Here is a 46503-nt window from a genome sequence, read left to right as displayed (position 1 = left end):
TCTGCCACTCACACCGTGACTTCTGCACGTCCGGTCTTTCTTGCTCGCTGGCGTGCAGGGTTTTTTTTAAGACTGAGATCCCATTTGTTCATCTGGTGCCACAACGCAGGAACCTTGATCACAATGCCGTGCTGTTCGAGCCGCTCGCAGAGTTGGGCGAGTGTCAGTCCAGGCTCTGTCTTGAGCCATTCCCGCACCGTGGATTCCATGTCGGCGACGCGTGACTTCCGATAGCCCCCTCGCTGAAGACCGCTACGAGCGCCGTCAGATTGGAGTCGGTTGTTGACCTGGTAAACCCACTGTCGGCTGACCTCGAACCGCCTCGCGATCTCGGTCGGCCCATCCCCTCGTTCCAGCGCCCTGAGCACACGATCCCGCAAATCCTGCGAATACGTCTGCATGGCTCCTCCTGACTCCTAAGAGTACAGGAGAGAGTTTAATACATTGTCAATAATTAAATCAAAAATACTCTAACCCTCTCCCCACGTTCGTGGGGAGAGGGGACTAAAGGCAGGGACCCCATCAATCACCGACAAGTGATCGATGGGCGCAGGCTCCGGGGCGGCGCTTCTTTGGTTCTTGTCGCTGGAGACAGGAAAGTGACCCACCTTCAAGGCGGAACCGGGCTCTCAACAAGCGCGTGCGCGGAGGTTTCAGCGTCCAAGGCGAGTTCATCCAGCACCCAAGTTCACCGAAGCCTGGATTCCGGCTTTCGCCGGAATGACGATGGGGGATGGGGCCGCGCGTAACTCTCACCGACTTTACCCAGGGACGCCTTGAAAAGCCTGGCGATGGTGCCAATGGGTCTGGTTGGCCGTGCGAAGCGGCGCCGGCCAGTCGCAAAAAATTCCGAAATACGTGTCGATTTCGGATAGGCTCGTCCGCCGTGAAAAGTGGGCGAGGCAATCGTCCCCTTGACCGCCTGTTCAACCCCGGAGTGAATCTTGACGACCGCCGTCGCCCAGCCAACCGCGCATTTCCTGCGCAACGCCCTGGTTCTGGGGCTGCTGACGGCGCTGGGGCCGTTCGCGATCGACATGTACCTGCCCTCGCTGCCGGTGATCGGTGCCAGCCTGGGCGTGGATGCGGACATGGCGCTGCGCAGCCTGACGGCCTATTTCCTCACCTTTGCCCTGGGGCAGATGGTATTCGGGCCGCTGTCGGACCTGATGGGGCGCAAGCCGCCGCTGTACGCGGGCATCGCGCTGTTCCTGGTGGCGAGCATCGGCTGCGCGCTGGCGCGGGACATCCACACGCTGATCATCCTGCGCGCCATCGAGGGCGTGGGCGGGGCGACGGGCATGGTGATCGCGCGGGCCATCGTGCGTGATCTGCATAGCGGAAATGAAGAGGTGCGGCTGCTATCGTTGCTGATGCTGGTGTTCAGCGTGTCGCCGGTGCTGGCGCCGCTGGCGGGCAGCCTGATCATCGAGTTCAGTTCCTGGCGCGGCGTGTTCTGGCTGATCACGCTGCTGGCGGCGATGGGGCTGCTGCTCACCTTCTTCCTGGTGCCGGAAACGCGGCCGCGGGCGGCGCGCGCCGGCAGCTCGCACTGGTCGGTGCTGATGGCGTGCAAGCGGCTGGTGAGCGACGGCAGCTTCATGAGCCTGAGTTTCATCGGCGCGCTGGCGGTGTCCGGCTTCTTCGTCTTCCTGGCCAATTCCTCCTTCGTCTTCACCGGGCATTACGGGCTGACGCCGCGGCTGTACAGCCTGGTGTTCGGCGTCAATGCCGCGGCCTTTTTCGCCGGGATGCAGCTAAGCGGGCGGCTGGCGCAGCGTTACGGGCTGCGCCGGGTGGTGCGCCTCGCCCTCGCCGCCTATGCGGCGGTGCTGGTGCTGCTGACCGGGCTGGTCGCCGCGGGCATCGACCAGCTGGCGCTGGTGGTGGGGCTGCTGTTCCTGGCCTACAGCTTCATCGGGTTGATGCTGCCCGGGGCCTCGGTGCTGGCGATGGCGGAGCACGGCGACATCGCCGGCACGGCCTCTTCGCTGATGAATACCCTGCAACTGGTGACGGGCACGCTGATCATGGGCATCAGCGGGCATTTCGCCACGGGTGCGCCATTGCCGATGGTGGCGGGCATCGCGGCTTGCGCGGTGCTGGCGATGTTGCTGGCGCAAGTGACGCTGCGGGGAAACGCCGGGCATGAGCCCGAGGTCCCGGGCGGCGCCCCGCACGGTCTGTAGCTTCCGGCCCCGGGGCCGGAAACGGCGCCCATGGCCGCTCCGGCGGTCACTGATCGCGCGGACAATTTGCTCCGGCAGCGCAGCCATTGCCGCAACTTCCGCGCATAATGTTACATTATCCAATGTCACATTAAGCAGAGCGGGGCGCGAGCAAGGCATGAACGAGGCCAGCAGCAAGATCGCAGGCAAAGCAGCACACAAGGCCGACAGCAATGGATGGGATCCGGCGATTGCCGACCTGGACGGGTTCCGCCAGGCGCAGCAGCTGGCCTACCGCTGCGCGGAGGCCATCGCGGACGAGCTGATCCCGGGAATGACCGAGCGCGAGGCGGCGGCGCTGATGCAGCGCTGGCTGGCGGCCAATGGCGCCAACGACTGTTTCCACCGGCCGTTCGCCTGGTTCGGCGACCGCACGGCGTTCCGCGGCTTCATCGGTTTCCGCCATTTCGGCGGCTTCAACCCGGCGTTCTACCCAGGCAACCGCAAGCTGGAGGAGAACATGCCGTACATCCTCGACTGCGCGCCGACGCTGAACGGCTATACAGCGGACATCGGCTACAGCGGCTGCATCGGCGAGAACCGCATGCTCGACAAGCTGATGGACGACCTGCTCGAGTACCGCGTGCTGATTCTCGAGCTGGTGCGGCAGCGCAAGCAGCTCTCCGAAATCAGCCAGGCGGTGGACCGGCTCTGCGCCCGGCACGGCTATGAGCCGCGCCACAAGGCCTATCCCTTCCAGGTGCTGGCGCATCGCGTAGAGAAGCTCGACGCCGACGAGAAGAAGCACCGCAGCGTGCTGAACTTCGGCGTGCGCAATATCGCCAGGCTGGTCGGCGATGTGGCCAAGGGCCGGCGCGAGGGCTGGTCGCCGCTGTGGAGCAGCGGCCATGCGTCCGACCATGCGCCGACACCGGGCCTGTGGGCGGTGGAACCGCACCTGGGTTTCCGCGGCGTGGGCGCCAAGTGGGAAGAGCTGCTGGTGGTGACCGAGGAAGACGCCTTCTGGCTCGACGACGATGTACCGCAGGTGCGCCGCTGGCTCAGCCGCGGCCTGGAACCCCTGGCCAAGGCCGCCTGACGGCAAGCGGAGAAAATCATGAGTACACAGATCAGGGCCCAGGCCGAGGCGCAGGCGCTGCGCGTGCGCTCGGGCGACGTGGAGCTGGCGGTGAAGGTCTACGGCGATGTGAAGCGCCCCGTAGTCGTCCTGGTGCACGGCTACCCGGACAGCAGCCATGTCTGGAACAAGGTGGTGGGGCCGCTCAGCGCGCGCTACCGCGTGGCGGCCTACGACGTGCGCGGCGCCGGCGAATCGACCGTGCCCACACACACCGCCGCCTATGAGCTGGAACACCTGGTGGCCGACCTAGCCGCGGTAGTGGACACGGTCAGCCCGGAGCAGCCGATCCACCTGGTGGCGCACGACTGGGGCTCGATCCAGAGCTGGGAGGCGGTCAGCACCGAGCGGCTCAAGGGCCGCATCGCTTCCTACACCTCGATCTCCGGGCCTTCGCTCGATCATGCCGGCTACTGGGTGATGCAGCGCCTGCGCAGCGCGGCGCCGGGCGAGATCGCCAAGGTGGCGACCCAGTTGATGCATTCCTGGTACATCGGCGCTTTCCACCTGCCGCTGGCGGCGCCGCTGGCGTGGAAGCTGGGACTGGATCAATTGTGGCCGAAGCTGCTGGAGCGCTTCGAGGGCATCCGCGGGGAATCCGCGCCGACCCAGTCCAGCGACGGACAGCACGGCGTGAACCTGTACCGCGCCAACGTGGCCAAGCGCCTGCTGGCGCCGCGCGAACGGCGCACCAGCGTGCCGGTGCAGCTGGTGGTGCCGACACGCGACCGCTTCGTCAGCCTGGAGTTGCTGGACGGCATCGGCCAGTGGGTGGACCAGCTGTGGCGGCGCGACGTCAGCGCCGGACACTGGCTGCAGCTGAGCCATCCGGAACTGGTGGTGCGTTACGTGTCCGAATTCGTCGGCTTCATCGAGGGCGCGGAGGAATCCGCCGGCCTGCATCGCGCCCGCGTGCGCGAGGGGGTGAAGCCTGGAAAGAACAACAAGTACGCCGGCAAGCTGGCCATCGTCACCGGCGGTGGTTCGGGCATCGGCCGCGAGACCCTGCTGTCTTTGGCGGAACAGGGCGCGGAGGTGGTGGCGGCGGACATCGACCTGGCGGCGGCGCAGCGCAGCGCCGAACTGGCCGAGCTGCTCGGCGCCACGGCGCATGCGCGCAAGGTGGACGTGGGCGATGCCAAGGCCATGGAAGCCCTCGCCGCCTGGGTCGGCAACGAGCTGGGCGCGCCGGACATCGTGATCAACAACGCCGGCATCGGCATGGCCGGCAACTTCCTCGACACCAGCACCGCCGACTGGGAGAAGATCCTGCACGTCAACCTGTGGGGGGTGATCCACGGCTCGCGGCTGTTCGGCAAGCAGATGGTGGCGGCGGGCAAGAGCGGGCACATCGTCAACGTGGCCTCGGCGCTGGCCTTCGCACCCTCTCGCATGATGTCCGCCTACGCCACCAGCAAGGCGGCGGTGGCGATGCTCAACGACTGCCTGCGCGCCGAGCTGGCCGACCAGGGCATTCAGGTCATCAGCGTCTGCCCCGGGGTGATCGATACGCCGATCACCGGCAGCACGCGCTTCGTCGGCGTCAGCGAGGAAGAGCAAGGACGCCGCCGCGAGGGCGCGAAGAAGCTGTACCAGCGCCGCAACCTCAAGCCGCAGGCGGTGTCGGCGGCGATCCTCAAGGCCATCGACAACAACCGGCAGGAAGTGCTGGTGGGCAGCGAGGCCCACGGCGCGCGCCTGCTGTCGCGGCTGTCGCCGGCCTTGTCGCGGCGGCTGGCGCGGATGGAATTGTCGCTTTGATCTTCGCTGCCCCATCCATCGGCGTCATGCCGGCGAAAGCCGGCATGACGACTTAAACGTATTCATACTTTCGAGAGGACATGACCATGCTGCCGATTCGACGCGACCTCAAATTCAAATTGCCCGCGGACAAGATGCGCTGCTGGAATCCGCGCGGCGTGCATGTCTCGCATTTCTTCAACACGCTGTCGATCTTCTTTCCCTCGGGCGAGCGCTTCTTCATCGACAGCGTGCGCAACTACCGCGAGCGCATCACCGATCCGGAGTTGCAGAAAGCCGTCACCGCCTTCATCGGCCAGGAAGCGATGCACGGCCGCGAACACATCGAGTACAACAATGCGCTGGTGGCTTCCGGCATGCCGGCGGACGCGATGGAGCGGCTGGTGATCCGGCTGCTCAACACGGCCAAGAAAATCCTGCCGAAGGCGGATCAACTGGCCGTGACCATCGCGCTGGAGCACTTCACCGCGATCCTGGCCGATATCCTGCTGCGCGAGCCGAAACTCCTGGAGGGCTCCGAGCCGCGCTTCGCCGCGCTGTGGCGCTGGCATGCGCTGGAGGAAACCGAGCACAAGGCAGTGGCTTACGACGTCTACCAAGCGGTGATCGGCAAGGGCGCCGTGGCCTACGTGCGCCGCTGCGTGGCGCTGGCGGCGCTGACGGTGATCTTCTGGGGATTGGTGATTCCCTTCCACCTGGAGATCATGCGGCGCGAGGGCGGGCTGTTCGACTTCAGGGGCTGGTGGCAGCTGATCAAGTTCCAGTGGATCAGCCCGGGCGGCCTGCGCCGCATCATTCCGGCCTACTTCGATTACTACCGCCCGGGCTTCCATCCCTGGCAGCACGACAATCGCCGCTTCCTGGTCGAGCTGGATGCCTTGGCCCAGACCTATCGCGCCGCCGCCTGAACCCAGCCACCACCATCGCCATGAGCCTCTCCGGAAAATCGCGCAGGCGCGCCTCGCATACCGCCGGCCAACTGCAACAGCGCCGTGTGCAGTTCGACTGGTCGCAGACGCCGCTGCACTGGCTGCCGCAGCAGCCGTTCACCAGCCACTTCATCAACGAGATCAACCTGCTGCTGCCGGCGGGCGAGTTCTGGTTCTGCAAGCTGTACAACCAGGCGCTGCCGCTGGTGCAGGACGCCAAGCTGCGCGAGGACGTACAGGGTTTCATCCGGCAGGAGGCGATGCACGCGCGCGCGCACGACGGCGCCATCGCCGAATACCTGGGCGCCCACGGCGTCGAGACCGAGAGCTACATACGGCGCGTGAGCTGGCTGTTCGAGGTGGCGCTGGCGGATGCGCCGTTCGGGCGCAAGGTACCGCGCATCGCGCAGCGGCAGTGGCTGGTGTTCCGGCTTGGCCTGATCGCAGCCATCGAGCACATGACCTGCGTGCTGGGCAAGTATGCGCTGGACAACAAACGCTGGGACGAGCTCGGCGCCGACCCGGTGCTGCTGGACCTGATCCGCTGGCATGGCGCGGAGGAAGTCGAGCATCGCAGCGTGGCGTTCGACCTGTACAGGCACCTGGGCGGCAGTTACCCGACCCGCTACTACCTGATGACCATCACCTTTCCGGTGGTGTTCGGCCTGTGGGTGGCTGGCGCGGCGCACCTGATGCGGCAGGACCCGCTGCTGGCCGGCAAGCGGCCCAGCGCGCTGCGCCCCTGGATCTGGCTGGAGTGGCAACGCCAATCGAAAACCGGTCTGCTGCCTTCCCTGCCCTGGCTGTTCAAGGAAGAACTGCGCTACCTCAATCCCTGGTATCACCCGGAGAACGAGGCTTCGACCGAACAGGCCCTGGCTTACCTCGACAATTCCCCGGCGGCGCGGAAGATGGCGGCCTGATCGCCCCGGGCCGCCTTACGGTTCGCCAACGAGGATGATTGGCCGCGCCGCCAAGGCCGATAGCCGCCCCAAGCCTTGTTACGGCAACACCTGCTGCCTACAGTGGGCCGGGTAGTCATGCAGCTTCAGGAGTTGGCGTGAGCGAGAAGGACAGCGGCCAGAACAGTGGATTCTCTGCCGGGGCACTGGCCAACCGGGTGCTGAAGCGGCTGCCCGGCGGCAGCTTCGCGCAGGAGCAGCTGGAAAAGATCGAGCGGCGCGTGCTCGGCGAGCTGAAGCAGCGGCTGGACAAGGTGGAGCGCAGCGCGACGGTCTCGGTACTGGCCTTCTCGGTGACCGAGGACCCATTGCAGTCGCGCAAGCGCGGGCCCTACGCGCCGGGCGAACTGCTGCGCGAGCTGCTGGAAATCTCCGGCGAGCAGACCCGCGAGCAGGCGCGGCAGGCCTATTACGTGGCGGCGCTGAAGAGCCTGGTGCCGGACGAAGCGCGCATCCTCTCGGCGCTGTCCGATTCGACCGGCTTCCCCCTGCTGCACGTGATGGCCGGCTCGCGCCTGGGCGGCGCCACCCACCCGGTGCTGCAGAACGTGTCCAACGTGGGCAAGATCGCCGGTGCGCAGCTGCTGGACCTGGTGCCGAACTACATCCGCCGCCTGCGCGACTGGGAACTGGTGGAAACCGCACCGGAGACGCCGGACCTCAAGACCAGCTACGAGATCCTCGAAACCGACGACGCGGTGCGGCGGACGGTGGAGCGGGTCAAGAAGAACGGCCAGCGCGACGTCATCCAGCGGCGCACGCTGCGGATGTCCGAGCTGGGCCGCGCCTTGTGGGAAGCCTGCCGGATCAGCGAGGATTAGCCACAGCACATAACTATTAGCGGCTCGGGGGAGATTTATGCAGGGCTGGCACGACATCGTCGCCGATGTGCAGCACAACTGGTACATCTACCTCTCGATGCCGTTCGTGGCGGCGATCATCGGCTTCGTCACCAAGATCGTTGCCATCCGCATGATGTTCCAGCCGATCGAGTTCATCGGCATCAAGCCCCCCTATCTGGGCTGGCAGGGCATCGTGCCGCGCAAGGCGGCGATCATGGCCGCCATTTCCTGCGATCTGCTGACCACCCGCCTGGTGCGGCCGGAGGATGTGTTCGGCCGGCTCGACCCCGATCGCGTGGCGCAGGAGATCGAGAAGCCGCTGCTGACCGCAGTGGACGACATCACCCGGGCGGTGGCGGCGCAGTATTCGCCAGGGCTGTGGGAAGCCGCGCCGGAGGCGGTGAAACGGCTGATCGTGCAGCGGGTGCAGACCGAGTCGCCGGCGATGGTGCGGCAGATCATGGTGGACATCAAAGCGGACATCAACGCGGTGTTCGACCTCAAGGAAATGGTCATCACGGCGCTGCTGCGCGACAAGCGCCTGCTCAACCGCATCTTCCAGGAAGCCGGCAGCGAGGAGTTCAAGTTCATCCGCAACTCCGGCCTGTATTTCGGCTTCGCCATCGGCTGCATCCAGGCGATGACCTGGGCGCTGACCCATTCGGCGCTGGTGATGCCGCTGTTCGGCGGCTTCACCGGCTGGTTCACCGACTGGCTGGCGCTGAAGATGATCTTCAACCCGAAACAGCCGAAGCGCTATCTCGGGCTGTTCCAGTGGCAGGGGCTGTTCCTGAAGCGGCGCAAGGAGGTTTCGGCCGAGTACGGCCGGCTCATCGCGCGCGAGGTGGTGACGCCGCGCAACATCATCGAAGCGGTGCTGCGTGGACCGCTGTCCGACCGACTCTTCACCATGGTGCAGAAGCAGGTGCAGCGCATGGTCGACGAGCAGGCCGGGGTGGCGCGGCCCTTCGTGGTGTTCGCGGTAGGAAGCAGCAAGTACCAGTCGATGAAAAAGACGGTGGCCGAGGAGCTGATGAAGCGGCTGCCGGACACGATGCGCTCGATGGAAGCCTACGCCGGCAAGGCGATGGACATCGAGAACACGATGGTGACCAAGATGCAGGAGCTGTCGCCGGAGGAATTCGAGGGTCTGCTGCGGCCGGCGTTCCAGCAGGACGAGTGGATCCTGATCGCGGTCGGCGCGGTGCTCGGTTTCCTGGTGGGCGAGTTTCAGGTGTTCATCATGCTGCATCACTGATGCAGGGTCCGGGGGTGGCGCAAGCCCGCACGCCTGCGCCACCCTCGCAACCTTGCAGCAGGAACTCCATATCAGGGCATGGCGTAGACGGCGTAGCTCGGCCCGGTGCGTTGCAGGGTGAAATGCCGGTCCGTCACCAGACGCCGCAGTTGGCCGAGTTCATAGCGCAGATCGTCCGCCACCGGCAGCATCTTGTCCTCGAACAGGCTGACCATGTCGGAGAAATGGCGCAGTTGCTCTTCCGGGCCGGCCTGGAGCCGCCGGAACGGCGCATCGCCGTGGCGCAGTTCGGAGGTGAGGCAGCGCAGGTTGTGCAGCTTGTCGCAGGCGGGCACCAGGCAATCGTAGGCCGTGGCCTGTTCCAGGCGGGCAAGATGCCGTTGCTTGCGCCAGACCCAGGCGGGCTTGGGCTTGCCCTCGCAGTCCGAGCAGAGCTGGACCAGGCGCAGCACGGTGGGGCCGAACTTGTTGCCGATGATGTCGCCGAGGAGGACGGCACCGCCGAAAGCCTCGGCCTGGTCCTCGATGGCGTCGTGCAACAAGGCGGCGATGGCCTGTTGCTCGTCGCCGCCGTATTCCAGCACCAGGCCGGACACTTCGAGCAGGTGCGAGAGGTAGGGGGCGCCGTTGCTCTTGCGCCGCTGCTGCGCGTGCAGCACGCGGGCGAAATTCAGGGCCTGGTCGTAGACCGGCGACAGCGCCACGGCCGGACCGGCCCACCCCTGGCTGTGCTCCGGCATTCCTTGATCCGCCATGATGCTTTCTCCTCCAACTTGAACTGAAATCAGTGTAGGAAGGAGCCGCATGTCCCACGGCCGTGGCGGCCGAAGTGCACACGCTGGCGGACAAGCGGAGGAGGCCCGTCGCGGACGGTAGCGTGGAGGGGGATCGACGGAGGAGGAGCGGGCCGGCCGGGGTGCCGCTTGCGCAAATCGGGGGTCGGTTTACTTTACATCCCGGTGCTGCGGCAGGTGGTCCAGCACCTGGGCCAGGCGGTCGCCGAGGAAGCGGCTCAACGCCCGCTCCATGGCGCGGGACACCTCCGATTCGATGGCCTTGTCGGCCAGGGGACGCAGGCGGCCGATCATGCCGGCCAGGCGCGGCACGTCCTCGGCGGGAGGCAGGCCGTCGCCGTAGCGGTCGATGGACTGCACGGCGACCTGGATCAGTTCATCGGCGACGCGTTCGACGTTCTTGCGCAGGCCGCCGACGATGTTGAGCAGCTCGCGCAGGGGGATGCCCATCCTGACGATTTCCGAACCCACCGCGAGCATTTTCGGGCTGGGTACGCGGAAACGCATGCCGTCGCGCTCGACGATGCCCAGCTCCAGGGCGCGGGCCAGGTCGCTGGGTCGGTAGTTGCTGCCGAAGGCCTTGCCCAGCTCGATCAGGGAGATGGTCACCGACGTCTCGTCGGACCAGGGCCGGGTGAGCTGCGACTCCAGGCCCATCAGCTGGTACAGGTCACGGCCCTGCTCCCAGGCGGCGATCAGTTCGGCGATGTTGGCGAGGGTGTAGCCGCGCTCCAGCAGCCGCCCGATCAGGCGCAGGCGCGCCAGGTGGTCCTGGGTATAGATGCCGTTGCGGCCGCGCCGCTGCGGCGGCGGCAGCAGGCCGCGGTCCTGGTAGGCGCGCACATTGCGCACGGTGGAGTTGCCGGCGCGGGCCAGCTCGTCGATGGAAAACTCCGACTGCGGCGTGCCCCGGCTCGCCGCACGCGGTGCGGCGCGCTTGGCGGTCGCGGTGCCCTTGGCGGTCTTGGCGGGAGTCTTTTTCATCCGGGTCGGGTCGGGGGCGTGTCTCAGGTCCTGCCGCCGCGCGGCCCGAACAGGAACCACAGCACCAGGCCCAGGACCGGCAGGCAGACGATGATGACGATCCAGATGGCCTTTTTCAGGTTTTCAGCGCCGCTCTGCGCGATGTTCAGGATCGCCCAGATATCGGCGACGAAGATCAGCAGGCCGAGCAGGCCGAAGCCGCCATTGCCAAGATTCATCATGTGAGCAGCCCCAGTTCCGTATGCGACGAGTTCATGCGGGGATTTTGTGGCATGGCGACGGCTGCGGCAATGCCGCCACCCGCCGGAGCGCGCCGCGCCGCCCGGGAACGGCGGCGGCCCGTCAAGCCTACATCGGCGCACCCATCAGGCGGCCGATCTCCCAGATGTCCTTTTCCGCGTCCTCGGCGATCATCAGTACCACGGCCTGATCGGGCTTCATGGCCGCGGCAGCCTGGCAGGTCCAGCCGAGGGCGTGAGCGGTTTCGATGGCGGGGGTGATGCCTTCGAAATAGTTGAGGTCGCGGATCGCCTTCTTGGCGGATTCCAGGGTGGCCTTGACGTACTCGACCCGGCCGGTTGCGCGCAGCCAGCGGTGTTCGCGCACCACGCTGGGGTATTCCATGCCTTCGAGGATCGACTGCGCCATCCTGTGCTTGTCCGGCGGGAGTTGCTGCCGGGCGGGATCGAGCGGAGCGGAGGCATCACCCTGCCCGGCCTCGCGCAGCGGCTCGACGCAGACCAGGCGGATCGCCTGCTCGGCCACCATGGGCGGGAACAGGCCCAGCGCATCGGCATTGTCGCCGCCGCGGGCCACCACCAGGTCCGGCGGCCGCCGCGCGGCAAGACGCACCTGGCGCAGGCATTCGCGGCCGATGGTGGAAGCGAACTCGCGGGCCATCGAGGGATAAGGTTCCGGCGCCGCATCGAGGCCGAAGATCATCATGGAATCCGCGGGATTGCGAGCCCAGTACTTGAGGGCGGCTTCACGCGCATCCTGCACTTCGCCGCTGCGCTCGTCCTGGGTCGGCAGGACTTCGGCGCCGCGCAGCCACATGCGGAACACGTTGGCGGCATGGCGGGCGCTCTTGTCGTCGTCCATGAACACCACCGCCTGCATGCCCAGCCGTGCGGCGATGGACGCGGTGACCGCGCCGCGCCGGCCGTCGACGGTGGAGGTGACCAGGGTCTTGCGGCCCAGCTTCTGCGCCAGCAGGGCCTGGCCGACGACGCTGATGATCAGCTGCGTGTCGCGCGGCGAGACGTCCTCGCGCTTGAGGTAGATCTGTGCGCCGCCCAGGCTGGCGGAGAGCCGGCGCGCATGCAGCAGGGAGGACGGACGCCGCGCCAGGTAGGTCAGCTCCATGTCGAGCATGGCCTGGAATTGCGTGTTGGCGCGCACCGATTCGAAGCCTTTGGCCAGCTCTTCGAAATGCCGGGTGAAGCGCACGTCATCGCCGAGGCGGCGCACCGGCGCCATGTTTTGCGCGGGAGCCGGCGCGAAGCCGGCGCCGACGAATTCGATACGGTCGCTGCCCTGGGTGGTGAACAGGGACTCTTCCGGCAGCAGCATGCGCCCCATGCTGGCGCACTTCTGCCACTCCGGGGAAGCGGCCTTGTTGGGGACCAGAGCGGCCAGTGCCTGAGCGGCCTGCAGGAAGAGCGCGGCGCGCTGGGTCTCGTAATAGAGCTCCAGCAGCTTGAGCCGCACCGCCAGGTTGTACGGCTGGGTCTTGAGCTGTTCGGTCAAGAGGCCTTCGAGCTGATCGTGAAACGAAAGCGGTTCTTTTCCAAAGATCGGCATTGCGGCTGGTCCTCACGGTTCGTGGAGACAACTATACCCCGGCGGGGCGGGCGCGCCATGGCACCCGCCGCCGCCGGGGCAGCCGCCCGTCCGACGCTCAACGCCGGGCGGACTTCGTTGCCGTGGTCTTGCGGGGAGCCTTCCGCTTCGGCGGCGCTTTCTTCGCGACCGCTTTCTTCACCCCCGTTTTCTTCGCTGCCGGCTTTTTTGCCGCCGGCTTCTTCGAGGCGGGTTTCGGCCTCGCGGTCGGCTTCTCCGACGCTTTCTTTACAGCCGCTTTGGTTGCTGCTTTTTTGGCCGGCGCCTTGCTGGTCGCAGCCTTCGGCACCGGGGGCGGCGCAGGCTTGACCACGGCCGGCGGCACGCCGCCGGCAAACAGGATGCGTTCCTGGTACTTGTTGGAGCCGGGCTGGTAGTAGGCCTCCCACCAGCGCGGAGCCGTCGCCGCCTGCCCTTGCAGGGTCACCGGGGCGGTGCTGGGGTGCTGCTTCTGCAGCATGCGGAAGTGGTAGTGGTCGACCAGGCGCACCGCTTCCACGGCATAGGCGGTGGCGATGCGGCGGTCATAGATGGCCAGCAGGTTGTCGCCGTTCTGCGACTCGCCGCCGGCGGCGAGGTTGGAGGAGCCGGTGAACACCACCGGGTTGTCGCCGTCGAAATCCACCACCACGAACTTGTTGTGGATGACCTGGCCCGCGCCGCCCGAGGATTCGGCCCGGAACGGTGCCGGCACCTGCCTGGACAGGTAGGCGAAGGTGGCAAACTCGCCGTGCTGAGCCGAGCCGGGCTTGAACAGGCTGATGCCGCTGTCGCTCTGGGTGATGCCGTAGCCGAAGACGTCGCCGCGGGTATTGAGGGTGGACAGGGCCTTGAGCACGTCGCCGCCGCCGTCCAGTTCCATCACGGCGAACATGACCGAGCGTTTGGCATTGGCGATGGCATTGCCGACCTCGGCCAGCGACACGGCGGAGTCGGCATGCGGGGCGAAGCTGACGTGGAATTTGGGCACGGCGGTGCTGGCCTGCACGCTGCCCTCGTACCAGCCCTTGGAAAGCTCGCTGGCCTTGAACGCCGTGGCGGCATTCTTGCCGGCCTTGGCGGCGTTGAACACGGTATCGAATACCTGCCCGTAGACGGCGGCGGTGACGGCGTCCTCGATCACCAGCACGTTGTTGGCCTGGACGTAGAGGCCGCGCACGGAGAAATTGGCCGAGCCGGTGAAGACCTTGAGCGGCTTGCCGGCGGCATTGCGCTGGATCAGGACCTTGTCGTGGGCGAAGCGGCTGAAGTGGCCCTTGAACACCGCGCCCGGCGCCAGCGCGGCCAGGGATTTGTAGACCAGCGGCTCGACCGCGCCGGCCTTGGTATGCAGCGGGGCGTCGTCGAGGAAGGCGCGCAGGCGCTGCTCGCGCGCCAGCTGCTGGAGGCCTCGGATGAAGTCGGGCTCGTCCAGGTCGTAGCCGAACAGGTCGACCCTGAGACTCTTGTCCTGCACGCATTCGTCGAGGAACTCGAACATCAAGCGGCGCGCGGAATAGCCCAGCCACTGGTACTGCGCCTCGAACGGCGCGGTGGCGTAGTCCATGGTCTTGGCGCCCGCCGGCCGGATGTCGGCGTTGTGGAATTTCTCGGCGTAGGCCTGTGAGGACAGGTAGCCTCGGGTGAAGCCGGCGCGGAAGTCGCTGTAGGCCTCGCGGAAGTCCTGCTTGAAGTCGACCGCCACGGTGGCCGAGGGGCCGGCGACCAGGGCGTTGCCGGCGCCGAACTGCATGGCGGTGACGCGGTACTGGAACTGGTCGACATTGTCGGTGGGCGGGAAGTCGACCCACTGGAATTTCTGGAACGGCGCTTCGCTGGAAGGTGTCCATTCCCGCGTTTCCGCCGTGGTGGCCTTCGATACACCGACGGTGAAGCTTATGCGGTTGAGCAGGAAGCTCCAGGCCCCGCCCTGCGGCTTCCGTTCGATGGCGAAGCCGGCGAAGCTCTGATCCGGCTGCGGCATGTCGAACGCCAGCAGCACCGAACCGTCGCTGACATAGGCCTTGATCGAGATGGTCATGACATCGCTCCCCTGGCTGTGTGGACCACCCGATCCTAGGCGCGTCAGGGGACAGTCAGATGACGACTGTTTCACAACCGGCGGGAGGGATGAGACGCCGGACACACTTTGCTTCGTATCAGCTCATGTCGGATCTTCCAGGCGCCACAGGCGGTCCGCTTCCCCTGTTGGAGCCGGCTTGGCGGGACGCGTGCGCCTGCTGCGCATATCGAGTCCAAACAGGGGCCGCAGCCAGGGCGTGCGGCGGATCAGGATCTCATGCAGCAGCGCACAGCCCAGTACGGCGGCGCCCAGCAGCAGCACGGGCTCCAATATCGCGCCCAGCCCAGGACGGCGGCGATGGCCAGCCAGCAGTAGGTCCAGCGCAGCCAGCGCAAGACGGCCACCGTCAGGGACCGGTCGGGGCCGACATCGAATGGCTGGAGGCCTCGGCTGCGCGACGGTACTCCGGTGCCGTGCAGCCGGCGCTACCGCGAGGCCCTGCGTATCCGCGCCGCCTGAGGCGCGTCCGGTGGTTTGAACTTCTCACCTGAGCGGGGTCCTAATCTGGAGAGGCCGCAGCCGGCAGAGCTTGGCGCGGGCATGCGGTCACCGTGGCGAAAATGGATTTTTCACCGCAGCGGACAGGCGGTACGCAAGGAGGCACGATATGGCAAAGCAGGCACGCAACAGCGTCGACGTGGCGCTCGAGGATTCCTTTCCCGCCAGCGATCCGCCGGCCTCGAACATGGGCCGCGAGCGGACGCCGGTGGCCCAGGCGGCATCCCGGCCGAAGCAGAAGAAGCAGCCGCGGCGCACCAGCGGCAGCACCGCCAAAAGCCGCGTCGAGCGCGCCGACGTGCGCGAGGACGTACGGGCCGGGGAACGGCAACTGGAAGGCCGTGCCATGCCCAGGGGGCGGCTGATGCTGTCCCCGCTGGCCTGGATGCGCTGGCTGCTGCGCCGCACGGTGCGGCCGGCGGAGCGGCAATTCTGAATCCGCGGCACCCCAATCTCATTAAAACCTCTAAAAACCGCGGTACCCAGCCATGGAGGGCTGAATCAATGGCCAGGAAACTGGAAGGCAGGACTATTGCCATACTGGCGACCGACGGTTTCGAGCAATCGGAACTGCTGGAGCCGAAGAAGGCCCTGGAAGGGGAAGGCGCCAGGACCGAGATCGTTTCGCTGGAGAGCGGCACCATCCGCGGCTGGCTGCTGAAGAACTGGGGCCAGGACGTGCCGGTGGACGTGACCATCAAGACCGCCCGGGCCGAACAATACGATGCCCTGGTGCTGCCGGGCGGGACCATGAACCCCGACCGCTTGCGGCAAGAGCCCAGGGCGGTGGAATTCGTACGCGCCTTCTTCGACAGCGAAAAACCGGTCGCCGCCATCTGCCATGGCCCCTGGATGCTGGTCGAGGCGGGGGTATTGGACGGAACCCGCCTGACCTCTTGGCCCTCGCTGCGCACCGACATCCGCAATGCCGGCGGCGAATGGGTGAACGAGGAAGTCGTCTCCGACAGGAAACTGGTCACCAGCCGCAAGCCGGATGACCTGCCGGCCTTCAACCGCCGCATGATCGAGATGTTTGCACAGCAGAGTGCGCGCAAGCGGGTGAAGATCGGGGCTACCGATATTTCATGAAGCCCTGCAACAGGCCCCGTACGGGGCCTGTTGCAGGGCGGCAATCGATTCGGAACCGGCTGCTCAGGGGGCGACTCAGGCCTTGCGCGCGGGTTCCCGCTCCGCGGTAGCCGAAGGAATGTGATCGATCAGGTTCTCGATCACCAGCCGGCGGTAGAGCACCGCATAACGCACCGGCACCCGCGACAACTGCGCCATGACGCGATCCTTTTCCACATCGGTCGCCGCCTTGATGGTGAGGAAGTCGCAACCCCCGCGCGCCAGTTCCAGTTGCTTGCTGCGAACGTGGCCGCTGCTGCCGAGGGCGGAGAGCAGATTGCCGGATTCCAGATCCGCCGCGGCGGCGCGGGCCATTTCGGCCGCGGCCTGCACCGCGCAGTCCTCCGGCGGCAGGCCGCTGTCGACCAATTGCTTCTGCAGGCGCAGGGCGGTCTGGTGATCCGGCACGCCGACGACGATGTAGCCGGTGGGATAGAAAATGCCCCCTTCGACGGCGTCGTGCGCCGCATCGACCTGCTCCGCTGCTTCCGGCTTTTCCTTGCTCACGGCAACACCTCCATGTGTGGCCTTGGGACCATTGTTTGGACGCCGGGCGCCACCACCTGGTTCCGTCCTGGCGCATACTGCGGCCCTGAGTCCGGCCATGAGCCCAGCTATGAGCGACCCAGCAGCGCCGCCTGCCGCGATGCCCGCCCTGTTTATCGGGCACGGCTCTCCGATGAACGCCATCGAGGACAACGCATTCAGCCGGGAATGGGCGAATCTGGCGCGGCACTGGCCGCGGCCGCGCGCGATCCTGTGTATTTCCGCGCACTGGGAAACGCGGGGGATCCACGTCTCCGCCGCGGCGCAGCCGGAGACGATCCACGATTTCCACGGCTTTCCCAAGCCGCTGTTCGACGTGCGCTACCCCGCTCCCGGCAGCCCGGCGCTGGCGCAGCGCGTGGCCGAGCTGCTCGGCGTGGCGCCCGGCTCGCATCGCGTCCACCTCGATCCGGCCCGTGGGCTCGACCATGGCGCCTGGAGCGTGCTGCGCGTCATCTATCCGAAGGCCGATATCCCGGTGGTGCAGTTCAGCCTCGATAGCGCCCAGCCCGGCGCCTGGCATTACGCCCTGGGACGGAGGCTGGCGGCCCTGCGCGACGAGGGGGTGCTGATCGTCGGCAGCGGCAACATCATCCACAACCTGCGGCTGTTCAGCTTCCACGAGCGCGAAGTGCCGGACTGGGCGCGGCGTTTCCATGGCCTGAGCAGGCGCCTGATCGAGAACAGCGATCACGCGGCCCTGAGCGACTATCCGGCGCTGGGCGGCGATGCCCGCTACGCCATTCCGACACCCGAACACTACCTGCCCCTGCTCTATGTGCTGGCGGCGCAGCGGCCCGGCGAGCGGCCGGCCTTCTTCAACGACGTGGTCATCAGCGCCCTGTCGATGACCTCCTTCGTGATCGGCGCCGGCGCGGGCTGAAAGCGGCGCTCCGGCCGGCTGGCGGACTGGCCGACGAGTGGAAAAAACATGCTTCCGGCCGGCCATGGCTGACGTATGATTGGCGGCGAAAAATGCATGGCGGCGGGCGGCGTCGCAGAATGCCGTCCGCATCACAAGGGGGAGTTTTTTGATTTGGCAATTGCTGTTGCGGCCGCTCTACCAGCTCTACGGCGCCTTCCTGTTGAAACAGGTGCTGCATGGGCAGATTCCCAAGCACGTCGGCCTGATTCTCGACGGCAACCGCCGCTACGGCCGCCTGCAGGGCCTGAAGGACACCCAGGCGGCTTACAGCGCCGGCGCGGCCAAGCTGGACGAGTTGCTCGACTGGTGCGTCGACCTGGGCATCACCGCCATCACCCTGTGGGTGTTTTCCGCCGACAATTTTTCCCGCCCCGCCGAAGAACTGAATGGCCTGATGGCGGTGACCGAGGCCAAGCTCAAATCCCTGATCGCCGATCCGCGCATCCATGAACGCCGGGTGCGGGTACGGGCCGTGGGCCGCGTCGACCTGCTGCCGCCGAGCACGGTGGCCGCCGTGCGCGCGGCGGAGGCGGCGACCAAGGATTACAGCGACGTCGAACTGACCTTCGCCGCCGCCTACGGCGGCCGCGAAGAAATCACCGACGCGGTGAAGGCGCTGATGCGCAAGGAACTGGTCTGCGGCAAGTCCCCGGAAGAGATCGTCGAATCGATCACGCCGGAGGCGATCGGCCGCTACCTGTATTCGCCGCACCTGCCGGAGCCCGACCTGATCATCCGCACCAGCGGCGAGATCCGCCTGTCCGGCTTCATGCTGTGGCAGAGCGTGTACAGCGAGTTCTATTTCACCGACATCTTCTGGCCGGCCTTCCGCCGCATCGATTTCCTGCGCGCGGTACGCGCCTTCCAGCAGCGCGAGCGCCGCTTCGGGCGCTGAGTACCCCGCCCCCTACGCGGCCGCCAGCTCCGCCTTGACCAGCTGGCCCAGGCGCATCAGGGCGCGTTCGATCCCGGGGGTCCACATGCGTCCGCAGTTGAGGCGCAGGTAGTTGCCGTAGCGGCCGCTGGCGGAGAACAGGGGGCCCGGGGCGAAGTTGACGCCTTCGACGATGGCTTTCTCGAACAGGGCCAGGGTGTCGATCTTCCCCGGCAGCTCCAGCCAGATGACAAAACCGCCCGCCGGCTGGGTGATTCGCGTCCCCGCCGGAAAATATTCACTCACCGCGGCGGCCATGCGCGCCACCTGCGCGGCATAGCCGCGGCGCAGCTTGAGCATGTGCCGCTCGTAACCGCCGGTACGCAGCATCTCCGCCAGGGCCTCCTGCAGGATCGCCGGGGTGGCGCCGGAGAGGGCGAACTTGCGCAGGCGGATGTCCTCGGCGTAGCGCCCGCCGAAAATCCAGCCGACGCGCGCGCCGGGCGCCAGGGTCTTGGTGAAGGAAGAGCAGAGCATGACATTGCCGCTGCGGTCGAAGGCCTTGGCCGAGAGCGGCCGCGGACCGTTGTGCTGCAGGTCGGCGTAGACATCGTCCTCGATCAGGGCGATGCCGTGCTGCTCGCAGAGCGCGACCAGGCGGCGCTTCTCCCCCTCCGGCATGGTCGCGCCCATCGGGTTGCTGAAGTTGGGGCTGACCAGGCAGGCCTTGACCGAGCGCCCGGCGCGCGACACCAGGGCGTTCTGCAAAGCGTCGACCGAGAGGCCGTCGCGCGGATGGGTGGCGATCTCCAGCGCCTTGAGGCCGCGCTTTTCGATGATCTGCAGGAAGCCGTAATAGCAGGGCGATTCGATGGCGATGGTGTCGCCGGGAGCGGCCACCGCGTTCAGGGCCAGGTTGAGGGCCTCGGTGCAGCCGTTGGTGATGACCACCTCGTCCTGCGCCACCACGCAGCCGAGCGCGGCGTAGTGCCGCGCCACCTGGTGGCGCAGGGTATCCAGGCCGGCATAGTAGGGGCAGCAGGTGACCAGCAGCTCCGGGTGGCGCCGCACGGTGGAGGCGATGATGCGCTGCAGGCGCCGCACCGGGAACCAGGCCGGATCCGGCGCCGCGGTGCCGAGCGGGGCGATATCCGGATTCAGCGCGGCGTCGATCATGCGCACCATCAGGTTGTCGACGCCGACGGTCTTGGCGGCGGCGGGCGGCCGCGTCATCGCCGGCTCCTCGCTCTGCGCGCCGCGGGCCCTGACGAAATAACCGGACTGCGGCCGCGCCTCGACCAGCCCGCGGGTCTCCAGCGAGCGCAGCGCGGCGATGGCGGTGGTGGCGCTGACCTTCTTCTGCCGCGACAGGCGGCGCACCGAGGGCAGGCGTTCGCCCGGGCGCAACTGGCCGTTGCCGATGAGCAGGCACAGTTCGTCGGCGAGGCGGGTGTAGATCGGCGCGGCGGCGGACGTGTATTCGAATTCGCTCATGCTCGGCTTCCAGATTCAACGGCAGGCAACGATGGAACAGCGAGGGGCTGCGGACCATCCGCCGCAGGCACCTCGCAGCCCAGGCACAGTTGGCCCACCCAGCGGTCAGCACAGTTACGGCATCCAAAAACTGTACTGCATACAATTCATTTTACTTGTATCTGTTATCGCCGTCACCCCGCCGCTATCTTGGCGCGGCGCGAATCGAGCCGCGCTGACCAAGTAAGGTGACACCCGTGGAAAGCCTGAGCCTGCTGCTCGCCCCGCTGGCGCTGTTCATGTTCGTCTCTTCGATCACGCCCGGGCCCAACAACCTGATGCTGCTCGCTTCGGGCATCCGCTTCGGCTTCAACCGCACGGTGCCGCACATGCTCGGCATCACCGGCGGCATGGTGTTGCTGCTCCTCGTCGCCTATGCCGGGGTGGGCGCCCTGCTGCTGGCCTCGCCCGGCCTGGGCAAGCTGATGACCGTGGCCTGCTGCGCCTACCTGCTGTGGCTGGCGATGCGCCTGCTGAGGGACGAAGAGCCCGACGCCGCGGGCAGTCCCGAAGCGCAGGCGCGGCCGATGCGCGCCTACGAGGCGGCGCTGTTCCAGTTCGTCAATCCCAAGGCCTGGGCAATGGCGGTGGCGGCCTGCACCATCGCCGAGAAGTTTCCATTGCCGGTGGCGGCGCGGCTGTCGCTGATGGTGCTGATCAGCGCGGCGATCAACCTGCCCTGCGTGTCGGTGTGGGCACTCTTCGGCAAGTCCATGCGCCGGCAGCTGCGTGCGCCCGGGGTGCGGCAGGCCTTCAACATCGCGATGGCGGCCCTGGTGGTGGTCACGGCGCTGTGGATGCTGCTGCCTGTGATGGACGGGCTCACCGGCGGCATCGATCCGGCGCAAGAACTGGCCTACAGCCTGGGACGGTAAAAGTCCCGGCTCCAGCCTCCAGGGTAAAGCTCTCTCACCGATTCACGATCGGGCAGCCATTCCCGGTTATCCTTGGGCGGGATTCAGGGAGAGCGTGCCATGACTCGACTCAGGCTGGCGGACTCCGCCACGGTTCGCGAAGGCGAAGTACAGGCGGTGCAGGCGGATGGGACCTCGTTGATTCTCAGCCGCATCGGCGGCAAGGTCTGCGCGGTGGAGAACAAATGCCCGCACTTCGGCCTGCCGCTGGCGCGGGGCAAGGTGGTGGACGGCACCATCCGCTGTCCCTGGCACGGCTCGCGCTTCGACCTGTGCAGCGGCAAGAACCTGGACTGGGTCAACTCCGTCGCCGGCCTGCCCCTGCCGCAGTGGAGCCGCAGCCTGGTGGCGATGGGCAAGCAGCCGGCGCCGCTGCGCCGTTTCGAGGTGAGCGAGGAAAACGGCACGGTATTCCTGTTGTCCAAGAGTTGAAGCGCGGCGCCTGCAGTTTCAGGGAAGATCACGATGAGAGCGGAGCATGCAAAACCGGTGGTGGGCCTGGCCCTGGGCAGCGGCTCGGCGCGCGGCTGGTCGCATATCGGCGTGATCCAGGAGCTGGAGGCGATGGGTATCCGGCCGCAGGTGATCGCCGGCACCTCCATCGGCGCGCTGGTCGGGGCCGTGTACGTGTCCGGCCAGTTGCAGGACTTCACCGACTGGGTCACCAAGCTGAGCGTGCGGGACGTGGTGAAGCTGATGGATTTCACCTTCTCCGGCGGCTTCGTCAAGGGCGAGCGCCTGTTCGGTTATTTCCACGAGCACCATCCCAATCCGAACATCGAGGAGCTGGAGCAGCGCTATGTCAGCGTCTCCACCGAGATGAAGACCGGCCGCGAGATCTGGATCACCAAGGGCCCGGTGCTGCAGGCGGCGCGCGCCTCCTGCGCCATCCCGGGGCTGTTCACGCCGGTGAAGCTCAACGATCAGTGGATGCTCGACGGCGGCCTGGTCAACCCGGTGCCGGTGTCCGCGGCGCGGGCGCTCGGCGCCGACGTGGTGATCGCGGTCAATCTCAACGCGCAGCTGGTCGGCCTGCATCTCTCCGCGGCCGGCCGCCAGGAGGCGGAACGCGAAGCGGACAGCGCGGAACTGGCGACGGATGCGACGGTCAAGACCAAGGGCTTCTGGCACCGCGTCATCGGCTACCTGGAAAGCGGCGATCCGGAAAAGCCCGGCTTCTTCGATGTGGTCGCCTCCAGCGTCAACATCCTGCAGGACCGCCTGACCCGCAGCCGCATGGCGGGCGACCCGCCGGAGCTGACCCTGCTGCCGCGCCTGGAAGATTTCGCCCTGATGGATTTCCACCGCGCCGGCGAGGCCGTTACCGAGGGCCGGCGCATCGTGCAGCAGCACGAGAAGGAAATCCGCGCCTGGGCCCAGGCGAAGATCTGAGCGCGCCGCACCGAGACAGGCAACAGCGCCATCGCGTGTCGCCGGTTGGCCGCCGGCGTCGGAAAATTCCTAAGCCCTGCCCTTGTTCACTTCAAGCTGGAGCCGTGGCTCAGCGCGGACCTTCATGATGCTGTTGCTGCGGTTGCTGCTGTTGCGGACGCGCCTCGGCATGCGGCTGCTGCATCTGAGGACGCGGCTGCTGCATCTGGACGTGCGGCTGCTGCTGTTGCATTTGCGGCCGCGGCGGCTGGTACTGCTGACGCTGCTGCATCTGCGGCGCGGCCTGGAAATGCGGCTGCTGTTGCTGCGGACGCGGTTGCTGCGCCTGTTGCTGGGGGCGCGGCTGGGAATGCTGTTGCGGTTGGAACTGGGCGCCGGCGGCCGGCTGGCGATATTGCGGCGCGGCCCCCTGGCGCACCTGCGGCGCGATCATGGTGTGCTGGCCTTGCGGCGCCTGCTGATGCTGCACATAGGCCGGCGCGGATTGATGCTGCGGCTGCTGTGAGGGCTGCGGCCGCGCCGGCTGGCCGGGCTGGTTACGTCCGAACTGGTTCTGTCCGCCGGCCCGGTTCTGCCCCGAGGGATTCTGACCGCGGTTTTGTCCGGGCTGATTCTGTGCCCGGTTCTGATTGGCTTGGTTGCCGTTGAAAGGCGCCGCGGTGCCGCGCGACACCACGCCCTGGCCGTGGAAGTCACCCGGCCTGGCGGTGGCGAACACACCCGGATGACCATTATTCGCCGAGGCCAGCTGCGAGCGATCGCCGCGGGCCGCCTGCTCATGCTGCCGCTGATTGGCGGTGAACTGGATGTGGTGATCACGGGCGGCGGCGCGCTCCTGCTGGCTGGGCCGCGCGGAGGTGCCGCCGTTGCCGCCGTTGTAGCTGACGCGGTTCACCGTGATGTTGTTGATCACGGTCCTGTTGTAGGTGTTGTGGATGTTGGTGATGTTGACGTTGTTGACGCTGCGGTTGTAGTTGAAGCGGCCATGGTTCCAGTAGCCGCCCTGGTAGCCCGAACCGCCGTAACCGTAGCCGTAGTCGACGCCGCCGTAGAAGCCGACGTGGGGGCCCCAGTAGCCCACATGCCAGACATAGACGTTGTCGGCCCAGCCCCAGTAGCCCGGCGTCCACAGGTAACCGGGCTGGGGCGCCAGCACCCAGGTACCCGGCACCCAGAAATAGCCTTCGTCGCCATAAGCCCAGTAGCCCGGCGTCCAGATATAGCCGTCGGCAGGACACGGCGGCTGTTCGTATACCGGCAGCGCCGGGGGCGCGATGTTGATGGAGACGAATACGCCGGCAAAGGCCGACAACGGCGCTGCCGACAGCGCCAGCGCGAGCAACAGGGAGCGGATGTGTCTGTGCATGGCGAATACCTTTTCCAAATCCGGCCGCGATGATCGCGCTGGACAAGCCCGGCCGCAAAGAAAACGTGAGTACCATCCATGGCCGTGAGCCAGAGATTAGGATTGCTTAACTGAACCGGGCATGAATGCGACCAATGTCGATGGCAAGTCGACTCCGCACAAGAAGCGGGCGAAGAAAAATCAGCCGCAGCCGAAACCGGCGGACAACGACGCAAGACCGAATACGATTTCGCCCTTGTCCACACCTTCGCCGCAGTAAGAGGGCGCTCGGCTTATTACCGCCGTATCCTGCATGAGCAGACATCATCCGGCGGCATCGCTTGATCGAGCGACGCCGCCGGTTGCTTGCCGCATGCAGTAATCAGGCGGCGATGCTCTTCGCCGCTTCCGCCTTGAGGCCGACGGCCAGGCGCCCCATTGCCGCCTGCAACTCGGCGGAACTGGCGATGGCGCCGCCATGTTCGAGGACCTGGGCCAGGGCCAGCTTGCTGATGGCACTGTTGAAAACCTGGGGATCGCCGGGACCGCCCGGCACATGGATGATGCGTCCGTCCGGCGTGATTTCGATGCCGGGACCGTCGTTGACGATACCGGACAGGATGCGCACCGAGGCCTGGAAACGGCTGAGGTCCAGCTTGAGATTCGGCATGATGATTCCTCCTTTGTCGCGCGAGCTTGCGCATCATCAATCTGCGCTCATGCGCGCAAGCGTTTCAGGAACCACGTCACGCCGCTGCAGCCGTTGGGCCCGCAACTGTGAACTGGCGCAATCAACCGGCGTTTATCGGTTCGGCCGATAGACCGACAGGGCATTGCCGAACAGCGGGCCGGTCTGGCTGACACCGACCACGCCCTTTTCCGTCACCACCAGGTCGGTGGGCTCGAACAGGGGCGGACGGCCGACTTTCACCGACGAGGGCAGCTGGAAGCTCAGCGACGCGGTGCGCGACACGATCTTGCCGTCGGCGCCGACGAGGGCGATGGCCCCTTCGCTGTACAGCGCCAGCAGCAGATCGTCCCCGGCCACGCTGACATCGTCGGGCAGGCTGGCGAGGATGGTCGTCAGCACCTGCGGCGTGCCGGCGGAACCGTCCGGCAGGATCTCGACGCTGCGGATCTCGCCGAGGGACGGCGGCAGGATCGACGTGTCGGTGAAATAGAGCGTGCGGTCACGGCGGCTCAGGCCGTTGGGAAGGCCGACACCCTTGCTGAGCCAGGTGAGTTGCCGCGTCACCTTCATCGGATCGGCGGCGTCGAATTGCAACCGCACGATCTTCGGACTGGGCAAATGCGAAGTGGAGATCGGGCCATCGGCGATGTAGAGCTCACCGTCCGGCCCGCTGGTCATGCCATTGGGCGCGGCCATGCCGGCAAGGCTGTAGATGGCTTGCAGCTTGGGCGCGGCATCGCTCAGGTTTGCGGCATACAGGCGCAGGTCGAAGCAGGCGGCATAGAGCACGTCGCCGCGCTGCGCCAGACCAGTGAAATTGCAGTTGCCGTCGTACAGGGGCGCGGCATGGAATCCCGCCGCATCCTTGCTCACTTCATAGACGTTGCTGCCGCCGCTGACGAAGAGGCGGCCCTGCGAAGTGAACAGGGTGTTCTCCGCGTTGGGAATCTCAAGCAGCCTGGTCTTGGTCCCGCAAGCGGAGGAAACGCAAAGCGTGGAGGGATCGACTGTCGCCGCGGCCGGGTCAGCGCTGTCGCTGTCGCTTCCGCTACAGGCCGCCAGCCAGGACATCGATGCCAGCACTGCGCCTGCGGCGAGGCCGCGAATCGAGCGGATCATGCTTCCCCCTGTGCACACTGACGCGTCAGGTCTGTCGCGCCAGTTCAACTCCAGTATATCCAAGGGCCAGGCCGTCGCCTGCGCCTGCGCCATGCGAAGGAAAGGCTTGCACACCGCCGCCAGCACTCCGACAATGCATTTTCCCCCAACGCCGCCGCCATCCCCATGCGGCGCGAAACCATTCATGAGGAAGACCATGCAGGCACACGGCTTTGTGCGCAAGTTGAATATCTTGCTGATCGGCATCACTCCGCTCGCCCTGGCGGCTTGCGGCGGTGGTGGCTCCGATTTCAACGTCGGCGGCGGCAGCAGCGGCGGCAGCTCCAACGCGGTACTGGCCGGAACCTTCAGCAAGAGCGGCGCCAGCACGCGCCCGGTTCCGGCAGTCACCAACGGCGACAGCATCTTCGGGGCGGTGGACAGTGTCGGCAACGGTTTCTTCGCTGACTTGAACAGCAACGGACCAGCCATTTTCGGCTTTGCATCCGCCTCCAACAACGGCGCGCTTTCCGGCTTCTTTGCCGCTTATGCGGCCAACGGCAGCAATCTCGGCAGCGGCCTCACGCTGCAGCAAGGCACGATCACCGGGACTGTCGCCATCGCCCAGTCTGGCGCGACACAGGCCAGCGCAACGTTCGCCAATACCAGCAGCGGCTTTTCCAATTCGGCTTCGATCGTGCTGGACAAGCCGGCGCTGACGCAGGTGCCATTCGTCACTTCCGCCGGAAACTACACGGCAAGCACCGGCACCGCTGCGATCGCCAGCAGCGCGATCTCGACATCCGCCACGGCGGTCTATCACGTAACGCTGGGCAGCAACAACACCGTGAGCCTGACCACCGATGGCGGGTGCGTCTTCGGTGGGGGCACGGCGGCACTGGACGCCACCTTCAACATCTACACCCTGAGCGTTCCGCTGCTGTCCTGCGGCGGGACCCCGCTGGCGACGGCGCTCACGCTCAACGGGCTTGCGGTCTACCTGCCCAAGGGCGGTAAATCGCCCCTGGACGGCAGCGCGCTGGCAGCCGACACCCTGATGCTCGAACTGGATGATTCGGCAACCAGCGGCACGCCGAAGTACGCTCTGGCCCTGCTGGGCTCCAGACAACCCTGAACGACGCTCAGTCGAATCGCACACGGCGATCGACGATCTGCCAGCGTGGTACCCGCCCCGGGGCCGCGGCTGGCGCAGGGTTTGCTTCCGCCCGCCGCTTCACCGCGTGCAGGATTCGCTCCTGCTCCAGGCGCTGCTGCGGATCCATGCCGACGCCGTCCATCCAGGCCTTGCCCTCGGCCGTAAGGGAGACCGAGGGGCTCTTGTGGTCCGGGTCGAGGGCCAGGCTGCCGTCCTCGAGCATTTCGTTGAGGCCGGTGGAAAGATCGTCGCCGCGCAGACCCATCTGGCTCCAGGCCACCATCAGCACGGTCAGCAGTACCGGCGCACCGACCTGGTCGGCGCGGCATTGGCGGATCAGCTGGAGAATCGCCGTCTTGCGGGTCAACGCGGTGATTGCGGGGGCCATGACATATCTCTGCTGCGTGGGGATGGAGCCTACTATAAACGCCGGGGCGCCCTGCCCGACAGCCGCTCACCGGGCGCGGGCAGCAACTTCGATCCGGTACCGCAATGGAAGTGTGAACTGGGTCGCCGCACCATTGGCGCGGTACCGGCATAGTATGGCGTTTATGCGGGAGGGCGCATGGAAAGACAGGCAAGGGCGCTGCTGCTGCTCGAACAGGAAGAAACCGAGGCGGGAATCCGTGAATTGCGCTCAGCGCTGCAGCACGCGGGCCGGATACTCGTCGCACTCGGCAATGCGCTGGCGGCATCGCCGGAAAGCACCACATTCGCCAATGCGCCGCCGCCGCTGGGGCACATGCCGCTGCAACTGATGCATTCCAAGGCGTTCGACTGGAACTCAATCCCGGATCGCGCGGTGGTGGCGCAGAAGATCCAGGACTTGCGCGAGCTGCACGAGAAGCTCGCCGACATCCAGCGGAAGCTGAAAGCCTAGGACTATAAACACCGAATTGGCCGCACCGCTAAACTGGGGCACCCCTGTTCCGGAAACGGCATCCAGCGCATGTTGCCCCGCGCCTTCTACGATCGCGACCCCGTCGAGGTGGCGCGCGAGCTGCTGGGCAAGCACCTGGTGCTGCGCGTCGACGGCATGGAGCGGGTGGGCCGGATCGTGGAAACGGAGGCCTACCTGGGGCCGCATGATCTGGCGGCGCATTCCGCGCGCGGGCGCACGGCGCGCACCGAGGTGATGTTCGGGCCGCCGGGCCATGCCTATGTGTACCTGATCTACGGCATGCACAACTGCATGAACGTGGTGACGCAGGCGGAAGGCCTGGCCTCGGCGGTACTGCTGCGGGCGCTGGAGCCGGTGCGCAACCTCGATCCGCATACGCGCGGGCCAGGCCTGCTGTGCAAGGCCATGGGCATCGACCGGAGCCTCACCGGCCACGACCTGCTCAACGCGGACTTCCACATCACGAAGCCGGAAGCGGCGGAGCGTATCGTCATCGTGCGGCGGCCGCGCATCGGGGTGGACTACGCCGGTCATTGGGCCAAACGGTTGTTGCGCTTCTATATCCGCGGCAACACCTGGATTTCCCGCCCGTAGAGGGCTTTTTCCAGCTTTTTCCGGCCTTTTGCGCCGCTTTACGCTTGTTAACGCATAGTTCGGCCGGGGTTCAGAAGACGTTCAGTCGCGCCGCGTAGGGTGGATGGCGTATCCCCGATATGGAGAAGCACCATGCGTAACCTGATCCGCGCCCTGATTCTCGGCACCGCCATCCTCGCCGCCGGCTGCGTCGTCGTGCCGGTAGGCCCCGGCTATTACCACCATTGCTACCACTGCCGCTAACGGAATTGCCGTTGAGACGGTTATACGCTAGATCCGCTGGCAGAAACCGTAGACGCTGGCGCTATGCTCGGCCTGCTGCCGCTGCGGCAGCGACAGGTCGCAACGCAGGCTGAGCTGCGCCGGCGGGTAGTCGAGCTGGGCCATGCTGAAGCCGACATAGGTATGGCCCTGGTAGGCGATGCAGAGGGTCCAGCTGGCGTAACGCGGATTGGGGTAGACCCACTCCGGCTGACGCGTTTCCTCCAGCTTGAAGACGCCGCGGCTGGGCGCCTGGGCATCCTTCGGAACTTCGCCGCAACGACCGGCATCCTCATCCCGCGCGATGAAGACCTGCGCATCGGATACGGGACGGCCGCGGTTGACCAGGTGTCCCTGGATCTCCGGGCTGAGCCGGGCCATGGTGGCGTAGCAGCCGCCGAGGCCTGCGCTCAGGGCCAACAGGCCGGCCGTCACGGAATAGCGGATGATTCGATTCATGGTTCCGGCGGCGCGATTCGATTGGTCGGGCCTATCCTAACCCGGCGCCTGCGGCGGAACGTAGTCCAGTCGCCCCTCCGGCCCGATCAGGCCCGCCCCCCCCGGGGGGGCCCATCCCGCGAACGGACCGGCTCGTCACAGCAAGCCGCCGGTTCGTCCCAAGCTGCTCGCCGGAGTGGGCGCGCTTGCCTAACGTGGACCACGTCCACGACACCGGCCAGACCAAGGCACTCATGAAACAGCGCATTTCAGCCCTGTCGCTCCTCGTAGCGTGCGGCTCCTTCGGCGTGGCAGCAGACTGCGCCGCGCAGATGCGGCAGGACTGCGACAAATCACCGGCCTTCACCATCGTCGGCGCGCATGTGTTCGACGGCGAGCGCTGGCTGCCGCCGGGAACCCAGGTGCGGGTACAGCATGGGCTGGTGCTGGCGGTCGGCCCCGACGTCGGCCTGGCGCGCGGCGGCACCATCATCGACGGCACCGGCAAGACGCTGCTGCCGGAACAGGTCGAAGCGGAAAGCGCCGGTGCGGCACAAACGGCTTCGCTGGCGGAAAAGGTACAGAGCGGGCATGGCGCCATCGTCACCGGCGCCCACGCCGACTTGCGCCTGGTGGACGGCGCCAGCGGCGAAGACTGGAGCGCGCTCGGCGCCATCAGCGCGCGCTGGAAGAACGGCATCCTGATCGGCCATCACAGCGCGGCGAAGAAAATCTAGCGGCGCCGCATACCTTGCAGGCCTGGGGCCGGGAACCCAGCCCAAGTCCCAGAAACTAAGCGGAAGGACAGACCGCGCCGCCGCCGTTTCGCGCGGCTTCGAGCACGGCCGCGATGCGGTCGGCCAGGTCCGCCACCGCCCGCTGGTGCCCTTCAACCAGGGCCTCGTATCCCGGCTGCACCGTTTCCGAGACGCTGCTGCCGCAGGCCGCGGCGATGGTGTTGTCGCCGGCGCGGCGCAGGGTCCACAGCGCGTCGATGCGGGCATACGCACCCAGCGCCGATTCGAAGCGCTGCACCTTGACCGTGATGCGCCAGGTCTCCAGGCCCTGCCCCTTGGGGGCGATGGCATTGGCCAGGCCGTAGACGTCGTGGGCGCCGAGGCGGCGGCCGAGTTCGGTGGACAGGGCTTCGCGCATTTCGTCGCCGAGCGGCGCCTGCCAGCGCCGCGTATCCACCGGCACCAGCTCACCGGTACCGGTGCGCACCACCATCTGCTGCGAGGCGACCTGCGGCGGCAGATCGACCGGCTGCACTTCGATCTGGAATGGCGCCGTGGCGGGCACCTGCGTCGCGGGCGGCGGCACCAGGGTGTAGAACCGCGTCGGCGTGGTGCCGCAGGCGCCCAGCGCCAGGGCCAGTGCGGCTGCGAGCGCGACAGAGAAGGCTTGTCTGATCATGGTCATTTTACTTCTTGCCTGAATCGCTGGCCGGTTCCTGCTCGTTGGTCTTGCCGCGGATCAGCGATTCCGGATGTTGTTCCAGATAGTCCGCCAGGGCGCGGAACGAGGCGGCGGCGCGGCTCACTTCATCGAGCGTGCGGCGCGCATCCTGCTGCAGCGGCGCATCCGGCGAGGCCATGCTCTGGTCCAGCGACTGCATCGCGTGCTGGGCGTCGCGCAAGGCCGCTTTGGCTTCGGGCGCGACTTCCTTGTCGAGTTGGGCCAGCAGGCTGTCGGCGCTCTTCAGCGTGGTGTTGAGATTCTTGCCGATGTCGCCGAAGGGAATCTCGTCGATCTTCTTGACGATGCTCTGCAGCTGTTCCTGCAATTGTTCCATGCTGCCAGGGGCGGTCGGGATGACCAGCGGCTTGGCCTGCTCGTCGAAGTGCACCGCTCGCGGATTCTTGACGAAGTCGAAAGCGATGAACAGCTGGCCGGTGATCAGGTTGCCGGAGCGCAGCTGGGCCCGCAGGCCGCGCGCGACCATGCGTCCCCACATCTGGCTGGCGGTGATCTGGGTGGTCGTTTCCAGGGCGCGCATGCTCTTCATCGCCGCGCCGAGGCGGTCGGGATAGACGTCGGCCTTGACGTCGGTGAAGAACCTCTTTTTCTCGGGATCGAATTGCAGCTCGATCGACTTCACGCCGCCGAAGTTGACGCCGTGGAAATCCACCGGCGCGCCGGCGGAGAGGCCGCGCACCGATTGCTCGAAGTGCATCAGCACTTCGACCGCGGGACCGTCCGGCGGCGCCAGGGCGGCGCCCTGGTCGGCGAACAGATGGAAATCGGCCTTGTCGACGGCCGGTGCACCCAGGTCCTGGTCGTTGAAGGGTTGGAAGGCGACGCCCCCGGCGACGACCGTTGCCAGCGACTGTGTATTCACCTTGAGTCCGCTGGCGCTGAGCGACAGATCGACGCCGCTGGCATTCCAGAAGCGGGTGTTCTCGGTGACCAGCCGGTCGTACGGCGCATCGACGAATACCTGGACCGTGACGTGTTTGCCGTCTTCATCGAGGTCGGTTTCCACCACCCTGCCCACCGGCATGCGGTGGTAGTACAGGGGGGAGCCGATGGCCAGCGAGCCGGCGTCCTCGGTGTGCAGCATGAACAGCTTGCCCTTCATGTCGTGGGTGACGGCCGGCGGCTTCTCCAGGCCGGTATAGTCCTTCTTGTCTTCCCCGGACGAACCGATGTCGACGCCGATATAGGCGCCGGACACCAAGGTGTCGATGCCGGAAACGCCGTTGATGCCGATGCGCGGCCGCTCCACCCAGAAGCGCGAATCCTCCACCGCCAGGCTGGAAGCGTCCTTGTTGAGGTCGACGATCACCACGACGTGGCTGTGGTCCTTGCTCAGGGTGATGCGCTTGACCTTGCCCACCACCACGTTCTTGTAGCGCACCTCGGTCTTGCCCGCCTCCAGCCCCTCGGCGGTCTCGAAGGTGATGTTGACGGTCGGGCCCGCCTGCATATAGGTCCGCACCACCAGCACCAGGCCGGCAATGGCGGCCACGATCGGCACCAGCCAGATCAGCGAGAAGCTCCAGCGGTGCTGGCGCCTTACCTCCGGCTCGGGCAGCTCGTCTCGATCGTATTCGGTCATGGCTGGACGTTCATTCCCGGGTTGGACGGCGGATTCATGCGCCGGTTCCTTCAGCGGCCCGTGGCCGCGTCCTGGCGGATGATCGCACGTCCCAGATCATGCGTGGGTCGAAGCTCATCGAGGCCAGCATGGTGAGCACCACTACCGCGCAGAAGGCGACGATGCCGGGGCCGGCCTTCACTTCGGCGAGGATGCCGAAACGCACCAGGGACAGCAGCAGCGCCACCACGAAGACGTCCAGCATCGACCAGCGGCCGATGAATTCGACCATGCGGTAGATGCGGGTGCGCTCGCGCTGCCAGCGAGCCGAGCGCTGCCGGCTGCTGATCAGCAGCAGCGTCAGGCAGGCCATCTTCATCAGGGGCACGGCGATGCTGGCGGTGAAGACGATCACCGCCAGGTCCCAGGCGCCGCTGTTCCACAATTCCACCACGCCGGACAGGATGGTGTTGTCGTCGGCGCCGAACAGGGTGGAGGTGCGCATGACGGGGAGGACGTTGGCTGGGATGTAGAGGATCGCTGCGGCGATGAGGAAGGCCCAGCTGCGCGCCTGGCTGTCGGGTTTGCGCCGCTGCAGCGCCTGGTCGCAGCGCGGGCAGAAGCCGGGAGCGTGACGCAAGGTATCGCGCAGCACCAGGCCGCAACCATGGCAGGCGATCAGATCGAGCTGGCTGGCGCGCAGCAACGGCGCACGCGCCTGGCCAGGCATGCGCCGCGTCTCGTCTGACGACGGTGCCTGGACGGACGTGTCGGGCGCCTCCACCGGCAGGGGCCGCAGCAGTACCGCATCGCCGCCGGCGGCGCGCTCGATCTGTTCGGCGCGCTCCCAAAGCTCCTCGAGGTCGCGCGAATTAAGCAAGGTCAGCAGCAGGGTCAGGACGGCGAAGGCCCACATGCCGGTTTCGGGCGTGGAGGTCGCCATACCACCCAGTTTCACCACCGCCACCAGCAGGCCCAGCATGAAGACTTCGACCATGGTCCAGGGCTGCATCTGCCGCAGCGCGTGCATCACGCCGATGAAGGCCACCGGCACGCGGTTGCGGCGCAACGGGATCAGCACGTAGGCGTAGAGGCAGATCTGCAGCAGGGGGAAGAAGAACACCGTGGCGGCTGCGACCAGGGCAATGGGGCTGACGTTGGAATCATAGGTATCGACGATCATCTGCCACAGCGTCGCTTCGCTGATCTGGCCGCCGACGCCCAGCATCATCAGCGGATAGGCATTGGCGACGACGAACATCACCAGGGCGGCGAGCGTCACCGCCAGCATGGCGTGCAGGTCGGCGCGGGAGCTGCTATAGAGGTGCGCGCCGCAGCGGCGGCAGCGGGCCGCGGCACCGTCCCGCAGCGGCGCTCGCCGGTATACGGCGTCGCAGAATTCGCAGATGACCAGATTCGCTGTCGACATGGGCCGCGGATGTTCCTGACCTGGAAGCTGCCTGATTGAACGGCACAACAGGGGATGCCGCGATCCGCAGTCTAGCAATCTTGTGCCGGCGGCCGCCTATTCCCCGAAAGAAAAAGCCCGCCGACGCATCCTTGCATCGACGGGCCCACAAGAAACTTTCGGCATCCGTGCCGGACCGCTTGCCGCTTCCGTCGATCCTCGATGCAACCGCCCGAAAACCAGGGCGCGCCTTCCGTGGCACGATCACCCGGCAATGCGGCAGACTTTAGAATGTCTCGCGCTTTGCCGCGTCCCTGGCGGGGCTTCCGCCGGAACTTCCTGTCCCGACGGCACCATCACACCACCCAAGTCCCGCAACGACCCAGACCTGGTCGCAATGAAACAATGCCCTCCTTGGCGAGGCTTCACGGCGCAAGCACCGTGAAGCCTCGTCCGGATCATCCTTGATCCGGCAAGCCGGATGCTGTCAGCCGCCGCCGGCCTTGAGGCCGGAGCTGTCGACGCTCTTCACGCCCTTGACCTTCTTGGCGACCTCTTCGGCATGATCGACGGCGTCCTGGTTGGCCACCGTGCCGGACAGGGCCACCACGCCATTGCTGGTCTTGACGCTGATATCCAGGCCCTTGGTCACGCTGTCGGCCAGCAGGTCGGACTTGACCTTGGTGGTGATCCAGCTGTCCGAGGCGAACTTGCCGGTCTTCTTGGCGACGCGGTCGGTCTTGCTGGCGACCGTATCCGCCACCGACGGCGTGCTGACCTGGTTGTCGACGGACTTCACGCCGTCCACCGACGAGGCCAGTTCCTTGGCCGCGGATGCGGCATCGGAAGACCCCGACCCGGTCAGGGTGACAGCGCCATTGGTGGTGGTGACGCTGATCTTCGAGCCTTTCAGGCGCGAATCGTCGAGCAGCTTGGCCTTGACCTTGGCGGTGACGGCGGTGTCGGTGATGGCCGCGCCGACGCTATCGCTATGCGGCGTGGCATCGTCGGCATAGGCGGTGACGCTGAGCGCCATGGCGCCGCCAAGGCAGGCACTGAGGCCGGCCGCGATCAGGGTGGTCCGGAAGAGGTTCTTGGCATTCGTTTTGTTGTTCATTTTGCTTTCCTTAGCGGGGATTCAGATTTGTTTCGGTTTCAGTAAGGCGGCCGCGGACGACCGTGTCAGACAGTGGGGCGACGGCCCGCGATCAGCGAGACCGCGAACAACACCAGGAAGATCAGGAACAGGATCTTGGCGATGCTTGCGGCAGTGCCGGCGATGCCGAAAAAGCCCAGGGCGCCCGCAATCAGGGCGATGATGAGAAATACGACAGCGTAGTGCAGCATGGCTTCCTCCTTCGTCTTTCCCGCCTGGCGGGTTTGCCTGTCAGGCGGCGGCGAGTGCCGGTAAATTGTCGAGCAGCCGCTCCAGTGCATTGAGCAGGCGTTCCTGCGCCTGGAGCACGTCACGGAACTGCGGATTGACGGGATGCACAAGGCCATCCCAATGCATCTGGTCGCCGCGCGAGCGCAGCTGCGTCAGGCGGTCGGCAATGATCTGGTTCCTGCGTACGAATTTATCGACGGTCATGTCCATGGCCTCATTGAAGAAACGGAAACTTCAGACGTCCTCGAGATTCCGCTGTGAAGGGCTGCGGAAGCTGCGTTGCTGCGCGTCCTCCGGCTTGCGGCTCAGCAAGATGGAAAGTGCGGCTAGAACCAGACTGGCAAGCGCCAGCCCCCAGGCCGTGGGCCCGGAAATTCCAGCGACGCCGCTCATGCCCATGCAGCCGGCCATGCAGGCGATCAGCAGGAAGATGACGGACCAGTAATGCATCGCTTCGACCCCGTTGGACTAGGGCCTGTTAACGCTAATTTGATCGCTGCGTTGCAGTCCAAAATCGAGCCAGGCAAGGCGGAGCCCGCTGGCCATGGTGAATCCATGGCCAAGGGCGACAACGCCGCATGGCTCGATTTTGGGCGCAACCCGAAGGGACGGCCTCTGGAGGCGTCCATCGCGGCCTCGTTCGTCGCTCATGTACTTCCAGTACATCACGCTCCTCTCTCCTTGCGCTGGACGCCTCCAGAGGTCGTCGCAGCGATCAAATTAGCGTTAACAGGCCCTAGATCGCCCAGGCACAGGCTTGCTGCTCGCCCTGCAACTGCGGGGTGGCAGAGGCGCAACCGCGGTTGCGGTGTTCAACAACGAAAGCGGATAGCGGGGCGATGCCGGCATCAGGCCGCGTCTGCGGATCGAAGGCGCGCAACTGCTTCGGCATCGCGGCTTCAGGCGCCGGCGCGGCTTGCACCCGCGGCATCGCGGCAGCCGCGCCAGGATGGTTGAGCCGGTTGGCGGCTTCATGGCTGACGGCACCAAGCAAGGTGAAACCCAGCAAGATAGGCAGTGTGTGTATGCGCATGTACCTGTCCTTTCCTTCGTGTCCGATTTGTCCCCGTCGTCCCGGCAAGTGGGGCGACGCGGCGTTCGGTAACTACGTTGCGAGCCCCATGCCAGCTTTTCGGATCGGTTGAATTTTTTTGTTTATCCTTTATATTTCATTAAGTTATGATGATTGAAGGGACGGCACGGACAGAGCGTTGGATGCGCTCGGACGGTAACCGTGTAAAATTTACCGGCAACAAGGATTCTGATCGTGTAAGCCCTGCCCGGAACGGTCTGGGACAGGGACGCAGGATTCTTGAATGGCCACCATGGCAGGGATGCTCAAATGCGTGAGTCAAACCTCGATCCACTGCGGGTTCTGTGGGTCGACGACGATGCGGAACTCACCGGCGGCCTCGTCGATTACCTGGCGGGCGAAGGCTATGCCGTGGACTGCGTGCACGACCTCGCCGCCGCTGCGCGCGCATTGGAACAGGCCCGCTACGACCTGGTGCTGGTCGATCTCGATCTCCCTGACGGCAGCGGCTTTTCCCTGATCCGCGACACGCCGCGCGAGCGGGCGCGGGAGTTCGTGGTGATTACCGGCCACGGCAGCGTACGCACCGCGGTCGAGGCCCTGCGCCACCAGGTGTTCGACTACCTGATGAAGCCGGTGGAACTGGCGGAGCTGTGCAACCTGCTGGCCCGCGTCGGTCATGCCCGCGCCGCCGCGGCGGGCGGCCCCGCCGGCACCGCATCCGGCGGCGGCACGGCGGGCACCGCGGCGCCGGCCGGCACCCTCGCCTCGGAATTGCTGCCCGGCGCCTCCGCCGGAATGCGCCAGGTGCAGCGGTTGCTGAGCCGCGCCGCCGGCACCGACATCACCGTGCTGCTGCAGGGCGAGAGCGGCACCGGCAAGGAGATCGCGGCCAATTGCCTGCACCAGCTTTCCAACCGGCGCGGTGGTCCCTTCGTCGCCTTCAATTGCGGGGCGGTGTCGCCTTCGCTGATCGCCAGCGAGCTGTTCGGCCACGAGAAGGGCAGCTTCACCGGCGCGCTGCGCACGCACAAGGGCATCTTCGAACGCGCCGAGGGCGGCACGCTGTTCCTCGACGAGATCACCGAAATGCCGGTGGACCTCCAGTCCTCGCTGCTGCGCGTGCTGGAAACCGGCACGGTGACGCGCGTCGGCGGCGACCGCGAGCTGCCGGTCAACGTGCGCATCGTCGCCGCCACCAATCGCGAGCCGATGCAGTACGTCGAGGAAGGGCGCTTCCGGCTCGATCTCTACTACCGCCTGCAGGTGTTTCCCGTTGCGCTGCCGCCGCTGCGCGAGCGGCCCGAGGACATCGACCTGCTGGCCGCCTATTTCCTCGCGCACTTCGACTCGCGCCCCAGCGGCGGCACGGCGGAGGCGCGCAGCTTCTCGCAGGCGGCGCTCGATTGCCTGCGGCGCCACGACTGGCCCGGCAATGTGCGCGAGTTGCGCAACGTGGTGGAACGCGCCTGCCTGCTCGCCGGCGCCAGGATCGAACCGGAGCATCTGCTGTTGCCGGAGCGCGCAGCGGCGAACACCGCTTCGCCCGCTGCGCCGATGGCGGCAAAATCCGGCGGCGGCAGCCTGCTGCGCGATGCGGAACAGGAACTGATCCTGCAGACCCTGCACGCCTGCGGCGGCAACAAGACCCGCGCCGCAGCCCAGCTCGGCATCAGCCTCAAGACCCTCTACAACAAGCTGAAGCGGTTCGAAAACCGGGATGCAGGCGCGGCAGGCGCCGCGTGAACATCGTCCTGCTGGAAGACGATATCGACGCGCGCGAAGCCATGGCCGCGCTGCTGAGCCTGGATGCGCACCGGGTTGACCAGGCTTACGACGCCGCCAGCTTCAGGCAGGCGACCCGCGATCTGGGCAGCGAGGCGGTGATCTTCGATCTGCAACTCGGCGATGACGGCAACGGCCTGGCCCTGGTGATGGATTACCAGGCGCGGCGCCAGGCAGCCGGGCTCGGGCCGGCCAAGCTGATCGCACTGAGCGGCAACGCCGACGCGGACCTTCTCATCGCCGGCGCCCCGCCGCGGTTTCCGGTGCACCATCGCTTCGTCAAGCCGGCCGACCACGGCCAGATTCTCGCCGCGCTGGGCGGCTAAGAGCTTAGCCGTGCTGGACCTGCCCGCCGCCGACCTTGCCGCCGCTCCTGAGCACTGGCGCCACGCGCCGTTGCCGAATGCCCCGCTGTGGCTGGCCCGGCAGGACCAGCTGATCCGCGGCGAGCGCCACGAATCCGTCCCCGCCTCCCCCACCCTGCTCGCCCGCCTGAACCGGCCCGCGGCAGTGGGCGAAGTGCTGGTCGCATACGACACCTCCGGGGAGGCCTGGCGCCTGCGCCACGCCGGCGATGCGGGCGCCGAGACGCGGTTGTGGCTGGCACAGGCGGTGAACGACAGCCGCGCGCGCCTGTTTTCCACCCTGCGCAGCGTGCTGGCGACGCAACTCACCGAGTGCGTGCTGCACGAGCTGCGCAATCCGCTCAATGCCCTGTCCCTGCATGCCGACCTGATGGCGCGGGTGCTGGCCGGCGGCGGCCCGGTGGAACGCGCGCTGCCGAGCGTCGAGGTGATCAAGCAGCGGGTGGGCGATTTGCGCAAGCGCCAGGATGCGGCGGTGGCGCTGTGGCTGGGCGATGCCGCGCAGCCGGAAATGGCCAGCGCCGATCTGCGCGCCGTGGTCGACGAAAGCCTGCGCCTGGCGCGTGGTCACCTGGCGTTGCAGGAAGTGCGTCTGCGCAGCGAAGCCCTGGACCTGATTGGCGCGGCGCGCCTGCGCGGCGGCGCCGTGCAAACCCGGCTGGCGCTGTTGGCCCTGCTGCTGATGGCTTGTGCCGGAGCCAAGCAGTACCGCGGGGCGGACGGCGGCGCCGAAGTGCTGGTGCAAGCGATCGGCGGCGGCAATACGCTGATCCTGGAACTGCAGGCGCCGCTCGACGGGCAAGCCCTGGGGCGTGAACTGGCGGATACCGATACCGCCGGACTGATGGCGACGCTCGCGCTGCTGCTGGAAAGCGCGGGGATTGCCATCGAAACAGACCCGCTGCAGGCGGTGACGCGGCTGTCGCTGGGCGGCTGAAAGCGCCGCACCGGCGGCTCTTTTACTACGATCCGGCGCAGCGCAACCGCTGGCCCTGAAGTCATTGCGGAAGCTCGCGCGCCGCTACTTCGACCGGCGGGTGCGGGGAGTGCGTGGCGCTGTTGCCGAGGACGGTGATGAGTTTTTCCAGGTCCACCGGCTTGCCCACGTGGGTGTTGAACCCGCTTTCCAGGGCACGCAGCTCGTCTTCCTTGCGCGAGAACGCGGTGAAGGCGATCAGCGGCACGCCCGGCGGCGTGGCGCTTTCGCCTTCACGCAGGGCGCGGACGCGGCGTGCCAGGGCGTAACCATCGGTATCGGGCATGCCGATATCGGAGATCACGATGTCCATGCGCTGAAAGCGCAGCCGCTCCATCGCCTCGGCCACCGACGCGGCGGTCACCACCTGTGCACCTTCGGCGGTGAGCAGGGACTCCAGCACGGTCCGCACATCGGCTTCGTCGTCCACCACCAGCAGGCGCAATCCTTCCAGCCGATGGGCGCCGTCGCCGCCGCCGGGGGCGGCGGCCGGCTCCGGCGGGGTATTCGCCGGCGGCTGGGCAGCTTCGGCCGCGGACGGGTCCAGCGCGCGGATCGGAAAACGCAGGATGAATTCGGAACCACGGCCGGCGCCGGCGCTGCTCACCGTGGCCTGGCCGCCATGCATTTCCACCAGATGCTTGACGATGGCCAGGCCCAGACCCAGGCCGCCGTACTGACGGGCGCTGGATACGCTGCCCTGCACATAGCGCTCGAAGATGTGCGGCAGCAATTCCGGTGCGATGCCGATGCCGGTATCCAGCACCCGGATTTCCAGGCGCTCGTCGACGCGCGCGGTGCGCACCCGGATATATCCGCCGGAGGGCGTGAACTTGACGGCGTTGCTGAGGACGTTGATCGTGACCTGGCGCAGGCGGTCGGCGTCGCCTACCATCCACAGCGGCGCATCGCGCAATTCCAGGTCCAGCCCCACGTTCCTGGCGACGGCCGCCGGACGCGTCACGTCGACCGCGGCCTGCACGATGTCGGCCAGATCGACGCGGCGCGTACTCAGCGACAGCTTGCCGGTGATGGCGCGCGACACATCGAGCAGGTCGTCGATCATGCGCGCCAGCGAGCGTGCGTTGCGCTCGATGGTATTGAGCTGGGTACCGATCTGCGCCGTGGGCGTGGTGTCGCGGCCGCGGATCAGGCGGCTCAGGAACTGCGTCCAGCCGAGGATGGCCTGCAGGGGCGTGCGCAGCTCGTGCGATACGGTGGAGACGAATTCGTCCTTGGCCTGGCTTGCCGCCTCGGCCTCGGCGCGCGCCTGGCGCTCCTGCCGCAGCAGTTCCTCGCGCTCGCCTTCGAGTACCTGCCGCTGACGCAGATCGCGGATCACCAGATAGCAGAGGAAGGCGGCCAACAGCACCGAAATGAAGCTCGGCACCAGGATCGATACGCGGGCGCTCTGCCGCGCGTGGGCGAAGGTGGCATCGAGGGAATCGTTGGCATGTGCCTGGCTCAGGCCCAGGGCCGCCGCGCTGTCGCGCAAGGCATCCATGCGCTCCCTTTGCCGCTGTACCAGCGGGATCAGGCTTTCCAGGGTGGCGGTGTCGCGCATCTGTCCACGCATCAGCACGTAGGTCTGGGACTGGTCCAGGAACGTCGCGACGTCGTGCTCGAAATCGGCCAGTTGCTGCGCCGCGGCGGGATCATTCTGCAGCTCGCGGTGGAGTTGCTCCATCTGCGGCGGCAGTTCGCGGCGCCCGCGCTCGTAAGGTTCAAGAAACGCGGAATCACCGGCGATGAAGTAGCCGCGTACGCCGTTTTCCACATCCTTGATGAAGGACACGATCAGGTCGAGCCGGCGCTGGGCGGTCAGGCCGGAACGCAAGCGCTCCTGTTCGTCGAATACCGTCTGCGACGATTGCAGCGCGATCAGTGCGTTGAACGCCAGCACCAGCACCAGGGCGACGCCGGCCAGCACGATCCGGTAGGACAGGGGTGTCCGCCGCAGCACCTGCCGGATCATCAGGTTTGCGCGAATCCATTCGGGCAAGGCACGCAGCTTCATGATTTTGGCGGCTAGTGACGTAAGCGAACGACGTTAACAGTTGCCGCAGGCGGCGCGCACTCTTCGGAGTCCGCCGCGGCCGGAAGGGTTCCCTGCGCCCCCTCTATGAGGGGTCTGCAGCCCTTGTTGCCGCGCCGGACCTTGGCTAGCTTAGATGCATAAATACTCCAACCGCTACCCGGGGCTTGCCACCGATGTGGATACTCGTACTCTACGACCAGCAGGGCCGGGAGTTGCGGCGCCTGCCCCTGGAAAGCGCGCCGTTGACCGTCGGCCGCGGCAAGGACCGCGACCTGGTGCTCGAGTCCAAGGCCGTTTCGCGCCGGCATGCGCAGATCGAAGCGCAGGGTGGCAGCGCGATCCTGGTCGACCTCGGCAGCGCCAACGGCACCCTGCTCAACGGCCGGCGCATCGACAAACCGGTGGCGCTGAAGGAAACCGACGAGATCGACATCGCCGGCTTCGGCCTGCGCCTGCGGCGCGACCCCGAGCGGCAGGCTGCGACGGATCGCGCCGTGATCCAGCCCGTATCGAAACCGGCGGTCGCTGCCCCGTCGCGGCCAGCCGCCGATTTTGCGGAGATCAAGGTTCCGGTGCGAGCGGAGGAGGAGGAAGCGGCGCCGACCCCGGCCGCAGGCGGGGACTGGAACTCGGCCAGCGAATTGCTCGACAAGCAGCTGCGCGGCATCCGCAGCTTCCGCGGCGAAGCCCAGCAGGAACCCGCGCAGAAGCTCGCCGCCTTCGAACGGGACTGGGACAAGGTGGTGAATTCGATACGCGAATTGCGGCAGCAACTGCAAGGTAATCCGCGGGTGCTGCTGTTCGACATCAGCCGCAACAAGCGCGAAATCACCGCCAAGATCGCCGATGCCGGCTCGAAACGCGGTCATGCCTACCTGATCCTGTCGCCCGAGCACCCCGAAGGAAAATTCCGCGATCAGCTTACCGTATGGTTGCGCGAATTCGGTGAAGTCGACATCAATTACGACGAGCCACGCGAGGCCATGCGCCATTTCGTCGAGCGCATCGCCAGGAGACTGGCCTGAGGCGGCTGCGGCAAGCCGATTGTGCGAACGCACATGATGTTTCGTCGGGGGCGGTACGCGAACCGTTAGTGGGTTTTCACCACTTCCCCAGCCTGATCCGGTACGGGAAGATGCGCCACGCCACCCATTGAACGATGGCATTGGATATTAGGGATTTTGGGGTTTAAGGCATCGACCGGAAACGGCCGATGCCTTTTTTACATGCCTCTTTACCTGCACGTCCCTGGGCAGTACGCCAGCCGCCGCGTCAGGACTGCGCCAGGCGTTGCTCGAGTTCACTGACGCGGGCCTCCAGCGCGCGCAGGCGCTGCTCCAGCTGCAACGGCACTTCATCCGCCGCCGCGGCATGGGAGCGCACGTCGGGCGCCACCAGGTCCATCCCCGGTGTCGGCGTACCGCAGAGCAGGTGCGCCTGCCGCGCTTCCTTCTGACCCGGGGCACGCGGCAGTTCGGTCACCAGCGGCTGGGCGCGGTCGTGCAGCGAGGCCAGCACCGCCTGTAGTCCCTCGGCATCGGCGGGACCGCCCAGCGCATGCGCGTTGGCGCGCAATTCGGAGCCGGTTTGCGGCCCGCGCAGCATCAGGGTCACCAGCACCGCCAGCTCACCCGCCTTGAGCAGCATCTGGTGCTGCATCTGGTGGCGCCACTTGATCACGCGGCCGCTCATGCCGTCGCGCACCGCCAGGCGATCGCGTTCCAGCCGGTTCAGCGCGGCGCCGGTATCGCCCTCGCTCAGGTTCATCACCGGGTTGCGCACCGTTTTCTGGTTGGCGGCCAGCATCAGGGCATTGACGGTCATCGGGTAGTACTGCGGCGTGGTGATCGATTTCTCGACCAGTGCGGCAAGCACCCGCGCCTCGGCGGGGGTCAACAGGAGTTCGGACACGGGATCGGCATGGATGACGGACAGGCGCTCATCCTAGCGCGTTCCGCGCAGCGCGGAGGCGCAGCCGTCAGCGCCTCTCAACGACGGCCGCGGCCGGGCTTTTCCGGTAACCCGTCAAACAGCTCCGAAGCGCGCTCGAGCAGCTGCGCGCGCCATTGGGTGATCTGGTTGCGGTGCACGTCGAAGCGCTGCGACAGGTCGGCCACGCTGGCCTCCCCCTGCAGCGCGGCCACGGCAATCTGCGCCTTGAACGACGGCGTGTGGCTGCGCCGCGGCCGCCGCTTGTCGCCGGCGATGCTTTTCTTTCGCAGGCCGCCGTCGCTCTGGATGTATTCCTGCGTGGTCGGACCGCTCGGCGCTTCACCCTGCTCGATGCGCTCCACCAGTTGGCGCGCCAACGGCGATACGTCAACCAGGCGCAGCCTGGCGTGGCGCCGGCCGAAGTCGGGGGCTTCACGGTAGCGCTGGCCATCGAGGTAGAACTGGATCGGCTCGTCGCCCTGCAACAGGCGGGTGAAATAGACGTCGCTGTCCGCCACGCTGAGATGGTTGATGGCCGAGCCGGCGCCGCGGCCCCGCCGCGAACCATCGATCGAGACGATGACCAGTTGCGGGTCATCCAGATCCGGCTTGCGGGTGATGACGCTGTCGCCCCAGCCGCGGAAGAAGAAAGGCACCTGCCTGTCGCGGCAGGCATCGCGCACCCGGCGCGCCCACTCGGGATGCGTCGGTCGCGGCGCAGATCCGCGCTCGCCCCCGAGCAACACCCAGTCGAGCGGCTCATAACGCCGCAACGGATCGCTCTTCGGCATCCATTGCGGCCGGCCATCGCCATCAAGCCCCAGGTACTGCTGAACGATACCTTCCAGCGGCCACAGGATGTCGCGCGTCGGCAACTCCACGGATTCCACGTTCACCGCGCCCAGCAAGGGCTCCAGCACCACATGCCGCCAGACGGCCGGCACATCGAACAGGTAGGGCACGCGCTCGGCGTAGCTGGCGGCATCCTCCGCCGCAATACCGAGACTGAGGTTGTCGGGCAACTGGGCATGGCCGAGCAGCTCGCGCATGCGCCGCTGGTACCGCGTGGTGACGTGGAAGAAATGCTGCGGGTGATCGGCGATCACCTGGATCACCTGGGTGATGAACGCCGCCGGCACCCGAGGCTGGAACAGGTCGGCCAGCGGGGCCACCGTAACCTGCTGTGGCGTGAGCCAGCTGGCCGGCTCCGTCAGCGCCGCCTGCACCACCACCGGCTGATGCCGCGCGGATGCTTGCAACGAGCGGCCGGCATTGACGTGGAAACGCGCCAGGCGCTCATGCGCGACGCAGGATTTGCAAGCGTCGGAAACAGGCTGGCAGCCGTACACCAGATTCCACGGGCGCTCGTTGAGAGACAGCGCCTCATCGCGCTGGCGCAGCAACTCATGATCCGCAACCCTGATCGCTGGATAACGCGTCGTCATCAGCGCTACTTTCCCCTTGGAGCCCTTGACCCGGTCAGGCCTGTGAACGGCCGATCCGGTTACCCTTTCCCCGCTCGCAATACGTACGCCAATGTATCGTACCGGACCTGTGAGCGATCTGTCATGCCCGTTCATAATAAGCTTAAAAGCCAACAAAATGATTGGCTTGAACGCCCACTCCGGTGCGTCTGCAAGGCCGGGGAGCGAAGCGGGAACCGCCCGTGGAGTCCGTGGTCTGAAGCCGGGATCGCGGCCGTGGCCGCGACCGCAATGGAGTGCATCATGGCGAAGACGAGCGGCCCGGTATTTGTCACGCGGGTGGATGAGGTGGAGCCCCTGATCCTGTCCGGCGCCGAGGGCATCGCCGCCGGCGACGCCGTGCGCCACCATGCCGAAGGGCCCTGCCTGGTGCTGGCCCGGCTGGGCGATCACCTGATGGTCGAAGCCGACCCCGCGCCGTCCGCAGGATATCCGGACGAGGGCTCCCGCTCTGCCTGAGGAGCTTTCAGAAAACCCCGCAAGACAAGCCGGCAGCCAGGGTCTGCCCCAGTTCGCGGCAACGCGCCAGTGCCGCAGCGTCGAGCTCGCCCTTGACCACCACCGGCTCCGCCACTCGATTCCAGCCGCAACCGCCGGCAATGCGTTCGATGGCGCGAATGGCGCCGCTGCCGTCGTTGCCGGCGCTAACGAATACGGCGTACGCCAGGCCAAGTTTCCTGCCCTCGGACGGGTAGTAAACTCTATCGAGAAAATCCTTCACCGCGCCCGACATGTAGCCGAAGTTCTCCGGCGTGCCAATGAGCAGGCCATCGGCCCACAGCAGATCGTCGAGTCCCGCCTGCAAGGCGGGCAGCACACGCAATTCCACTTCCCCGGCGAACTCGCCGGCCCCGGCGCACACCGCATCCAGCAGGGTCCTGGTGCGCCCGGTCTGGCTGCTGAAAATCGCGAGCAGATGCTTCATGCGCGCATTATGGAGCCTGGAATTGATCAGAGGCTCCCTGGCCGCAGACGTGACGCAGTGCACGATCTACCGCGCGCGCATCCCCTAAGATCAAGGCGCGGCAGCATCCCCCCTGAAACGGCGCCATGTACGCCACCGCTGCCCAAAGGCGAACCGATATGGCCGGCTTGGAGTCGATAGGCGCGTTCCTGGCATTCTGCAAGCAGCGCAACCCGCGCTTCGTGCATCCGATCCCGCAACGCACGCCTTACGAGCAGATGCTGGTCGACCTGGAGGACGGCGACGCGGCCGTGCTGACCGCCTTCAACTGGGCGCGGCAGGCGCAGAATGCGCCAGCGGATACGATCCTGGCCGAATGGCGCCGCTACGCCGAAAGCGAACGCGCCAGCGTCCGTGAGTCCTTCGACGTAAGGCACACTCTGGCCCCTTCTCCCCCGCACGCCCAGCTGGAGGATTTCCGCGTTCGCCTCGGCGGCGCAAGTCCCGAACTACTCGAGTTCTACGGCGTGCACGACGGCGCCAGCCTGTTTGCCGACGTCGAGGACGGCGGCAGCGGACTGTTTTTCTTTCCGCTCGCCGAAATGGCGGCGGAACGCGAAGGCGTGGCCGAGCGGCTGGAAGAACCCGCAGTGGAAACCGTGGAGGATGGCAAGCTGCAGATCTACGGCAAGCCGGCCTGGCTCGACTCTGCGGTGGTCTTCGGCGGCTTCGGCTACGCCCCGGAGCGGCTGCTGCTGCCCACCGCGGGCGAGCACCGCGGCGAGGTGTTCCTGTTCAGCCACGACCCGCTCCAGTTGGTACAGCTCGGTACCTCGTTCGGCGAACTGCTGGACCACTTGCGCCTGCAGCCCATCTCCCTGCTGGGCAGCTACGGCGGCAACAGCTATCAGGGCGCCACGGCCTACGTCGCCGACGGCCTCCCGTAAGAGCCTGTAACAGAATGAATCGCGCCTGCGACGGCGGTCATTTTTGCGCAGTGCAAGTCGGCCAGAGTGCGGCATGGTGATTCCATGGTGCGCTCTGGCCGGCGCAGCACTGCGCAAAAATGGCCCCGTCCCGAAGGGTTGCGCCCAAAATCGCGCCAGGCTGCGTTGTC

At 66.6% G+C, this 46503-nt stretch carries 50 protein-coding genes and 2 pseudogenes; 25 read left to right on the top strand and 27 right to left on the bottom strand.

The genetic code is table 11. The features are described 5' to 3' along the window. Positions 1 to 8: 8 nt before the first annotated feature. Positions 9 to 401, bottom strand: coding sequence for an IS630 transposase-related protein (locus BP26_RS0118580; RefSeq protein WP_029922065.1), 393 nt, complete (start codon positions 399 to 401; stop codon positions 9 to 11). 543 nt (positions 402 to 944) lie between these two features. Here BP26_RS0118580 and BP26_RS0118575 point away from each other — a divergent pair. The 7 genes from BP26_RS0118575 to BP26_RS0118545 all read left to right on the top strand — a co-directional run bounded on the left by BP26_RS0118575 (position 945) and on the right by BP26_RS0118545 (position 9058). Further along, a complete protein-coding gene (locus BP26_RS0118575) occupies positions 945 to 2189 on the top strand; it encodes a multidrug effflux MFS transporter (RefSeq protein ID WP_051749157.1) in 1245 nt (414 codons plus the stop codon). 157 nt (positions 2190 to 2346) lie between these two features. Continuing rightward, the gene (locus BP26_RS0118570) at positions 2347 to 3267 is read left to right on the top strand and encodes a M24 family metallopeptidase (protein ID WP_084183224.1); all 921 of its coding nucleotides are present in this window, start codon (positions 2347 to 2349) and stop codon (positions 3265 to 3267) included. 18 nt (positions 3268 to 3285) lie between these two features. After that, positions 3286 to 5067, top strand: a complete 1782-nt coding sequence (locus tag BP26_RS0118565) for an SDR family oxidoreductase (protein WP_029922062.1) — start codon at positions 3286 to 3288, stop codon at positions 5065 to 5067. Between the two features lie 86 nt (positions 5068 to 5153). Next, positions 5154 to 5975, top strand: a complete 822-nt coding sequence (locus tag BP26_RS0118560; protein ID WP_029922061.1) for a metal-dependent hydrolase — start codon at positions 5154 to 5156, stop codon at positions 5973 to 5975. 20 nt (positions 5976 to 5995) lie between these two features. Next, a complete protein-coding gene (locus BP26_RS0118555; protein WP_029922060.1) occupies positions 5996 to 6919 on the top strand; it encodes a metal-dependent hydrolase in 924 nt (307 codons plus the stop codon). Positions 6920 to 7056: 137 nt separating this feature from the next. After that, on the top strand, positions 7057 to 7779 hold the full coding sequence (locus BP26_RS0118550) for an Abi-alpha family protein (protein WP_051749156.1): 723 nt from the start codon (positions 7057 to 7059) through the stop codon (positions 7777 to 7779). 37 nt (positions 7780 to 7816) lie between these two features. Further along, positions 7817 to 9058 carry a DUF445 domain-containing protein gene (locus BP26_RS0118545; RefSeq protein WP_029922058.1) on the top strand — a complete coding sequence of 414 codons (1242 nt, stop codon included), beginning with the start codon at positions 7817 to 7819 and terminating at the stop codon, positions 9056 to 9058. 71 nt (positions 9059 to 9129) lie between these two features. Here BP26_RS0118545 and BP26_RS0118540 read toward each other — a convergent pair whose 3' ends face one another. The 6 genes from BP26_RS0118540 to BP26_RS0118515 all read right to left on the bottom strand — a co-directional run bounded on the left by BP26_RS0118540 (position 9130) and on the right by BP26_RS0118515 (position 15001). Next, the gene (locus BP26_RS0118540; protein WP_169740744.1) at positions 9130 to 9813 is read right to left on the bottom strand and encodes an HD domain-containing protein; all 684 of its coding nucleotides are present in this window, start codon (positions 9811 to 9813) and stop codon (positions 9130 to 9132) included. A gap of 189 nt (positions 9814 to 10002) precedes the next feature. After that, positions 10003 to 10836 (bottom strand): MerR family transcriptional regulator, encoded by an 834-nt coding sequence (locus tag BP26_RS0118535; protein ID WP_084183221.1) that lies wholly within the window; start codon positions 10834 to 10836, stop codon positions 10003 to 10005. A 23-nt stretch (positions 10837 to 10859) separates the two neighbouring features. After that, the gene (locus BP26_RS0118530) at positions 10860 to 11057 is read right to left on the bottom strand and encodes a PLD nuclease N-terminal domain-containing protein (RefSeq protein WP_211254972.1); all 198 of its coding nucleotides are present in this window, start codon (positions 11055 to 11057) and stop codon (positions 10860 to 10862) included. Between the two features lie 127 nt (positions 11058 to 11184). Next, positions 11185 to 12585: a pyridoxal-phosphate dependent enzyme gene (locus tag BP26_RS0118525; RefSeq protein ID WP_169740743.1), complete on the bottom strand. Its 1401-nt coding sequence runs from the start codon at positions 12583 to 12585 to the stop codon at positions 11185 to 11187. Between the two features lie 151 nt (positions 12586 to 12736). Beyond that, entirely contained in the window at positions 12737 to 14698 is a 1962-nt protein-coding gene (locus tag BP26_RS30925) for a phospholipase D-like domain-containing protein (RefSeq protein ID WP_029922053.1), read from the bottom strand. Between the two features lie 123 nt (positions 14699 to 14821). Continuing rightward, a complete protein-coding gene (locus BP26_RS0118515; protein WP_029922052.1) occupies positions 14822 to 15001 on the bottom strand; it encodes a hypothetical protein in 180 nt (59 codons plus the stop codon). A 346-nt stretch (positions 15002 to 15347) separates the two neighbouring features. On the opposite strand from BP26_RS0118515, the gene BP26_RS0118510 reads away from it, so the two are divergent. Both BP26_RS0118510 and BP26_RS0118505 read left to right on the top strand, forming a co-directional pair. Continuing rightward, complete coding sequence (locus tag BP26_RS0118510) at positions 15348 to 15674, top strand: hypothetical protein (RefSeq protein ID WP_029922051.1); 327 nt, start codon at positions 15348 to 15350, stop codon at positions 15672 to 15674. 68 nt (positions 15675 to 15742) lie between these two features. Next, entirely contained in the window at positions 15743 to 16327 is a 585-nt protein-coding gene (locus BP26_RS0118505; protein WP_029922050.1) for a type 1 glutamine amidotransferase domain-containing protein, read from the top strand. Positions 16328 to 16402: 75 nt separating this feature from the next. On the opposite strand, the gene BP26_RS0118500 is transcribed toward BP26_RS0118505, so the two are convergent. Then, positions 16403 to 16873, bottom strand: a complete 471-nt coding sequence (locus BP26_RS0118500) for a hypothetical protein (protein WP_029922049.1) — start codon at positions 16871 to 16873, stop codon at positions 16403 to 16405. Between the two features lie 109 nt (positions 16874 to 16982). Here BP26_RS0118500 and ygiD point away from each other — a divergent pair, with 109 nt between their 5' ends. Continuing rightward, the gene (ygiD, locus tag BP26_RS0118495) at positions 16983 to 17795 is read left to right on the top strand and encodes a 4,5-DOPA-extradiol-dioxygenase (RefSeq protein ID WP_029922048.1); all 813 of its coding nucleotides are present in this window, start codon (positions 16983 to 16985) and stop codon (positions 17793 to 17795) included. A 148-nt stretch (positions 17796 to 17943) separates the two neighbouring features. Next, positions 17944 to 18732, top strand: coding sequence for a polyprenyl diphosphate synthase (gene uppS / locus BP26_RS0118490; protein WP_029922047.1), 789 nt, complete (start codon positions 17944 to 17946; stop codon positions 18730 to 18732). Between the two features lie 12 nt (positions 18733 to 18744). Here the strand turns inward: uppS and BP26_RS0118485 are convergent, their stop codons facing one another. Further along, a complete protein-coding gene (locus BP26_RS0118485; protein WP_029922046.1) occupies positions 18745 to 20205 on the bottom strand; it encodes an aminotransferase-like domain-containing protein in 1461 nt (486 codons plus the stop codon). Positions 20206 to 20441: 236 nt separating this feature from the next. Here BP26_RS0118485 and BP26_RS0118480 point away from each other — a divergent pair, with 236 nt between their 5' ends. The 3 genes from BP26_RS0118480 to rssA all read left to right on the top strand — a co-directional run bounded on the left by BP26_RS0118480 (position 20442) and on the right by rssA (position 22550). Beyond that, positions 20442 to 21119, top strand: a complete 678-nt coding sequence (locus tag BP26_RS0118480; protein WP_211254971.1) for a LysE family translocator — start codon at positions 20442 to 20444, stop codon at positions 21117 to 21119. 99 nt (positions 21120 to 21218) lie between these two features. Further along, a complete protein-coding gene (locus BP26_RS0118475) occupies positions 21219 to 21590 on the top strand; it encodes a Rieske (2Fe-2S) protein (protein ID WP_029922044.1) in 372 nt (123 codons plus the stop codon). 33 nt (positions 21591 to 21623) lie between these two features. Continuing rightward, a complete protein-coding gene (rssA, locus tag BP26_RS0118470; protein ID WP_029922043.1) occupies positions 21624 to 22550 on the top strand; it encodes a patatin-like phospholipase RssA in 927 nt (308 codons plus the stop codon). Positions 22551 to 22659: 109 nt separating this feature from the next. On the opposite strand, the gene BP26_RS30395 is transcribed toward rssA, so the two are convergent. Next, positions 22660 to 23916 carry a YXWGXW repeat-containing protein gene (locus BP26_RS30395; RefSeq protein WP_084183226.1) on the bottom strand — a complete coding sequence of 419 codons (1257 nt, stop codon included), beginning with the start codon at positions 23914 to 23916 and terminating at the stop codon, positions 22660 to 22662. Positions 23917 to 24037: 121 nt separating this feature from the next. Between BP26_RS30395 and BP26_RS29650 the strand changes: the two genes are divergently transcribed. Continuing rightward, positions 24038 to 24175, top strand: coding sequence for a hypothetical protein (locus BP26_RS29650; RefSeq protein ID WP_157572613.1), 138 nt, complete (start codon positions 24038 to 24040; stop codon positions 24173 to 24175). 102 nt (positions 24176 to 24277) lie between these two features. Here BP26_RS29650 and BP26_RS0118455 read toward each other — a convergent pair whose 3' ends face one another. Further along, positions 24278 to 24565: a hypothetical protein gene (locus BP26_RS0118455; RefSeq protein ID WP_029922041.1), complete on the bottom strand. Its 288-nt coding sequence runs from the start codon at positions 24563 to 24565 to the stop codon at positions 24278 to 24280. A 132-nt stretch (positions 24566 to 24697) separates the two neighbouring features. After that, a complete protein-coding gene (locus BP26_RS0118450) occupies positions 24698 to 25705 on the bottom strand; it encodes an SMP-30/gluconolactonase/LRE family protein (protein WP_029922040.1) in 1008 nt (335 codons plus the stop codon). Positions 25706 to 25889: 184 nt separating this feature from the next. Between BP26_RS0118450 and BP26_RS0118445 the strand changes: the two genes are divergently transcribed. Beyond that, positions 25890 to 26819, top strand: coding sequence for a hypothetical protein (locus tag BP26_RS0118445; RefSeq protein WP_157572612.1), 930 nt, complete (start codon positions 25890 to 25892; stop codon positions 26817 to 26819). Positions 26820 to 26826: 7 nt separating this feature from the next. On the opposite strand, the gene BP26_RS0118440 is transcribed toward BP26_RS0118445, so the two are convergent. Continuing rightward, positions 26827 to 27228 (bottom strand): hypothetical protein, encoded by a 402-nt coding sequence (locus tag BP26_RS0118440; protein WP_029922038.1) that lies wholly within the window; start codon positions 27226 to 27228, stop codon positions 26827 to 26829. A 177-nt stretch (positions 27229 to 27405) separates the two neighbouring features. Between BP26_RS0118440 and BP26_RS0118435 the strand changes: the two genes are divergently transcribed. Next, complete coding sequence (locus tag BP26_RS0118435; RefSeq protein ID WP_029922037.1) at positions 27406 to 27720, top strand: hypothetical protein; 315 nt, start codon at positions 27406 to 27408, stop codon at positions 27718 to 27720. A gap of 69 nt (positions 27721 to 27789) precedes the next feature. Beyond that, entirely contained in the window at positions 27790 to 28335 is a 546-nt protein-coding gene (locus BP26_RS0118430) for a DNA-3-methyladenine glycosylase (RefSeq protein ID WP_029922036.1), read from the top strand. Positions 28336 to 28605: 270 nt separating this feature from the next. Here the strand turns inward: BP26_RS0118430 and BP26_RS0118420 are convergent, their stop codons facing one another. After that, positions 28606 to 29055 carry a hypothetical protein gene (locus tag BP26_RS0118420; RefSeq protein WP_029922035.1) on the bottom strand — a complete coding sequence of 150 codons (450 nt, stop codon included), beginning with the start codon at positions 29053 to 29055 and terminating at the stop codon, positions 28606 to 28608. A 185-nt stretch (positions 29056 to 29240) separates the two neighbouring features. On the opposite strand from BP26_RS0118420, the gene BP26_RS0118415 reads away from it, so the two are divergent. Beyond that, entirely contained in the window at positions 29241 to 29771 is a 531-nt protein-coding gene (locus tag BP26_RS0118415; protein WP_157572611.1) for a hypothetical protein, read from the top strand. A 55-nt stretch (positions 29772 to 29826) separates the two neighbouring features. Here the strand turns inward: BP26_RS0118415 and BP26_RS0118410 are convergent, their stop codons facing one another. The 8 genes from BP26_RS0118410 to BP26_RS0118370 all read right to left on the bottom strand — a co-directional run bounded on the left by BP26_RS0118410 (position 29827) and on the right by BP26_RS0118370 (position 35902). Beyond that, positions 29827 to 30450, bottom strand: coding sequence for a PqiC family protein (locus BP26_RS0118410; protein WP_084183225.1), 624 nt, complete (start codon positions 30448 to 30450; stop codon positions 29827 to 29829). Positions 30451 to 30457: 7 nt separating this feature from the next. After that, on the bottom strand, positions 30458 to 32095 hold the full coding sequence (locus BP26_RS0118405) for a PqiB family protein (RefSeq protein ID WP_029922032.1): 1638 nt from the start codon (positions 32093 to 32095) through the stop codon (positions 30458 to 30460). 34 nt (positions 32096 to 32129) lie between these two features. Next, positions 32130 to 33503: a paraquat-inducible protein A gene (locus BP26_RS0118400; RefSeq protein ID WP_029922031.1), complete on the bottom strand. Its 1374-nt coding sequence runs from the start codon at positions 33501 to 33503 to the stop codon at positions 32130 to 32132. Between the two features lie 466 nt (positions 33504 to 33969). Then, positions 33970 to 34599, bottom strand: coding sequence for a BON domain-containing protein (locus tag BP26_RS0118395; protein WP_029922030.1), 630 nt, complete (start codon positions 34597 to 34599; stop codon positions 33970 to 33972). 65 nt (positions 34600 to 34664) lie between these two features. After that, positions 34665 to 34829, bottom strand: coding sequence for a DUF1328 domain-containing protein (locus BP26_RS28780; protein ID WP_029922029.1), 165 nt, complete (start codon positions 34827 to 34829; stop codon positions 34665 to 34667). A 40-nt stretch (positions 34830 to 34869) separates the two neighbouring features. Beyond that, complete coding sequence (locus tag BP26_RS0118385) at positions 34870 to 35073, bottom strand: hypothetical protein (protein WP_157572610.1); 204 nt, start codon at positions 35071 to 35073, stop codon at positions 34870 to 34872. Positions 35074 to 35103: 30 nt separating this feature from the next. Beyond that, complete coding sequence (locus BP26_RS0118380; RefSeq protein ID WP_029922027.1) at positions 35104 to 35319, bottom strand: DUF1328 family protein; 216 nt, start codon at positions 35317 to 35319, stop codon at positions 35104 to 35106. A 286-nt stretch (positions 35320 to 35605) separates the two neighbouring features. After that, the gene (locus tag BP26_RS0118370) at positions 35606 to 35902 is read right to left on the bottom strand and encodes a hypothetical protein (RefSeq protein WP_157572609.1); all 297 of its coding nucleotides are present in this window, start codon (positions 35900 to 35902) and stop codon (positions 35606 to 35608) included. Positions 35903 to 36211: 309 nt separating this feature from the next. On the opposite strand from BP26_RS0118370, the gene BP26_RS0118365 reads away from it, so the two are divergent. Genes BP26_RS0118365 through BP26_RS0118355 form a run of 3 tightly spaced genes read left to right on the top strand, consistent with a single transcriptional unit; the run spans position 36212 to position 38989 of the window. Next, on the top strand, positions 36212 to 37648 hold the full coding sequence (locus BP26_RS0118365) for a sigma-54-dependent transcriptional regulator (protein ID WP_029922024.1): 1437 nt from the start codon (positions 36212 to 36214) through the stop codon (positions 37646 to 37648). After that, on the top strand, positions 37645 to 38013 hold the full coding sequence (locus tag BP26_RS0118360; RefSeq protein WP_029922023.1) for a DNA-binding transcriptional response regulator: 369 nt from the start codon (positions 37645 to 37647) through the stop codon (positions 38011 to 38013). Before BP26_RS0118365 ends, BP26_RS0118360 begins: the two co-directional genes overlap by 4 nt. 10 nt (positions 38014 to 38023) lie before the next feature. After that, positions 38024 to 38989 (top strand): sensor histidine kinase, encoded by a 966-nt coding sequence (locus BP26_RS0118355; RefSeq protein ID WP_029922022.1) that lies wholly within the window; start codon positions 38024 to 38026, stop codon positions 38987 to 38989. 61 nt (positions 38990 to 39050) lie between these two features. Here BP26_RS0118355 and BP26_RS27830 read toward each other — a convergent pair whose 3' ends face one another. Beyond that, positions 39051 to 41045 (bottom strand): ATP-binding protein, encoded by a 1995-nt coding sequence (locus BP26_RS27830; RefSeq protein WP_051749151.1) that lies wholly within the window; start codon positions 41043 to 41045, stop codon positions 39051 to 39053. 194 nt (positions 41046 to 41239) lie between these two features. Between BP26_RS27830 and BP26_RS27825 the strand changes: the two genes are divergently transcribed. Further along, the gene (locus BP26_RS27825; protein WP_051749150.1) at positions 41240 to 42091 is read left to right on the top strand and encodes an FHA domain-containing protein; all 852 of its coding nucleotides are present in this window, start codon (positions 41240 to 41242) and stop codon (positions 42089 to 42091) included. Between the two features lie 247 nt (positions 42092 to 42338). Here BP26_RS27825 and BP26_RS0118340 read toward each other — a convergent pair whose 3' ends face one another. The 3 genes and pseudogenes from BP26_RS0118340 to BP26_RS30710 form a co-directional block, all read right to left on the bottom strand. Then, positions 42339 to 42977 carry a YceH family protein gene (locus BP26_RS0118340; RefSeq protein WP_029922019.1) on the bottom strand — a complete coding sequence of 213 codons (639 nt, stop codon included), beginning with the start codon at positions 42975 to 42977 and terminating at the stop codon, positions 42339 to 42341. A 110-nt stretch (positions 42978 to 43087) separates the two neighbouring features. After that, positions 43088 to 43273: pseudogene (locus tag BP26_RS30715) on the bottom strand (transposase); the annotation flags it as partial. 354 nt (positions 43274 to 43627) lie between these two features. Then, positions 43628 to 44443 (bottom strand): annotated as a pseudogene (locus tag BP26_RS30710) (DUF5131 family protein); the annotation flags it as partial. Positions 44444 to 44725: 282 nt separating this feature from the next. Here BP26_RS30710 and BP26_RS30160 point away from each other — a divergent pair. Further along, positions 44726 to 44941, top strand: coding sequence for a hypothetical protein (locus BP26_RS30160; protein WP_169740741.1), 216 nt, complete (start codon positions 44726 to 44728; stop codon positions 44939 to 44941). 7 nt (positions 44942 to 44948) lie between these two features. On the opposite strand, the gene BP26_RS0118325 is transcribed toward BP26_RS30160, so the two are convergent. Further along, entirely contained in the window at positions 44949 to 45407 is a 459-nt protein-coding gene (locus tag BP26_RS0118325) for a flavodoxin family protein (RefSeq protein WP_029922016.1), read from the bottom strand. A gap of 158 nt (positions 45408 to 45565) precedes the next feature. Here BP26_RS0118325 and BP26_RS0118320 point away from each other — a divergent pair, with 158 nt between their 5' ends. Next, the gene (locus tag BP26_RS0118320; RefSeq protein WP_029922015.1) at positions 45566 to 46333 is read left to right on the top strand and encodes an SMI1/KNR4 family protein; all 768 of its coding nucleotides are present in this window, start codon (positions 45566 to 45568) and stop codon (positions 46331 to 46333) included. The last annotated feature ends 170 nt before the right edge of the window (positions 46334 to 46503 follow it).

The sequence above is a fragment of the Nevskia soli DSM 19509 genome (genome assembly GCF_000711955.1).
GTDB lineage: Bacteria > Pseudomonadota > Gammaproteobacteria > Nevskiales > Nevskiaceae > Nevskia > Nevskia soli.
Note: the sequence above shows the minus strand (reverse complement) of the source record. Positions and strands in the feature narration are given on the sequence as shown.

Coding starts and splice junctions, on each gene's coding strand:
- BP26_RS0118535 (WP_084183221.1), bottom strand. CDS start 10,836: ATGAAAAAGACTCCCGCCAAGACCGCCAAGGGCACCGCGACCGCCAAG.
- BP26_RS0118540 (WP_169740744.1), bottom strand. CDS start 9,813: ATGGCGGATCAAGGAATGCCGGAGCACAGCCAGGGGTGGGCCGGTCCG.
- BP26_RS27830 (WP_051749151.1), bottom strand. CDS start 41,045: ATGAAGCTGCGTGCCTTGCCCGAATGGATTCGCGCAAACCTGATGATC.
- BP26_RS0118405 (WP_029922032.1), bottom strand. CDS start 32,095: ATGACCGAATACGATCGAGACGAGCTGCCCGAGCCGGAGGTAAGGCGC.
- BP26_RS0118530 (WP_211254972.1), bottom strand. CDS start 11,057: ATGATGAATCTTGGCAATGGCGGCTTCGGCCTGCTCGGCCTGCTGATC.
- BP26_RS0118485 (WP_029922046.1), bottom strand. CDS start 20,205: ATGAGCGAATTCGAATACACGTCCGCCGCCGCGCCGATCTACACCCGC.
- BP26_RS0118420 (WP_029922035.1), bottom strand. CDS start 29,055: ATGAATCGAATCATCCGCTATTCCGTGACGGCCGGCCTGTTGGCCCTG.
- BP26_RS0118505 (WP_029922050.1), top strand. CDS start 15,743: ATGGCCAGGAAACTGGAAGGCAGGACTATTGCCATACTGGCGACCGAC.
- BP26_RS0118440 (WP_029922038.1), bottom strand. CDS start 27,228: ATGGCCCCCGCAATCACCGCGTTGACCCGCAAGACGGCGATTCTCCAG.
- BP26_RS0118325 (WP_029922016.1), bottom strand. CDS start 45,407: ATGAAGCATCTGCTCGCGATTTTCAGCAGCCAGACCGGGCGCACCAGG.
- BP26_RS0118430 (WP_029922036.1), top strand. CDS start 27,790: ATGTTGCCCCGCGCCTTCTACGATCGCGACCCCGTCGAGGTGGCGCGC.
- BP26_RS0118385 (WP_157572610.1), bottom strand. CDS start 35,073: ATGACCGTCGATAAATTCGTACGCAGGAACCAGATCATTGCCGACCGC.
- BP26_RS0118365 (WP_029922024.1), top strand. CDS start 36,212: ATGCGTGAGTCAAACCTCGATCCACTGCGGGTTCTGTGGGTCGACGAC.
- BP26_RS0118435 (WP_029922037.1), top strand. CDS start 27,406: ATGGAAAGACAGGCAAGGGCGCTGCTGCTGCTCGAACAGGAAGAAACC.
- BP26_RS0118450 (WP_029922040.1), bottom strand. CDS start 25,705: ATGATCCGCTCGATTCGCGGCCTCGCCGCAGGCGCAGTGCTGGCATCG.
- BP26_RS27825 (WP_051749150.1), top strand. CDS start 41,240: ATGTGGATACTCGTACTCTACGACCAGCAGGGCCGGGAGTTGCGGCGC.
- ygiD (WP_029922048.1), top strand. CDS start 16,983: ATGAGCGACCCAGCAGCGCCGCCTGCCGCGATGCCCGCCCTGTTTATC.
- BP26_RS0118380 (WP_029922027.1), bottom strand. CDS start 35,319: ATGCATTACTGGTCCGTCATCTTCCTGCTGATCGCCTGCATGGCCGGC.
- BP26_RS30160 (WP_169740741.1), top strand. CDS start 44,726: ATGGCGAAGACGAGCGGCCCGGTATTTGTCACGCGGGTGGATGAGGTG.
- BP26_RS0118570 (WP_084183224.1), top strand. CDS start 2,347: ATGAACGAGGCCAGCAGCAAGATCGCAGGCAAAGCAGCACACAAGGCC.
- BP26_RS0118545 (WP_029922058.1), top strand. CDS start 7,817: ATGCAGGGCTGGCACGACATCGTCGCCGATGTGCAGCACAACTGGTAC.
- BP26_RS28780 (WP_029922029.1), bottom strand. CDS start 34,829: ATGCTGCACTACGCTGTCGTATTTCTCATCATCGCCCTGATTGCGGGC.
- BP26_RS30925 (WP_029922053.1), bottom strand. CDS start 14,698: ATGACCATCTCGATCAAGGCCTATGTCAGCGACGGTTCGGTGCTGCTG.
- rssA (WP_029922043.1), top strand. CDS start 21,624: ATGAGAGCGGAGCATGCAAAACCGGTGGTGGGCCTGGCCCTGGGCAGC.
- BP26_RS0118455 (WP_029922041.1), bottom strand. CDS start 24,565: ATGCCGAATCTCAAGCTGGACCTCAGCCGTTTCCAGGCCTCGGTGCGC.
- BP26_RS0118395 (WP_029922030.1), bottom strand. CDS start 34,599: ATGAACAACAAAACGAATGCCAAGAACCTCTTCCGGACCACCCTGATC.
- BP26_RS0118580 (WP_029922065.1), bottom strand. CDS start 401: ATGCAGACGTATTCGCAGGATTTGCGGGATCGTGTGCTCAGGGCGCTG.
- BP26_RS30395 (WP_084183226.1), bottom strand. CDS start 23,916: ATGCACAGACACATCCGCTCCCTGTTGCTCGCGCTGGCGCTGTCGGCA.
- BP26_RS0118510 (WP_029922051.1), top strand. CDS start 15,348: ATGGCAAAGCAGGCACGCAACAGCGTCGACGTGGCGCTCGAGGATTCC.
- BP26_RS0118320 (WP_029922015.1), top strand. CDS start 45,566: ATGGCCGGCTTGGAGTCGATAGGCGCGTTCCTGGCATTCTGCAAGCAG.
- BP26_RS0118445 (WP_157572612.1), top strand. CDS start 25,890: ATGAGGAAGACCATGCAGGCACACGGCTTTGTGCGCAAGTTGAATATC.
- BP26_RS29650 (WP_157572613.1), top strand. CDS start 24,038: ATGAATGCGACCAATGTCGATGGCAAGTCGACTCCGCACAAGAAGCGG.
- BP26_RS0118370 (WP_157572609.1), bottom strand. CDS start 35,902: ATGCGCATACACACACTGCCTATCTTGCTGGGTTTCACCTTGCTTGGT.
- BP26_RS0118560 (WP_029922061.1), top strand. CDS start 5,154: ATGCTGCCGATTCGACGCGACCTCAAATTCAAATTGCCCGCGGACAAG.
- BP26_RS0118475 (WP_029922044.1), top strand. CDS start 21,219: ATGACTCGACTCAGGCTGGCGGACTCCGCCACGGTTCGCGAAGGCGAA.
- BP26_RS0118410 (WP_084183225.1), bottom strand. CDS start 30,450: ATGATCAGACAAGCCTTCTCTGTCGCGCTCGCAGCCGCACTGGCCCTG.
- BP26_RS0118555 (WP_029922060.1), top strand. CDS start 5,996: ATGAGCCTCTCCGGAAAATCGCGCAGGCGCGCCTCGCATACCGCCGGC.
- BP26_RS0118565 (WP_029922062.1), top strand. CDS start 3,286: ATGAGTACACAGATCAGGGCCCAGGCCGAGGCGCAGGCGCTGCGCGTG.
- BP26_RS0118400 (WP_029922031.1), bottom strand. CDS start 33,503: ATGTCGACAGCGAATCTGGTCATCTGCGAATTCTGCGACGCCGTATAC.